The 57,671-nt window shown below is 32.1% G+C and carries 29 protein-coding genes (1 of these 29 running past the window's edge); 15 read left to right on the plus strand and 14 right to left on the minus strand.

The window, feature by feature from the left end; genetic code table 11:
- The first annotated feature begins 84 nt into the window (after nt 1-84).
- From Q0762_RS03150 to Q0762_RS03210, 13 genes are all read left to right on the plus strand, one after another.
- Nucleotides 85-4,140, plus strand: coding sequence for a hybrid sensor histidine kinase/response regulator transcription factor (locus Q0762_RS03150; protein ID WP_298763457.1), 4,056 nt, complete (start codon nt 85-87; stop codon nt 4,138-4,140).
- Between the two features lie 91 nt (nt 4,141-4,231).
- Nucleotides 4,232-7,270, plus strand: coding sequence for a sugar-binding domain-containing protein (locus tag Q0762_RS03155; protein WP_298763459.1), 3,039 nt, complete (start codon nt 4,232-4,234; stop codon nt 7,268-7,270).
- A 17-nt stretch (nt 7,271-7,287) separates the two neighbouring features.
- Nucleotides 7,288-8,415: an alginate lyase family protein gene (locus tag Q0762_RS03160; protein WP_298763460.1), complete on the plus strand. Its 1,128-nt coding sequence runs from the start codon at nt 7,288-7,290 to the stop codon at nt 8,413-8,415.
- Between the two features lie 33 nt (nt 8,416-8,448).
- Complete coding sequence (locus tag Q0762_RS03165; RefSeq protein ID WP_298763462.1) at nt 8,449-10,557, plus strand: polysaccharide lyase family 8 super-sandwich domain-containing protein; 2,109 nt, start codon at nt 8,449-8,451, stop codon at nt 10,555-10,557.
- 6 nt (nt 10,558-10,563) lie between these two features.
- Nucleotides 10,564-13,947, plus strand: coding sequence for a glycosyl hydrolase (locus tag Q0762_RS03170; RefSeq protein WP_298763464.1), 3,384 nt, complete (start codon nt 10,564-10,566; stop codon nt 13,945-13,947).
- 7 nt (nt 13,948-13,954) lie between these two features.
- Complete coding sequence (locus Q0762_RS03175; RefSeq protein ID WP_298763466.1) at nt 13,955-17,437, plus strand: glycosyl hydrolase; 3,483 nt, start codon at nt 13,955-13,957, stop codon at nt 17,435-17,437.
- Nucleotides 17,437-18,876: a BNR-4 repeat-containing protein gene (locus Q0762_RS03180; RefSeq protein WP_298763468.1), complete on the plus strand. Its 1,440-nt coding sequence runs from the start codon at nt 17,437-17,439 to the stop codon at nt 18,874-18,876. The genes Q0762_RS03175 and Q0762_RS03180 overlap by 1 nt, the downstream gene beginning before the upstream one ends.
- Before the next feature lie 8 nt (nt 18,877-18,884).
- Entirely contained in the window at nt 18,885-20,219 is a 1,335-nt protein-coding gene (locus tag Q0762_RS03185) for a sulfatase-like hydrolase/transferase (RefSeq protein WP_298763470.1), read from the plus strand.
- Between the two features lie 6 nt (nt 20,220-20,225).
- Nucleotides 20,226-21,755: a sulfatase gene (locus Q0762_RS03190; protein WP_298763472.1), complete on the plus strand. Its 1,530-nt coding sequence runs from the start codon at nt 20,226-20,228 to the stop codon at nt 21,753-21,755.
- A gap of 283 nt (nt 21,756-22,038) precedes the next feature.
- Complete coding sequence (locus tag Q0762_RS03195) at nt 22,039-24,600, plus strand: T9SS type A sorting domain-containing protein (protein WP_298763474.1); 2,562 nt, start codon at nt 22,039-22,041, stop codon at nt 24,598-24,600.
- A gap of 43 nt (nt 24,601-24,643) precedes the next feature.
- Nucleotides 24,644-26,263, plus strand: a complete 1,620-nt coding sequence (locus tag Q0762_RS03200; RefSeq protein WP_298763476.1) for a sulfatase-like hydrolase/transferase — start codon at nt 24,644-24,646, stop codon at nt 26,261-26,263.
- A complete protein-coding gene (locus Q0762_RS03205; RefSeq protein WP_298763478.1) occupies nt 26,256-27,668 on the plus strand; it encodes a sulfatase in 1,413 nt (470 codons plus the stop codon). Before Q0762_RS03200 ends, Q0762_RS03205 begins: the two co-directional genes overlap by 8 nt.
- A 7-nt stretch (nt 27,669-27,675) precedes the next feature.
- Nucleotides 27,676-30,159, plus strand: coding sequence for a heparinase II/III family protein (locus Q0762_RS03210; protein ID WP_298763480.1), 2,484 nt, complete (start codon nt 27,676-27,678; stop codon nt 30,157-30,159).
- 194 nt (nt 30,160-30,353) lie between these two features.
- Here the strand turns inward: Q0762_RS03210 and Q0762_RS03215 are convergent, their stop codons facing one another.
- From Q0762_RS03215 to Q0762_RS03235, 5 genes are all read right to left on the minus strand, one after another.
- Nucleotides 30,354-31,118 (minus strand): DUF1080 domain-containing protein, encoded by a 765-nt coding sequence (locus Q0762_RS03215; protein WP_298763481.1) that lies wholly within the window; start codon nt 31,116-31,118, stop codon nt 30,354-30,356.
- An 81-nt stretch (nt 31,119-31,199) separates the two neighbouring features.
- On the minus strand, nt 31,200-31,796 hold the full coding sequence (locus tag Q0762_RS03220) for a hypothetical protein (protein ID WP_298763483.1): 597 nt from the start codon (nt 31,794-31,796) through the stop codon (nt 31,200-31,202).
- A 3-nt stretch (nt 31,797-31,799) separates the two neighbouring features.
- Nucleotides 31,800-33,386 carry a sulfatase gene (locus Q0762_RS03225; protein ID WP_298763485.1) on the minus strand — a complete coding sequence of 529 codons (1,587 nt, stop codon included), beginning with the start codon at nt 33,384-33,386 and terminating at the stop codon, nt 31,800-31,802.
- A 15-nt stretch (nt 33,387-33,401) separates the two neighbouring features.
- Nucleotides 33,402-34,406, minus strand: a complete 1,005-nt coding sequence (locus Q0762_RS03230) for a T9SS type A sorting domain-containing protein (RefSeq protein WP_298763486.1) — start codon at nt 34,404-34,406, stop codon at nt 33,402-33,404.
- An 80-nt stretch (nt 34,407-34,486) separates the two neighbouring features.
- Nucleotides 34,487-37,318, minus strand: a complete 2,832-nt coding sequence (locus Q0762_RS03235; protein WP_298763488.1) for an alpha-L-rhamnosidase — start codon at nt 37,316-37,318, stop codon at nt 34,487-34,489.
- A gap of 315 nt (nt 37,319-37,633) precedes the next feature.
- Here Q0762_RS03235 and Q0762_RS03240 point away from each other — a divergent pair, with 315 nt between their 5' ends.
- Nucleotides 37,634-38,617: a hypothetical protein gene (locus Q0762_RS03240; protein ID WP_298763489.1), complete on the plus strand. Its 984-nt coding sequence runs from the start codon at nt 37,634-37,636 to the stop codon at nt 38,615-38,617.
- Between the two features lie 421 nt (nt 38,618-39,038).
- Nucleotides 39,039-39,971, plus strand: coding sequence for a hypothetical protein (locus Q0762_RS03245; protein ID WP_298763491.1), 933 nt, complete (start codon nt 39,039-39,041; stop codon nt 39,969-39,971).
- Between the two features lie 166 nt (nt 39,972-40,137).
- Here Q0762_RS03245 and rhaT read toward each other — a convergent pair whose 3' ends face one another.
- The 9 genes from rhaT to Q0762_RS03290 form a co-directional block, all read right to left on the minus strand.
- Nucleotides 40,138-41,190 (minus strand): L-rhamnose/proton symporter RhaT, encoded by a 1,053-nt coding sequence (gene rhaT, locus Q0762_RS03250; RefSeq protein WP_298763494.1) that lies wholly within the window; start codon nt 41,188-41,190, stop codon nt 40,138-40,140.
- 71 nt (nt 41,191-41,261) lie between these two features.
- On the minus strand, nt 41,262-42,674 hold the full coding sequence (locus tag Q0762_RS03255; protein WP_298763497.1) for an L-fucose/L-arabinose isomerase family protein: 1,413 nt from the start codon (nt 42,672-42,674) through the stop codon (nt 41,262-41,264).
- A gap of 14 nt (nt 42,675-42,688) precedes the next feature.
- On the minus strand, nt 42,689-44,068 hold the full coding sequence (locus tag Q0762_RS03260) for a sulfatase (RefSeq protein WP_298763498.1): 1,380 nt from the start codon (nt 44,066-44,068) through the stop codon (nt 42,689-42,691).
- 107 nt (nt 44,069-44,175) lie between these two features.
- Nucleotides 44,176-45,405 carry a mandelate racemase/muconate lactonizing enzyme family protein gene (locus Q0762_RS03265; RefSeq protein WP_298763501.1) on the minus strand — a complete coding sequence of 410 codons (1,230 nt, stop codon included), beginning with the start codon at nt 45,403-45,405 and terminating at the stop codon, nt 44,176-44,178.
- A gap of 6 nt (nt 45,406-45,411) precedes the next feature.
- Nucleotides 45,412-46,785, minus strand: a complete 1,374-nt coding sequence (locus Q0762_RS03270) for a sulfatase (protein WP_298763504.1) — start codon at nt 46,783-46,785, stop codon at nt 45,412-45,414.
- 136 nt (nt 46,786-46,921) lie between these two features.
- Nucleotides 46,922-50,155, minus strand: coding sequence for a glycosyl hydrolase (locus tag Q0762_RS03275; RefSeq protein WP_298763506.1), 3,234 nt, complete (start codon nt 50,153-50,155; stop codon nt 46,922-46,924).
- 15 nt (nt 50,156-50,170) lie between these two features.
- Nucleotides 50,171-52,549: a hypothetical protein gene (locus Q0762_RS03280; protein ID WP_298763508.1), complete on the minus strand. Its 2,379-nt coding sequence runs from the start codon at nt 52,547-52,549 to the stop codon at nt 50,171-50,173.
- Between the two features lie 19 nt (nt 52,550-52,568).
- A complete protein-coding gene (locus tag Q0762_RS03285) occupies nt 52,569-56,150 on the minus strand; it encodes a LamG-like jellyroll fold domain-containing protein (protein WP_298763511.1) in 3,582 nt (1,193 codons plus the stop codon).
- Between the two features lie 13 nt (nt 56,151-56,163).
- A protein-coding gene (locus Q0762_RS03290; RefSeq protein WP_298763515.1) for a family 78 glycoside hydrolase catalytic domain crosses the window boundary here: on the minus strand, nt 56,164-57,671 show its end. It continues 1,756 nt past the right edge of the window; 1,508 of the gene's 3,264 nt are visible here — the last part of the coding sequence; its start codon lies off the right edge, out of view — the gene reads right to left on this strand; it ends in the stop codon at nt 56,164-56,166.

A 57,671-nucleotide genomic window follows, 5' to 3' on the forward strand; every position in this document is an offset into this window, starting at 1 on the left:
TTTTTAATAAAATTTAGTTTTCAGACAAATGTATTTTTTTTACCTTCGAAGAGCTAAAAAATCTGCAGCTGAAATATACTTTCAATGAAACAAAAAATATTTTTACTTATACTGCTGTTATTCACAAAATTGATATCTGCTCAATTAAGTAGGTATAATTTTAAGAATATTAATATCTCAGATGGTCTTTCACACAATACCATAACAGCTATACAAGAAGATAAATTTGGGCAGATTTGGTTTGCTACAAGCAATGGATTAAACAAATACAATGGTAAAGAATTTACCATTTACAGAAATAACCCAAAAGATAAATTTAGCATAAGCAATAGTGATGTATCTAATATTCTTATTGATAAAGACGGCATTATTTGGGCTGGTACTTTTAATGGTTTAAACAGATTTGATCCTAAAAATAATAGCTTTAAGCGGTTTTATAGAAGAGCTTCAAATAAATTTTCATTAAGCAATAGTTTAATTATTTGTAGCTTAGAAATGCACAGAGGAAATATTTGGTTTGGTACTGCAAACGGAGTTTCCATCTACAACAAAAGCACAAAAAGATTTAAAAGATTCTTAACCAAAAACCCTAAAAAAGGTACTAGAGCTATAAATGATATTTACAGAGACAACAATTATGTTATATGGTTGGCTACAAACAATGGCCTTGTAAAAGTAGATAGAGATAAAAATAATAAATTTATTACAAGTGAATATCATTTAAACAACAAAACAAATAAACTACACATTAACAGTATTTTACAAGTTTCTTCAGAAATTATTGCTTTAGGCACAAAATACAATGGGTTGTTACATTTTAATACAAAAACAGAAAAATTTGAACACCCTAAAGAAATAAATATTCCAAAAAACTTAGATGTAAGAGATTTAGAATTAGATAATAATAAAAATTTATGGATAGCTACCACAAGTGGTCTTTATATTATTGATTCAAATAACCAAACCACTCTTATAAAAGAAAATAATGTTGACAACTATAGCACCATTCAAAATTATATAAGAACTATTTACAAAGATAAAAACGGACTAATGTGGTTGGGCACACAAAATGGAGGAGTAATTACTTGGGACAAATCTTACCAAAACTTCCTGCACTTTAAAAACAAAAAATTAAATAATAACATTACCAATAGTATTGTTACAGACAAAGAACAAAATATATACTTTGCTACAGAAACAGGTGTTGTAAATGTTTTTGATAAAAAAGGTAATGTTTCTGAAATATTTAAAATAAAAAGTACTAAAAAAAACAGAACACATCCTATTAAAACGTTGTATTACAACAATTCTGACAACCTCTTATTTATTGGCACCGAAAACAAAGGGATTATTGTTTATGATGTAAAGTTGAAAAAAATACGTCCTAATATTATTTCTAAACCTTTAAGAGCGCTTTTAAAAAACTCGATAATAAATGATATTAAGAAAGACGCCAAAAACAATTTAATTATTGGCGCAACTGGCTTGGGTATAATACGATACAATTGTGAAACACAAAGAATAAGACAATTTTATAGAAATAAAATAGCTTCTAACATTATGAAATCTATTTTTATTGATGCTGATGATAACATAATTGCTGGAGGTATTGGTGGCGTTTCTACCATAAAAATAGATGAAAAAGGTGTAGCCAAAATTAAAAATTACTTTAAAAACAGACCATTAATAACCTATAACGTAAGTGCAGTTTTTAAAGATTCTAATAATGTGATCTGGATAGGAACCACCACCAGAGGTTTGTACAAAATAACAGGTAACGAAACAAAGATTGTAAACTTTCCTACTCGAAATAAATTTACATCAGTACATTCCATCTTAGAAGGAAAAAAAGGAGTATTATGGCTAAGTACAGATATTGGTATTGTAAGATATAACAGTAATACAAGCAAAAGTTTTGCCTACAATAATAATATCTTAGCCAATAACAATTTTAGACCAAATTCCAGTTTAAAAATTGGAAAACAATTTTATTTTGGAGATTTATTTGGCGTAACCACCTTTAATTCTGAAAATATAGTTAAAAGTATAGACGTACCCAAGGTTGTTTTATCTCAATTAAAAATAAAAAACAAAGAAGTAAATATAGATACAGATGATATGATCTTATCTAGAAACTTAAATTACACAGATGCTTTAGAGTTAGATTATAACAACTCTAATTTTTCTATTAGCTATGCCCTACCCAATTACATAAACTCTAAAGGCAATAAATATGCATATCGTTTAAAAGGCTTAGATAATTCTTGGACTTACACCAAGCAAACAGAAGCTTATTTTACATTACAAAGCGCAGGCAATTACACCTTTCAAGTAAAAGGAGCAAATCATGATAATGTTTGGAACAACAGGCCTACAAATATAGACATCATTATAAACCCAGCTCCATGGAAAACTTGGTGGGCTTACACTATTTATGTACTATTACTCTTTATTACATTATATAGTATTTCTTGGTTTATTCAATCTAAAGCAAGGTTAAAAGATAAGTTGAAGTTAGAATATATTGCCAACAAAAAAAATGAAGAATTAAACAAAGTTAAGCTAGAATTTTTCACCAATATTTCTCATGAATTTAGAACACCATTAACACTAATCACAGCACCTCTTCAAAAAATACTTTCAGACTATTCTGGCCCAAGTGAAATCTATAAAAAACTAAAAATTATAGAGAGTAGCACCAATCATCTTTTGAGACTTATTAATAGATTAATGGATTTTAGAAAATTAGAAAGTAATCAGTTTGAACTAGCCGCTGCAGAAGGTAATATTGTTAAGTTTTTACATGAAATATTTTTATCATTTTCAGAACATGCCAAAGACGGTAATTACAACTATAAATACATAACTTCAGAAGAAGAAATTTTGATGTATTATGATCGTTATAAACTAGAGCGTGTTTTTTATAACTTAATATCTAACGCTTTTCGTTACACTAAAAATGGTGGAAATATATTTGTGAAAATTAGCCAACAAAATGAAAACGTAATCATTACAGTTGAAGATTCTGGTGTAGGTATTTCTGAAGAATTTATAGATAAAATATTTGATCGTTTTTTTGAAGTTGCAGTGCATAAACAAACCAATGCCAACCATGTAAAAGGAACGGGAATTGGTTTATCTATTGCCAAAAATATAGTAAAATTACATCATGGAGATATTTCTGTAGAAAACATAACCCCTATTGGTGCAAAATTTACAGTAAGTTTAAAAATGGGCACAGCACATTTATCTGAAAAAGAAATCATACCAAATTTCAAAAAAAGTGATGACGTTTCGCAATACATCACGCAAATAAATTTACCAAAATATGATAAAAATAAACCGGTTAAAAATTTAATACTAGAAACAGAAAAGCACACCATACTTATTGTAGAAGACAACACTGTTTTAAGATCTTTTATGAAAGAAATTTTAAAAGAAAACTATAACATTTTACAAGCCAAAAATGGAAAAGAAGCTTTTAATCTTGCCACCAAGCATTTACCAGATTTAATTGTTAGCGATGTAGTTATGCCAGAAATGGTAGGTACAGAATTGTGCTCTAAAATAAAAACAAACATTGCCACAAGCCATATTCCTGTAATTTTATTAACCTCTAGAACGTCTTTAATCTATAAATTTGAAGGTTTAGAAAGTGGTGCAGATGATTACATAACAAAACCATTTAATATCAAAGAATTTACGCTAAAAATTAAAAACATTTTAGACTCTAAACTTAGCTTAAAAAACAAATTTATGTCTAATACTAGTTTTGAAACTTTAGATATTTCTTTAACTTCTTTAGACCAAAAACTATTAGAAAAAGCATTTGAAATTGTAAAAGACAATATTGCCAATCCCGATTTTAATATTGCACAGTTTTCTGAAGATTTAGGCGTAAGTCGTTCTATGTTATTTACAAAAGTTAAAGCTTGGGCAAACGCAACTCCAAACGATTTTATTCAAGAAATAAGACTAAAACACGCTTCTAAATTATTAGAATTAGACAAATTAACCATTGCAGAAGTTAGCCATAAAGTTGGTTTTAAAAGACCAAAATATTTTAGCCAATGCTTTAAGAAAAAATACGGCCTTACACCTTCTGAATTCTCAAGTAAATTTTCAGGTAAGAATATCTAAAACAGTGGTATAGTTTATACATAACACTACAGGATTAGTTATAGGTTAAAAAATATTATGTTTGTTTTACACCAAACAAGCCTATAAACTAATGAAAAGTTCCGCCTTTTTTCTACTATATTTTTCAATTATATTTTCAATTAACAGCCAACGCGTAGCAACTAATTTTAATAACAATTGGCAGTTTATTTTAGAAGACAATCCCACATTTTCAAAAGAAAATTTTGATGATTCTAGTTGGCAAAAATTAAACGTACCACACGATTGGTCTTTTGAAAAAGGCGTAAGAAAAGGTGGAGATCAAGGTCAAGGTGGTGGTTATCATGATGGTGGAATTGGTTGGTACAGAAAACAATTCAACATAAAAAAAGAAAGTCTTTCTAAAATCACCTACATCAATTTTGATGGCGTTTATATGAATTCTGAAGTCTGGATAAATGGCCATCACTTAGGCAAAAGACCCTATGGTTACATCAGTTTTAGATACAATATTTCAAAATTTTTAAAGGAAGGGAAAAACACCATTGCCGTTCGTGTTGATAATTCTTTAGAACCTTCTGCACGTTGGTATCACCCTTGTGGAATTTACGCGCAAGTAAAATTAACAGAGGTACATCCAACGCATTTTAAACCCAATTCAATTTTTATAAAAACACCTTCAATTTCAAAAGAAAAAGCAACGGTTGTTATTGATGCAGAAATCAACGGAAAATTAAAAGGATTAAAATATGAGGTAAAATTATTTTCTGCTAAAGGAAAAGAATTGACAAGTAACTGCGAGAAAATAACAGCTTCAAATCCTACGTATCAATTAGAAGTTAAAAATCCTCAATTATGGAGTCCAGAAACTCCAAATGTTTACAAAGCGGTTACTCAAATTTTAAAAGGAAAAAAAGTTATTGATGAAATTGAAACCACTTTTGGTTTTAAAACCGTAAAATGGGAAACAGCAACTGGTTTTTGGTTGAATGGAGAAAATGTAAAATTAAAAGGTGTTTGCGAACATTGGGAAGGTGGTCCAGTTGGTGGTGCTTGGACAAAGCCCATGTTACGTTGGAAATTACAAAGTTTAAAAGACATGGGCATTAATGCCATTCGTCCTTCACACAATCCTACGCCACCAATGTTTTATGATATTTGTGATGAAATTGGTTTGTTGGTAATGGATGAAATTTTTGACGGTTGGCACAAAAAAGCACCTCAAGATTACGGCAAACAAGCTTTTGACCAATGGTGGAAACGTGATGTAACAGAATGGATTACAAGAGACAGAAACCATCCAAGTATTTTTGTTTGGAGCTTAGGAAATGAAACACATAGCCCCATAGGATCAGAATTGGTGAAGTTTGGAAAACAACTAGATCCAACACGTTTGTTTACATCAGGCGCAGGAAATCCAGAAGATATGGATATTCAAGGTGTAAATGGAGGTTCTGAAACCAAATCTTTTATAGATAGTAAAAATCAAAAAGAATTAGAAAAACCATTTATTTCTACAGAAGCGCCACATACTTGGCAAACCAGAGGTTATTACAGAACACAAACTTGGTGGAGAGATAACGAATTACCAGGAACGTATGAATTACCAAATTTAACAGAAAAAGAAATCTTTTTTTACGAAGGCATCAATCCTAAAAAATGGAGAAATAGAAAACAAAGTTTCAATTCGTCTTATGACAATGCAACTGTAAGAGTTTCTGCTAGAAAATATTGGGAAGTTATGCGAGACAATCCTTGGCATAGTGGTCATTTTAGATGGACAGGTTTCGATTATTATGGAGAAGCTGGTTTGGTGCATGGTGGTTTACCTTTCAATTTATTTATGGGCGGTGCTTTAGATGTTGCAGGTTTTAAAAAGGATTTATTCTATTTCTACCAAAGTCAATGGACAAAAGAACCTATGATTCATATGTTGCCACATTGGTCGCATCCAAGAATGAAAAAAGGAACCGTTATTCCTGTTTGGGTATATTCAAATGCAGAGGAAGTAGAATTGTTTTTAAACGGAAAGTCTTTAGGAAAAGACAAACCAGGATCCGTTTGGAACGAAATGCAATGTGAATGGATGGTTCCTTATGAGGAAGGAAAGTTAGAAGCAGTCGCTTATATTAATGGCAAAGAAGTAAAGCGAACTTCGTTTAGTACAAGTAAACAACCATCAAAATTAAAAACAAGCATCCAAAAATTAGAGGCTGAAGATTCTTTTACAACAAGTTACATTATTACTTCAGAAAGTTTAGATGCAAATGACAATTTGTATCCTTATGGAGAAAATAAAATCTATTATACTATTCAGGGTGATGTAAAAAAGATTTCTATGGAAAATGGAAATCCTATTGATCCTACAAGTAGAACAAAATCAGATTATAGAGCCTTGTTTTTTGGTAAAACAAGATTGTTTTTAAGAGAACAACCTAATGCTAAAAATGCAGCTGTAATTACAGCTTCAATTTTAGGAGATAAAGCGTTATTTCTTTCTAATAAAATAACCATAGCAACCAAACAATTTGCGGTTTTTGGAACATTAAAAGCATCAAATTTAGAAGTTTTATATACCACAAATGGAGAAAATCCTGAAACAAAAGGAATGCTTTACAAAGGCGCTTTTGAAATTCAAGATAATACTACCGTAAAAGCCATTATCAAACAAAACGGAAAAGTTGTGCTAACACTAGAAGAAACTTTTGGTAAAAGTGAAGGTTTATTTTGGGGTGATGAACACTCTAAAGATATGTGGATTGGTAGAGGAATTAATATTTCTGCGGAAGAGGGTATTTTAAAAGGAAGTGCAACTGCAAGCAGAGCAGCAAGACGTTTTAAAGGAACTGGTTTTGTAGATTTTAAAGGTAAAGAAGGATCTGTAGAATTCTATCAAGAAAATGATGGCGAAGAAGGCGATTACAGCATGCGTTTTAGATATATGCACAATAATAAAGGCGCATTGCATCCTATGAAATTGTATTTAAATGATGAATATGTTAGGACTTTAGAATTTAAACCAACAGGTGGATGGGAAAAAGAATGGAAATTTGTTCCTGCAATTTTAAGATTAAAAGCGGGTGCAAATAGTATAAGAATTGAAACCACAGGAAAAAGTGGCCCTTATATTGATGAATTGTTTATTGATTAATATTTTAAATTATTTTTATGAGTAAAACAGTATCATTTTACATCAAGTTAATAGTTGTTTTTTTTATTGGTATCACTAGCTGTTCAGATGCTCAAAATAATACTAAAAAAGATAATCAAATAATTCAAAATGCAGATTTATTATTAAATATAAATCCATTTTCTGTAGTTCATAAAACAGGTGTACCTCCAAGTAAAAGCAAACACGATTATATGAGTATTGGCCCGTATTGGTGGCCAAATCCAAATACGTCAGATAGTTTACCATACATTAGAAAAGATGGTGAAATAAACCCTGAAACTCGAAATAATTTTACAGATTATACAGAGAAAAATAAATTTATAGCTGCTGTAAAAACATTAACTAAAGCATATAAAATTAGTAATAACAATAAATATGCTATTAAAAATTTAGCCCTTATTAATGCTTGGTTTTTAAATGATGAAACTAAAATGAACCCTAATGTAAATTTTGGGCAATACGTTCCTGGTAAATCAGAAGGTAGGTGTTTTGGAATTATTGAATTTGGCGGCTTAACAGCAGTTTTACAATTTTTAGAATTAGCAAAATCCAACAATTTGCTCGATAAAAAAACAGAAAAAGGAATGCATAATTGGTTTACTGATTACAGCAATTGGTTAAAAAATAGCAAATTAGGTATAGAAGAATCCACCAGAAAAAACAACCACGCTACACATTATGATGTTCAATTGCTAAGTATTTTAAGATATCTAAATAAAATTGAAGAAGTTAAAAACTATTTGTCTACAACCACAAAAGCTAGAATTTTTAGTCAAATTGAACCTGATGGAAGTCAGCCTCTTGAATTAGCGAGAACAAAATCTTTTTCTTATTCAGTAATGAATTTACACGCATTTTTAGAATTGGCAGCATTAGGTCAACAAGTTGGCGTAAACCTTTGGAATGAAACTTCAAAAGATGGTAGAAGTATAAAAAAAGGCTACGAATTTATGTTGCCTTATGTAACCAATAAAAAAGAATGGCCTTTCAAACAAATTAAAGATAAAAAGTCTTCTGAAGAAAAATTAATTAAAGATCTAAAAAAGGCTCATAAACTATTTAAAGAAGATGCTTTTGATGAAGCAATCCAAATTATAAACCAAAGAAATACGCCTAAACATTAATATAATACCTAAAAAAATAGGCGATAATCTGCTATGAGGTTACAAAGAAACTTCCTTTTTTTAATATTACTTACCATCATTAGTTGTAATAGCTCAAATGGTAGAAAAGAAGTACCTGTTTCTTATCCAAAAGGCTTAGATAAGTTTCATAAGAATGTCTTGGAATATTATCAAAATCAAAAAATAGAGGATTTTAGAATAGCAGAATTTTTATCAGATTTAAAAGAAGATGGCTCATTTTCTACAATTGATTATACCAATAAAATAAGAAGTGATTGGCCTGTTAAGGATCATTTGAAATATGTACAATATTTAGCAATTAGTTATAAAAATGAATCCTCTAAATATTATCAGGATAAAAACCTTTCAGAAAAAATTCATAAAGGATTAAATTACTGGTTAGAGAACGATTTTTTAAGCACCAATTGGCACGACCAACATATTGGTGTTCCAGAATTTTTGTTGCCAACATTGTTTTTAATGGAAAACGAGTTGTCTAAAAAACAGCTTGATAAAGCAAAAATATTGTTACATCGCGCCAAAATAAAAATGTCTGGTCAAAATAAAGTATGGTTGTCTAATAATGTGATGCTACGCTCTTTGTTGCTAAGAAAACAAGATTCAGTAGCCATTGCAAGTAAAGCCATTCAAAGCGAATTAAAAATAGCAAAAGGTGTTGGTGTAAAACCAGATTGGTCGTATCATGAGCATGGTGCTCAATTACAATTTGGTAATTATGGTTTGTCGTATTTAGAAGATATGATAAAGACCTACACTTTTTTAGACAATACACCTTTTCAATTTGAAAAAGATAAGATTCAATTTCTTAGAAACATCGTTTTAAAAGGACAACAATGGATATTGTACAACAATAGCTACGACACAAATGCTTGTGGAAGACAGCTTTTTCCCAATGAACAACTTCAAAAAGCGAATCGTTTAAAAGAATGTATTCAAAAAATGAAGGTTTTAGATAAAGAATTTACAGAGGCTTATACTATTGCTTTATACTCAAAAACCTTATCAGGTAATAAACACTTTTGGAAATCAGATTTTCAGGTGCACAGAAGAAAAGATTTTTATTTTTCGGTTAAAATGAGTTCTCAACGAGTGGTTGGAACAGAGTCTGTAAATCAAGAAAATGTGCAAGGTTATTATATGGGTGATGGTGTTGCACTTTTATCTAAAAACGGAAAAGAATACGAAAATGTGTTTCCTTTTTGGGATTGGAAAAAATTACCTGGCACTACTATAATTCAAGATAAAAAACCACTTCCAATCATCAAGTTCAAAGCCTTTAAAACCAATAGCACTTTTGTTGGTGGTGTTAGTAATGGCAAAAACGGCATTGCTGTGATGGATTACAATCGAGATGGATTAAAAGCCAAAAAATCTTGGTTTCTATTTGATGACAAAATTGTGTGTTTAGGGAGCGATATTTCAGCAAATACAGATGATCTTGTAACCACAGCCATAAACCAATCCTTTTTAAAAGGTAACGTTATTGTTGCTAAAAATGATAAGATACAAACCAATTTCAGAAACGGAAAAGCACTACAACCAAATTGGATTTTGCACGATAGCATTGGATATCTATTTCCAAAAGGCGGAAATATCAATTTCTCTACAAACATTTTAGAAGGCAGTTGGAATAAGGTGGCAAAACGTTACAGACCAGTAATACTCACAGAACATATTTTTAAATTATGGTTCAATCATGGTTCTCAACCAAAAAACAAAAGCTATAATTACATGTTAGTGCCAAATACAACTCAAGATAAAATGCTGCGTTTGCATAAAAGCAATCCTTTTAAAATAGTGAATACAGATCAACAGCAATCTGTAGAAAGTTTAGACAAGAAACAAGCAGGAATTGTCTTTTATAAAAAAGGAACATCAGAAATTAAAGGTGGTATTCGTGTAGATAAACCTTGTGTTGTTTTAATGGAAGAAAAAACAAATCAATTAATGTTAGCCGTAAGCGACCCTTCACACAAACTAAAAAATATAAAGATTACAATTCATGGAAAATATAATACACAGCATAGTAACTTTAATAATGGAAAAACCCAGTTTATAGTCAATTTACCTCAAGGAAATTATTCAGGAAAAACGGTACAAGTAGCGTTAGATAAAAATTAGAAAAAAATGAAAAAAGTACTTATATATTTAATTTGTTTCGTGTCAATTTTAGTTTCGTGTCAAAACGAAAACACGAATAGCAATTCAGAAAAAGAAATCAATTTAGAAGCGGGTTTTCAAAACCCACCACAAACTTCAAAACCTAGAACTTGGTATCATATTAATAGTGGAAATGCATCAAAAGAAGGCTTTACCAAAGATTTAAAAGCTATTAAAGAAGCAGGAATTGGTGGCGTTTTGGTTTTTAACGTTTCTATGGGTTTGCCAGAAGGCGATGTAAAATACAACTCACAAGAACACAGAGATATTTTAACGCATGCAGCTAAAGAATGCGAAAAACTAGGCTTGAGTTTTGGAGTGCATAATTGTGATGGTTGGACGTCTAGTGGAGGACCTTGGGTAACCCCAGAAAACGCAATGAAAGTTGTGGTGAATAGTCAAGTTATTACAGAAGGAGGTAAACAAATACAGCTAAAATTACCACAACCACCAACAAGACATAATTTTTATAAAGATATTGCTGTGGTTGCCTACCCATCTTTAAAAAACGAATTGATAGACAATCGTGTACAACCTATTATAACTTCTTCAGATAAAGCATTTAAAACAGCTTTGGCAACAGACCATCAAACCAATACGCATGCCGATTTAAAAGCAAACAAATGGGTGCAATACGATTATGGAAAACCTCATACAATTCGTTCTATGTCTGTGTTTATCAACAAACGAAAAGGGCGTTTAAAATTATTAAAATCAGATGATGGTGTAAATTTTACTTTGGCTCACAAACCCAATGAAGAACGTATTGGGAAAGACGAATGTTATTTTGAAGAACATTTTAAACCTATTACAGCACGTTATTTTAGAATCGTAACAGAATTAGATACAGGAATTTACGAAATGCAACTTTCTGCAAATCAAACTTTAGGTAATAAGCTAGAATTTACATCTTACAGAAAACGTAGAAGATCTATTGGAAATCCTGATAAAAGTACATACATCAAAAAAGAAGATATTATTGTTTTAACTGATAAAATGAATAGTGATGGTGTATTAAACGCAAAATTACCAAAAGGAAATTGGACCATTATGCGTTTTGGTTTTACTGCATCTGGTGCAACAAATGAACCTGCATCTGATGAAGGTACTGGACTTGAAGTAGATAAATTCAGTAAAAAAGCCTTAAAAATTCATTATGATGCCTTTGTTGGTAAATTGATAAAACAGGCAAAAATTGATGCACCAAATGCTTTGCAATATGTAGAAATTGACAGTTATGAAGTTGGGCCACAAAACTGGACAGATGATATGGAGCAAATCTTCGAAAAAAGATTTGGGTATGATTTTACACCGTTTTTATTAATGTATGCAGGGAAATACATAGAAAACAACGAAACAATTGAAGCTGTTTTTTGGGATATGAAACAATTGGTAAGTGACTTAATGGTGACCAATTATTTTGATTATTTTACAGAATTATGTCATAAAGATGGTTTAATTTCTTATGTAGAACCTTACGGATTTGTAGGACCTTTTAACAGTTTAGATGCAGGTAGAAGTGCAGATATCCCAATGGGAGAATTTTGGTTAGGAAAACCGAATAAACACAAACGTGCAGCAGTATCTGCTGGCCATATTTATGGTAAAAATGTAATTTCTGCAGAAGCTTTTACAAGTACCAAACTAAATTGGGGTTTTCATCCGGCGTTAGCCAAACAAAAAGGAGATTACGAGTGGACAAACGGAATTAACGAATATATGTTTCATCGTTTTGCACATCAATCCAATACGCACGTAAAACCTGGAATGAGTATGAGTTTTGTAGGATCTCATATTGATAGAACTCAGACTTGGTGGGACAATGCAGGACCTGAATGGTTCAATTATTTAGCAAGAGGATCGTATCTATTACGTCAAGGAAATCCTGTGTTAGATGTATTGGTTTTTGTTGGCGATAAAGCACCAAGTCACGTAATTCACGCCAACCAAATGCGTCCAAAACTTCCAGCTGCTTATAAATACGATTGTGTAAATGCTGATGTGATTATCAATCGTTTAAAAGTTGAAAATGGAAAATTAAAATTACCAAATGGTATTACTTATAATGCATTGTCTTTACAAAGAAATGATGTTATCAATTTAGAAACTTTAAGAGGAATTCTTAAATTATCTAAACAAGGCGCTTTAATTGTTGGTAAAAAACCTAAAAAATTAGGAGGTTACCACATAACTAAAGAGATGCAAGCTGAATTTGAATCTTTAGTAAAAGAAATTTGGGCTAGTAAAAAATCGTATAGCTCAGGCGATTGGGAACAAATATTGAAAGAAAATGAAATTCAGAAAGATTTAATAGTTGACGGACAACCTGATTTTAATTTCTACCACAGACGTACGGAAAATGAAGATATTTATTTTGTGTATAATCATAATTTAACTGAAGTTGAAACCTTGAATTGTAGTTTTTTAATTGATGGAAAAGTACCTGAACTTTGGAATGCAGAAACAGGAGAGATTACCAAATTAGTTGAATATACTACTAAAAACGGAAGAACAGATATTGCTATTAAAATGCAGCCACAACAATCTGTTTTTGTAGTATTTAAAGAGGAAGATAAAAAGCGACCAAAAGTTGTTTATGAAAAATCTAACAATGCAGCTAAACCAATATTTAGTTTAAATGATCATGATGAATTACAAGCTGAAGTTTATGAAAACGGAAATTATTCAGTACTGGTAAACAATTCAGAAAACTGGAACATTAATGTAAACGATATTTCTAACTCTGTTGAAATTAAAGGCAATTGGGAAATCAATTTTAGAGCAGAAGACTTTTATAAAGCTACTTTACAAACAGATGAATTGTTTGATTGGACAACCAGCAAAGTAGATGAAATTAAACATTATTCTGGTACAGCAATGTATAAAACAACATTCAATATAGAAAAAGATATGTTGCAATCTGATAGACAATTTCAAATTAATTTAGGCAAAGTAAATGTAATTGCTAAAGTAATTGTAAACGGAAAAGATGTTGGTGTAAGTTGGCTAGCACCTCATAATTTAAAGGTTACAACTGCTTTAAAAGAAGGTGAAAATACACTAGAGGTTCAGGTGACCAACCAATGGACAAACCGTTTAATTGGCGATGAAAAATTACCCAACCAAACAGGATACAATGTAAAAAGAGGAAGCCCAGGTTTTGGCGATTCTGAATTTAGAGGCAAGTTTAAAAAAATGCCAAAGTGGTTTAGAGATAACCAACCACTACCAGAAGGACCACGCAAAACATTTAGTGCGTATTCTTTTCAAAAACCAACAGATGCATTATTGCCATCAGGTTTATTAGGTCCTGTAACAATTTCAGCATCAAAAATTATAAAAAAACAATAACTATACAATGAAAAATATAGCCGTTTTAATTCTACTATTTTTATTTTTAGGATGCAATCCATCTTCAGAAAAAGATACGCAAACTTTAACTTTAGAAGAAGGATTTAAAAATCCGCCAAACGCAGCAAAAGCCAGAACATGGTGGCATTGGATTAGTGGAAACGTATCTAAATCTGGCATTACAAAAGATTTGGAAGCTATGAAAGCTGTTGGTATTCAAGAAGCACAATTGTTTAATGTGCATTTGGGTTTTCCACAAGGACCTGCTAAATATTTAAGTAAAGATTGGCTAGACTTATTTAAATTTTCTGCGGAAGAAGCCAAACGTTTGGATTTAGAATTGGCATTTCACAACAGCGCAGGTTGGTCTTCTTCTGGTGGGCCTTGGGTTACTGAAGAAAACGCGATGCAAACCGTAGTTTTTAGTGAATTAAATATTAAAGGCGGAAAAGAAATTAAAGTACAATTACCAAAACCTCAAACAAAATATGAATACTATAAAGACATTGCAGTTTTAGCATTTCCAAAACCCAAAGCAACTCAAAAAATAGAAGGTTTAGATTATAAAATATTGTCAGAACGTATTCGAAATCATTTATTACCAGATACTAAAGTGATTCCACAAGAATCAATTATTTCAAAAGAAACGGTTATTGATGTAACTTCTAAAGTATCTGAACAAGGAATCTTAGAATGGAAAGCTCCAGTTGGAGAATTCGTTATTTTAAGATTTGGACACACACCAATTGGAACTCAAAATCGTCCTGCACCACCAGAAGCTAGAGGTTTAGAAGTAGATAAAATGAGTAAAACAGCAGTTGATGCCTATTGGAAAGGTGGCGTACAACCTATAATTGACAAGTTAGGCGATTTAATAGGAACAACTGTAAATAATTGTTTAATTGATAGTTATGAAGTAGAAACCACCAACTGGACGACTGGTTTTGAAACGCAATTTGAGAGTTTAAGAGGTTATGATTTAACCGCTTATTTACCAACGTTAGCTGGTTATTATGTAGAAAGTGGAGAAATATCAGAACGTTTTTTGTGGGATTTTAGAAGAACCATTGGCGATTTAATTTCCGAAAATTACTACGCATATTTTGCAGATTTATGTCATAAAAACGGAATGCAGTTTTCTGTAGAACCTTATTGGGGGCCTTTTGATAATATGCAAGTTGGTGCCACAGGAGACATTGTAATGTGTGAGTTTTGGAGTGGTGGTTACCCGTTTTTTGATTCTGCAAAATTTGTTTCTTCTATTGCACATTTAAATGGCAGTGCTATTGTTGGTGCAGAAGCATTTACAGGAATTGGTGGTTGGATCAAACACCCAGCAACTATAAAATCAATTGGAGACCAAGCTTGGGCGCAAGGAATTAGTCGTTTTATATTTCATTCTTATGTACATCAACCTTGGGATGTTGCTCCTGGTATGGCTTTAAGTTATCATGGTTATGATCTTAATAGAAATAATACTTGGTGGAATCAAGGAAAATCATTTTTAGATTATATTGCTCGCTCTCAATTTTTGCTGCAACAAGGTAAAAATGTAGCTGATGTTTTAGTGTTTACAGGAGAATCATCACCAAATACTGCTTTTTTAATGCCACAAATTAAAAAATTAGGATTCGATTATGATTTAATTGGAGCAAATAAATTAAAAGATTTAACCGTTAAAGATGGTGTTATTTATTCTTCCGTAGGAAATACATACAACATTTTAGTATTACCAGAATCTGATTTGATAAAACCAGAAACTTTAGAAAAAGTAAAAGAATTGGTTGCTGGTGGCGCAAAAGTTATTGGTAAAAAACCATCGAAATCGCCAAGTTTAACAAATTACCCAAATAATGATGCTATTGTTAAAAATGAAGTTGAAGCATTATGGACTTCTGGTTTGGTAAAAGATGTTTTAATTGAAACTGTTTTAAGCGAAAAAATACCCGATATTAAAGTTGAAAGTAGCGATAAAACAGACCTGAGTTTCATCCATAGAAAAACAGCAAAAGCTGATATTTATTTTATGGCAAACACCAGAAAAGAAGCTAGAGATGTTACAGTACGTTTTAGAGTTGCTGGAAAACAACCTGAACTTTGGAATTCAGAAAAAGGAACCATTGAAGATGCTGTTGTTTTTAAAGAAAATGAAGATGGTACTACCACAGTGCCTTTGCATTTGGGAACTGAAGAATCTGTATTTATCATCTTTAAAAAACCTTCAAATAAAAACCATTTGGTAACTGCTAAAATGGAATTAGAAAAACAAAAAGTAGCACCGTTAGCTAACTTAGAAATTGTAAAAGCTGAATATGGTACATTTTTACAAGAAGGTTTAATTGATATTACAGACAAAGTTAATAGCACCATAAAAAACGGGAAATTAGATTTTAAAATGTCGCGTGCTTTTTGCGATTGCGATCCTGCAATGGGCTATAAAAAAGAGTTTCGAATGGAATATTTAATTGGAGCTACAAAAAAGCAATTAGTTGCTGAAGAACGAGAACATATTAAAATAGATGCAGGCAATAAAAAATTAGAAGTATTGAAAGCTGTTTTTGGAAAATTTAAAGGAGAAACTAAGGGAATTCCTGAGAATTACAAAACGTATGACATCACAAAAGAGATACAAAAACAAGTAGCTTCTGGAAAATATAATATTGCTGTTACCAATAAATTAATTGATAATAAAATACCTGCAGGAAATAAAATAGCTTTAAAAATTACGTTTGTTACAGATGGTGAAGAAAGAACTATTTATGTTCCTAAAAATCAGATTTTAAAATTATCAAAAGATAAAACAAAACCAAAATTAGTTTACGAAAATAACGCTATCAAATGGATAACACCTGCTGCAGGAAAACTAACCTACAGTAATGTTTCAGGAGAAACAAAAACTGTAGCAATAAAAGCCCTACCAAAACCCATTGATTTATCCAATTCTTGGGAGGTAACTTTTCCGCATAAAAAAGAAAACCCGGAGATTGTAAAATTTAACGAATTAATATCTTGGTCTCATCATAAAGATGAAAATATTCAGCATTTTTCTGGAACTGCATCTTACAAAAAAGAGTTTATAATTTCTGATGAATTGTTACAACCAGAAAATAGTTTAGAACTAGATTTAGGAAGTGTTGCTGTTATTGCAGAAGTAAGCATCAATGGAAAAAAAGTAAGTACTTTATGGAAAACTCCTTTTAGAACAAATATTAGCGACTTTCTAGTAAAAGGAAAAAACACAGTCACCATAAAAGTTACCAACTTGTGGCCAAACAGATTAATTGGTGATGAAAAGTTACCTTTAGATTATGAACGTAAAGGAAATAAAATAAAAAAATTACCAGATTGGTTGTTAAATAATACAAAACGTCCATCTAAACGCACAACTTTTTCTTCTTGGAAACATTGGAGTAAAAATGATGCGTTGTTAACATCTGGTTTATTAGGACCAGTACAAATCAATATTAATAAAGTATTAAAAATCGAATAATGATTACAAAACAAAATCTACTCAAAATAAGTTTATGCTTTTTATTATTTGGTTGTAATGCCACAAAAAAGGATGTTTCAAACAATAAAAATTCAGAAAAAAAAGTAGATTATTTTGCTGATAATGGTTTTGGGAATGCAGTAGCTATTGTGCAACATCCTTCTGGTGTTTATCACAAAGGGATTACGTATGTGGCGTATCAAGGTCCTTTAGAAGACCCTTATGTGGCATCCTACAATCATAAAACCAAAGAATGGAAAGGACCATTTAAAGCTGGTGTTAGTGAAATGGGAAAAGAGCCAAACCGTAAAAAGAATATAGACAATCATGGTAAACCAGCATTGTTAATTGACGATGCAGGCTATATTCATATTGCATTTGGCGGTCATGGAGGAATGCGTAAACATGGCGAAAATCCTTTAGGAAATTATAGTTATGGAAAAAATTTACATGCTGTTTCTAAAAAACCTTTCGATATTTCTGAGTGGGAAACACTAGATAACATTTCATTATTTGGTACTTACAGTCAGTTTGTAAAAATGGACAATGGAGATATTTACCTATTTTATAGACATGGAGCGCATAGAAGCAATTGGGTGTATCAAAAATCTACAGACAATGGTGTTACTTTTGATGAACCGGTTTCGTTTTTAAAACACAAAAGAAGAACTGAGATTGAAGCAGAAGATTCTTGGTATCCTTGGGTGAGTAAAGGTAATGGAGATAATATTATTGTAGCATTTGATTACCATATTTGTAGAGATAACAAAAACGCACAAGACGCACGTGGGCATATACCAGAAAGACATAATGTGTATTATATGGTTTTTGATACCAAAGCAAAAGAATGGAAAAATGTTAAAAATGAACTTTTAGAAATGCCTTTAACCAAAGAAATGGCAGACCAAAAAACTCTGGTTAAAAAAATACCTAGTGATTGGACTTTTCAAGGAATAGCTGATGTTGATTCAAATGGAAACCCACAAGTATGTATGTTGGTTGGGCCAGATGTAGGAGCAAAAAGAAGTGGTCCTAAACGTTTACAACATTTTAGATGGGATGGAAATACTTGGCTACAAAGCAAAAACTCAAATCTACCAAGAGGAAATGGAGATATAGAAGTAACATCAGCAACAAAAGTTAGCATTTATCTAGAAAGCGAAACTAGCAATGATGTTGGAGAAATTAGCAGATGGGATAGTTTTGATGGTGGAAATTCGTTTCAGAAAGAAAAGGTTTTTTTAGAACGAAAAAACTCAGGATTTGTAATATCTACGCTTATAGACAATCCACATCCTGATGCAAGAATAATTGTAGGCGAAAAAGTAAAAGGAACAGATTTTAGAAAAATGTATTTATTGGGTGATCATGGCCCAATTCAAAGAAATAAAGAAGAAACCGTATTTGATAAACCGACTATAAATCTAACTAAAAAATAGAATTTAAAATGAAAATTAGTAAAAAACTAACTTTAGCAATAGTTGCAGCAAGCATATTAATTTCTTGCGGAAAAGGAACTAAAAAAGAAACTGAAGCTGCTTCAACAAAAGTTCAAAATCAACCAAATATTGTATTTATTCTTTCTGATGATCAATCTTGGACAGATTACAGTTTTATGGGCGATGAAAATATTGAAACGCCAAGGTTAGATCAATTTGCAAAGGAGAGTTTAACGTTTACAAGAAGTTATGTGCCAACACCTTTATGTTCCCCATCATTGGCAACAATAATTACTGGTTTATACCCAAAAGATCATGGTATTTTAGGTAACGATTATGTTTATAAAAAACTAAAAGATAAGAAGGAAAGTAGAAAAAACAGAAACGAAGCATATAAACCTATTATTAAGGCTTTTGAAAAACAAACTACATTGCCAGATTTGTTAAAGGAAAAAGGGTACTTATCATTCCAAACAGGAAAATGGTGGCATGGAAACCATAAAGTTGGTGGTTTTGATTATGGAATGACACATGGAAATCCAAAAAGAGGAGGAAGACATGGCGATTATGGTTTAGAAATAGCAAGAAAAGGTCTTGATACCATTAATAGTTATTTAAATTTATCGCTTAAAGAGAAAAAACCTTTCTTTTTATGGTATGCACCGTTTTTACCTCATAAACCACATACACCACCAAAGCGTTTATATGAAAAATATAAAAAGAAAACCGATTCTAAATACCTAGCAAAATATTGGGCAATGTGCGAGTGGTTTGATGAAACTTGTGGCGACTTATTTGATTTAATTGATGATAAGGGTTTAACAAAAAACACTCTGTTTGTATATGTATGTGATAATGGATGGAAACAAGACCCTAATAAAAGTGGTTATTTAAAAACATCAAAACGTGCACCTTATGATTTAGGAATTCGTACGCCAATAATGTACAAATGGGCAGGTAAAATAACACCAAAAATGGATACAAAAACCATTACAAGCAGTATAGATATGGTGCCTACTGTATTGGAATTATTAGATATTGAAAAACCAGGAAACCTACCAGGAATTAATGTTTTAAATGAAAAAGCATTAAGCGAACGAAAAGGTGTTTTTGGTGAAGTATATGCACATGATTTTGAAAGTATTGAAAATAGTATGTTTTACAATATGGCAATTTTTCCTCCTTATAAAATCATTGTTCCAGATTCTGTAAGAAAGAAAAATGAGGTAATTCAGTTGTTTAATATTGATAAAGATCCTTTTGAAAAGAATAATATTGCAAATCAAAACCCGGAAATTGTAAAAGATTTACAAGAAAAAATTAAAGCCTTTAGATCAAAGTAATACATTATGAAAAAAATATATTTCCTTGCATTAACAAGCATATTTGTATTAAGTGCTTGTAAAACCGATAAAAAAGAAGAAGTAAAATCCGCAAAACCCAATGTGCTTTTTATTGCTGTTGATGATTTAAATAATTGGATTAGTCCTATTACAAATTTCTCTAATGTAAAAACACCTAATTTTGATAGATTAGCAAAAATGGGGGTAACCTTTACCAATGCCCATGTTCAAGCACCTCTTTGTGGTCCTTCAAGAGCTTCTATAATGACAGGTTTACGCCCGTCAACCACTGGTATTTATGGAATGACACCAGACAATAAAATAAGAAGACCAGAAAATCCAGCCACAAAAGACATTACCTTTTTACCAGAATATTTTGAGCAAAATGGCTATCACACCATGGGAATTGGAAAGTTATTTCACATTCATGCACCTGATAGCGTTTTTAATGAATCTGGTGGACGTGTTAAAGGTTTTGGACCATATCCTAAAGAACGAATTGTATGGGATGGTTTTGGAACATCAAAATCAAAAGAAAATAAAGGGAAATATGGTAGAACGAGCACAGATTGGGGAGCTTTTCCAGAAAATGACACCTTAATGCCAGACCATAAATCTGTAAATTGGGTTGCAGAAAGGTTAAAAAGAAATTATGACAAACCCTTTTTTATGGCACTTGGTTTTTTGCGTGTCCATGTACCTTTATACGTACCTCAAAAATGGTTCGATTTGTATCCCTTAGAAGACATTCAAACACCACCTTATAAATCAGATGATTTAAATGATATTCCTCAAATAGGTTTGCATATTAACGATTTACCTATGATGCCTTCTACAGAATGGGCTAAAGAAAGTGGCGAATGGAAAAAAATTGTGCAAGCTTATTTGGCCTGTATTAGTTATGTAGATTATGAGTTAGGTAGAGTTTTAGATGCTTTAGAAAGTAGCAAACATGCAAACAATACCGTTATTGTTTTATGGTCTGATCATGGATACAGATTAGGCGAAAAAGGAACTTTTGCAAAACACGCACTTTGGGAAACAGCTACAAAAGCTCCATTAATGTTTGCTGGACCTAATTTACCTAAAGGAAAAAAAATAAATGCTCCTGTAGAAATGTTATCTATTTACCCTACTTTATTAGAATTGAGTGGTTTGTCTGCCAACAATAAAAATGAAGGAAAAAGTTTAGTAAATATGATGCAAAGTGATGAAATTACAGAGAATACTTATGCAATTACAACATTTGGGATGAATAACCACGCTGTAAAAATTAATAATTACAGATACATTAGTTATGAGGATGGTACTGAAGAATTCTACGATCATACTTCTGATCCTAATGAATGGAATAATGAAGCGAAAAACCCAAAATATACTGCTCAAATAGAAAAAATGAAAGGGTTACTACCAAAAGTAAATATGATTTGGGATGAAGAATCTTCTTATACCTTTCAGCCTTATTTTGTTGAGCAAAAAGCACGTGTAAATGGTGAAGAAAAGAAACCCGTAGAAGTAATTGGCGCAGATAGATAATTGTAATTAAAACTATGCATTAATTGAAATATATAACTGCAAATATTATAAAATGAGAAGTTGATGTTTTGTTGGATTTAGTAATTGTAAATACGCTAAATATTACACATTAAGATTTTGCTAAAAATGGAATTCAAGCTGTAAAACAGCTAATTATTGAAAACCAATTTTAAAAATTACATTTTTTACGTGCTGATGTTCAGACACCTCAGGATACTTTTTATCAAAAAAAAAAGTAATTTCACATATATTACACAAAATTTTTAACGAAAAATTAAAATATATGTTATCCAAAAAATTAATAAAATACAGTTTCGTATTTCTTTTATATATATGCAGTTTATCTTCTATAACAGGCCAAGTAACATTGTCAACAGATTTTACAGATGATAATCAAAAAAATACACCAATACACAATATTTGGTCAATAGCTAACAGAATTAGTCCAACAAATGGTTCAAACGTTCGTCCTGGTCTTAAAATGAATACCGTTAGAATGATTGGTGGTATCAAAAAAACAGTTAATGGTAAAAATGTAAAAGATTTAGATTTTGATACCTGTTTATACGATTCTATTAACAATACATACGTATATCGATTTCAACCTTTACTAGACAGGTTAGATAAAATTATCAATTCTCAAACAGAAATTCATCAAATTGTATTAGACCAACCTTCATGGGCCTTTCAACATGGTTATACGTTTATTCCAACAGGCACTAGAGATAATGTAAATTTTAGAGAAGATGAGCAAATATCCATTTATGGAAATTCTTTACCACCAAAAGACAAACAAGCTTATCACGATTATATAAAAGCTTTAATAACCAAGTTGGTTGATACCTATGGCGAAGAAAAGGTTTTGTCTTGGCGTTTTAGAGTGGGTTCAGAAATTGAAACTCCAGATCATTGGTTTGGTACCAAACAAGAGTTTATAGAACATTTTGAAAATACAGAAAAAGCTGTAAGAGCAGTTTTACCAAATGCAAAAATAGGTTTACATACTAGAGCTCCAGATTTTCTATTTAAAAATGGTACTGTTTTAAATTATAAAGGAGAACCTTTTGCCTCTTTTGCTGCCGATTTAATTGAATATGCTGCAGATAATAATTTGCAATATGACTTTTGGGGGGTTTCAGATTATGTAATTTTAGGCCATAGTGGTTTGCGTAATATGAAAGAAAAGTATAACAAATTGTTCGCAGATTTAGTAAACCACCCAAAATGGAATGCCAATGCAACCATAGATCTTATGGAATACGCAACTATAACCACAATAGATGGCGCAGATGATAGAGGTTTTATTAATGCCGAAACTTCGCATGCAGAAATTGTAGAACTCTATTTTTCTAACATTTATTATAAGAATAAAAACAAAGGCTTAGATTTAATTTACAGATGGGGTAATAGAACAGGTTCACAAGACCCACCAGCAATTAGTATGCTAAATGCAATGGATGATAAAATGCTTTACACAACAACTATTTCTGGTAATCCAAAAATAGCTACAAATGATATCGATGCATTTTTTGCAAAAAAAGAAGATGTTGCAGAATATGATGTTTTAATTTATAATTACAACAACAATTCTTTAATTTATAGAGAAAAGGAGACGGTAAATTTGTTTTTCGCATCTACTTTACCAGAAGAAACCACTTTGTATTATAGAAGTATTTCTTATGATAAAACCAACAACAAACTTCAAAATTTCTTAATAAATAATTCAAGATTTGTAAAAAATGGTTTTGATGCTAAAGGAAGCCCAGACAGAATTTTAACAGAAGCTGGTTTTGCGGCTTATGAGGCTTATGAAAACCCAAATCCGCATGAATTTAGCAACTGGAAAAGTATAACAACTACTGCCAAAACCGATGGAAAAGCAGGTTCAATGATAAATACTAATACAGAAATTGCTTCTTTTGCTTTTCAAAAATTTGAATTTAGAACAGAAGATTATTTTACACAAACCATTACGCCTGCAACTGTGGTTTGGACAACTTCAGAAGATTTTTCTCCATGGACAGCTGTTAGTACTGGAATGAATGTAAATACAGAAGATGACAAATTAACGTTAAATTTTTCTAACGGATTTGCATTTCCTATGGCTGCAAACACAAATTTAAATATCAACTCAGATTTGTATGGTACTTTAGAGTTAGTTGTTAAAAATAACACAGCCGCTTCTAGCATTCAAATGGCAGCAAATATACCTGGTACTCAATTTGCTTCTGGTAGATTAAAGATTACAATTCCTAATGACAACCAATGGCATACTATAAATGTAGACTTAACAAATTGGTCTCAATGGCAAGGTATTATTAAAGAGTTTAAAGTGTATGAAAGAGTAAATACAGGTAGTATGGTTTTTGATAAAATTGAATTTAAACCAAAAGCAAATGCCGAAATTTTTGATGTAAACATTACAAAAGAAGGTAATGGTTTAATAAATTACAAAAGTGGCACCTCTTTTAACGGACAAGTATTTAATTTAAATGCTATTGCAAATAGCGATTGGGAGTTTACAGGCTGGACAGGAGATATAGAAAGTACAGAAAACCCATTAACACTTACTGTAAATTCAGATGTAAATATTAAAGCTGTATTTGTGCAAAAAAGTTTATCCGTAGTTGAAAATCAAGTAAAAGATGCTTTTGTAGTGTATCCAAACCCAAGTAACAATGGCGTTTTTAATCTAAAAAACACAACAAATCAAAACTGGGAAGTTTACAACATTAATGGTGCTAAATTACTTTCTGGAAATGGAAAAACAATTGATATTTCTAATTTTTCAAAAGGAATGTATATTTTAAAGATTAAGAATAGTTTTAGCAAATTATTGTATTAAAAGAAAAATGAATGAAGTGTATAAAATATTAAAAGTCATTTTTTTGACATTCTTTTTATTAGGTTGTAGCTCATCAAAACCAGAGAAAAAAGAAACAAATCAAAAAAAGCCAAATATCGTATTCATATTTGCAGATGATTTAGGTTGGGCAGACGTAAGCACTGGTAGTACAAATGGCAACAAAGGTTCTAAAACATATGAAACTCCTGTTATAGACAAATTAGCCTCTCAAGGAATGTCTTTTACCAATGCCTATACCAACCAAAATTGTGCACCATCAAGGGCAGCATTAATTAGTGGTCAATATGCAACAGGAGTAGATAATCAGGTCTATAATGTAGGTTCACTAAAAAGACAAGACAAAAGAACCAAAGGATTTCCTAATGTACTCATAGAACCATTTAAGCAAAAAAAGGTTATTGCAGAAGATGGAATTAATATTTTTGATGTATTAAAAACAAAAGGATATCGAACTGCTTTAGTAGGCAAAAGTCATGGAACACCACATCCTTTAAAGGGCGATTATGGCATTGATTTACCAGCAGATATTCACCATATTATAGCAGCACCCATTAACGGAAAAAGAACAAAATCTTTTTATTTAGCGTTGAATTCTGATAAAAAAGGATGGACCTTTAATTCAGAATTTGTAGATAAATATGCAAATCCCTATGATGAAGAATACATCAACACCGTCTTAAAACCTTATAAAAATCAAGGAGATATATCGCTTTTAAAAGGAACTCCAAAACACCTTACAGATGCTATTGGAGATTTTTCTGTAGATTATATTCAAGAAAATGCAAATGCTAAAAATCCATTCTTTTTGTATGTGCCATTTCACGCTGTACATTCAGATGTTACTGGCAGAAAAGATTTAACACAAAAGTATCTGAAAAGGGGCTTAAAACCAAGAATTGCAGAATATGCCTCTATGATTGAATTGTTAGACCAAAATGTCGGAAAAATAAACAATGCTTTAAAAGATCCTAATGGAGATGGTAATAATGAAGACGATATTACTAATAATACCATTTTTATTTTTTATTCTGATAATGGAGGTCTATTTAACAACACACCTTTAAAAGGTAAAAAAGGAAACTTGACTGAAGGCGGAATTAGAGTACCATTAATTTTTAGATTTCCAAATGTGATAAAAGAAAAATCAGTAACCAATCAAGCAGTACATTGTATTGATTTTTTACCAACCTTAGCAGCATTAACAGGCGTGGATATTACTTCACTAAAAAAGAAAGATGGAAGCACACCTAAATATGATGGTGCATCTTTTGCAAAAATTTTAACGGGTGAAGAAAAAAGAATTTCAAGAGAGAATTTATTTTGGCATTTACCAGGATATATGGACGAAAGATTTTCCCCATCAACATTAATTCAAAAAAGAATTGAAGACGAATATTACAAACTTTTTTATTTTTACGAAGCAAACGAGTTTGAAATGTATAACATCACTAAAGATATTTTTGAAAAAAGAAATATTTTAGAAAACCCTACTTCAGCAGAAATGGAAATTGCTCTAAAAATGAATGCTGATATGTTAGCTTGGTTAAAAACAAAAAACGCTCCAACAGGAACTTGGGTTAAAAATGGAAAAAAAGTACCTTATCCTAAATTAAATGAAGTTAAAAAATATTTGAATGAGTAAAATTTACCTCTATTTCATTGGTTTCTTAATTCTTTTTACCGCTTGTAAAGTTCAAAAAAAAGAAGCTATACATACAGCAGATCACAAACCAAAAAACATCTTATTTATTGCTGTTGATGATTTGCGACCTGAACTTAATTTTTATGGGGCAAAACACATTAAATCTCCAAATTTAGACAAATTAGCTTCACAAAGTTTGGTGTTTAACAAGGCGTATTGCAACATCCCTGTTTGTGGTGCATCAAGAGCAAGCTTGCTTACAGGTGCAAGACCAACAAGAAATAGATTTATAGACCATAATACAAAAAAGGATGAAGATTATCCTAATGGAATTTCACTTCCACAATTATTAAAACAAAACGGATACACCACCATTTCTAACGGAAAAATTTATCATCATAAAAATGATGATAAAAATGCTTGGAATGAGATTTGGCAACCTGCAAGACGTTGGAGATACGCTACAGAAAAAGGTTTTGAATTTCGTAAAAAACAAGGTAGAGGAATGCCAACTGAAAATGCAGCAACAGCAGACTCTACTTATTTAGATGGAAAGTTAGCTCTAAAAGTAATAAAAGATTTACAAAAGCTAAAACAATCTAACCAACCCTTCTTTTTAACAATGGGAGTTGTAAAACCACATTTGCCTTTTAATGCGCCAAAAAAATATTGGGATTTGTATGATAGAAATGAAATTGAACTTCCTGTAAGTTATCAACAACCTAAAACAACTCCTAAAGCAGCCTTTCATAATTTTGGAGAACTACGAAAATATGCAACAATTCCTAAAAAAGGAGATTTACCTGAAGATTTAGCAAAAGAATTAATTCACGGTTATTATGCCTGTGTAAGTTATGTTGATGCCCAAATTGGTTTGGTTTTAGATGAATTAAAACGTTTAGAATTAGAAGACGACACTATTGTAATTCTTTGGGGAGATCATGGTTGGAATTTAGGAGACCACAAGTTATGGAGCAAGCATGTAACTTTTGAAACTGCTTTAAGAACTCCTTTAGTTATTAAAGTTCCTGGAAAAACAAAAGGAACAAAAACAGAAGCTATTACAGAGTATATAGACGTGTATCCTAGTTTAGCCGAATTGGTTGGCTTAGAAGTTCCAAACACAGTAGAAGGTAAAAGTTTTGTACCAATTATTAACGGAGAAAGTTCTCAAAAAGATTGGGCAGTTAGTAAATTTAAAGATGCTGTAACTTTAATTAAAGGCGATTTATTTTATACAGAATGGACAAAAGATGATGGTATTGCTTATGCCAGAATGTTGTTTGACCATAAAACGGATCCATTAGAATTAGATAATTTAGCAGAAAAACCAGCCTACAAAGAAAAAGTAAAAGCACTTGCTTTAGAATTAAGAACAAAATGGGGAAAAGATTTTTTGAAATAAAACAACTATGAATTTTATAAAAAACAACATAACGTTACTGCTATTCATAGCCATTTCTTTTTATGGAAGAACGTATGGTCAAAAAGTAGAACGTCCTTTTATTTTAGTAAAGGCTTCAGAAAGACAAACAGTTTTAGATAAAATTAAAACAGCACCTTGGGCATCTAAAATTTATAAAAATCTAAAAGAAAAAACAGATTTACAAATCGATGATTTTTACCAAAGCCCAAAAAAATACCTTAAAAATCTGCCTTTTAATTGGCTAGAAGGAAAAGAAAACGACTTCCCTCCTTTTTTGAAAACAGATCATGTAGAAAACGGAAAACATAAAAACTTAGACAATGCTACGGATAAAGAATGGGCTCCAGCAGCAGCGCTAATTAACTATTTGCAAATCGGTATAGATTGTGGCACAATGTATTTTATTACGCAAGATGAAAAATACGCGTATATGGCAAGTAGTATTTTGTATTCTTTTGTAAAATCTGTGCAGAAATCCAAATTATCAGATTGGCATGGTAGAGGTGGTTGGTTATTTCCTTATGATGGTTTTAGAGAAGTGCGTGTAATTGGTTATAAAGTTCCGTTAGTTTATGATTTTGTGGCAAATTATCTTAAAAATGGAGGAAATGCATTTGATATCATTCAAAATAAAAAAGTATCTTTTCCTATTGATGAACTTCAAAACGTATGCAGAACTTATGCAGATATTACTATAAATTATGGGCATACTGGTTCTAATCATTCCGTTTTAGAAGCACCAAGTTTGGTCTATAATGCTTTGGCTATGGATGATAAAAATGAACGCGAAAAATTATTGTCTTATTTTTTAACGGAAAACACAGAAAACCAAGACGCCCTAAACGTAATGGCAAAAAATTTTAAAAATAAAGGCAATATTTGGCCAGAAACATCGGGTTATTTAAATCATTCTACATCAATTTTAACCAAATTAATGCTGGTTATAAGCAGGTATAATCCTGATTTAAATTTAGCAAAACAATACCAAAACATTTTATTTGCTTTACCAAGGTTAGATTATTTTGTATATCCAAATAACGAAATTGTAAGATGGGGAGATGGAAAAAGAAAAGGAAGCGCACCTTACAAAGCTTTTGACAATGCATATACCTTGGCAAAAATGTATAATTTAGAAGAAATTACACAAGAAATTGGATCACTTTTAAAAAATGCAATCCAAAAAGGGAAATACAAAAGAAATGAAATAGAGGCCTTATTTTGGCACAATACTGTTGATGAAAAACCAGTTGCCATACAACTGCCAAGAACAGACAGAGTATACCATGCAGGTATTGTAATGCAAAGAAACATAAGCAGTACAAAAAACCCTAAAGATGGTTTAATGGGTTTTGTTGGTGGAGCAGCCATGGTACATGGTCATGCAGAAGGTATGAACATAGAGTTGTACGGAGAAGGACAAGTTTTAGGAGTAGATAATGGAAATGGTAAATACGGCAAAGATATTCATGAAAATTACTCCAGAATATTTGCTGCACATAATGCAGTAATTGTAAACGGAGCTTCACAAGGTGAAGGAGGTTGGGTAAATTTAGGAATGAACACGGTTCAGTTGATTTCAGTAGAACCTAAAGTTGGGGAAAAAGGGGTTGCACCAAACTTTTCTTTCAGTCAAACTAGTTTTGAAGATACTGGTGGAGATAAAGCAGAAGCAACTCAAGAAAGAACTTTAGGCTTAATTAGAACATCGCCAACAACTGGTTATTATGTTGATGTATTTCGTTCTAAATCTAAATTACCAAATGAATATCATGATTATTTGTATCATAACATTGGTGATAAACTAGTTTTTTCTAACGAAGATTTAAAGCTAAAAAAGACACCAAATAGATACATGGAAAGTGCTCGTTTAAAATGGACAAGAAGATCTTATAGAAATCCAGGATGGCACTTTTTTAAAGATGTAAAAACTTCTAAAGCATATGCTAATACTGTAAAAGCTACTTTTAATGTAAAAAAGTTAAAAGGAGATGATTTGTTTATGCAATTGCATATGCCAGGTTTTCAAAACAGAACGTACACCAAAGTAAAGGCACCACACACTTTTAAGGCTCCAAAACCTTATGATAAATTGCCAACACCAACACTTGTAATAAGAAATCATGGAGAGGCTTGGAAAAACCCATTTGTAGTAGTTTATGAGCCTTATAATGAAAAAGAAAAACCAACCATACAATCAGTTGTAAAATTAGAGCAAAATGGTATTTATAAAGGATTAGTGATAGAAAGTAAAACTCCTAATGCACATTTATTTCAATATGTAATTACGCAATCTAAAAACCAAGTTTTTAAAAATAAAGACATTTATTTTAAAGGATCTTATGCGGTTATTACTTTAAATGAAAACAAAACCTTACAAAGTATTTACATAGGTGAAGGCGATAAATTAATCTTCAAAAACACAGAAATTACTACTAATTCTTCAAAAGCATATTTTAAATCTTATCATTAAAAAAGTATATTGTAGCATTTTTTGGGTTTTACAATTGTTTCTCAAATACAATTAATTGCAACTTTTAAAAAAGTTTTAGCACCCGAAAATTCTTAAAAATAAAAACTCAGGATTTATTAATCCTGAGTTTTTAAAACCAACACACTTGTTAGTTTAGTGTCTAAATCATCCTTAGAGAATAAAATATATTTTGGTTACTTCAGTTTTTTTAGTAGGATGTTTTTATACTCCACCTTCATTGGTGGCCCCACATGAACTTGAACACCAATAAAACCTTTATTAGACCTATTTATTTCATCCAAATCTTTAACTTCACTCATTAAAACACCATTTACATAGTGCTGCATTAGGTTATCTTTTACTATTAAATGCATGTTGTTCCAATCATTATCTTTAATAACCGCTTTTAATTCTTTTTTGTTTCCTAAAGAATTTACTACACTTCTGGTTTGCCAACAGTTTCTTTTTACGTTTTTTCTAATATTTGAAGTTGGTATGCTATCTGGCATTGTTTCAATAATAACTTTTTCGCCAATGTAAGCTAGCGTAGTACGCTTTTTCTCTTCGTAATTTTGTCCTACAAATCGTTTTTTACCATCAATATCAGATTGATAACCTCTTAAAGCAAAAGGCTTATTTTTAATCTTTTCACTTCTGTAATTTACGCCACTATTTCCAGATTTTGAAATTCTATAGGCCAATTTTAATTCAAAATTAGCAGGTTGCTCTTTTTCATAAATCACAAAAGAGTTGCTTTTTAAAATAGTTTCTGGGGTAACCTCTCCAATTAAAATACCATCTTTTACAGACCAATACGTTTTATCTCCACTCCAACCTTCTAGGTTTTCACCATTAAAAATAGGTGTAAAGTCATTATCGTTTTTATTTTCACAAGCTAAAAAGCAGACGATAAAACAAGCTGATAATACATATAAGGTTAAATATTGAATTCTTCTCATTGTTGTTTTTTTAATGTTTATTTCTCTTTTTTACCTCTACTTAAATATACTGTGTATTAAGATTAAATTAATTTTGAAATTTTATAATTTAATCAAACTTTTCGGCTTTAATTTGACTTCTTTTTGGTTTGGTAATTTAACAGGCTTTATTTCAGGAATTCCAAATTTAATACTACTCTTGGCATTGGTATAAATATCTTTCATAATTAAATTTATAAAAGTTTCTTCGGCTTCAGCAGCATTAGTATAACCATTAATTTCATAAGTAACAGTATAAATTATTTTTCCTGTAACATTTGTCTTTATAGATGTTAAAGCTGTATTTGATTTAAAACTTTGTTTAATTTTTTTTGTAAAATCTGCATTGCAAGACTTTGAAAAAAGGCTATTATTGATCTTAATATTATCATCACTCAAATCAATAATTAAAGGATTTTTTGTGTTTGTATCTCCAATTTTCTTTCCTTTATAAGTAACTAAAATATCAATATTTTTAAATAATATTTCTTCATTAGAATCATTAATTCTACTAATATTTTTAGTCCCATTCCATTTACTTTCAAGTTTTTTATTCAAACTTGATGAAACAGAAGAATTTTTAAAATTTGATTGAATAAAAAAATAAAATCCTAAGATAGAAAACACAATAATTGATAGTATCAGCACTTTCTTTTTCATCTTTTAATCTTTAGTAATTTTGCTTTTCCACCAATTCTCATTGGGTTTAAAATCTTTAGATAATACTTTTAACCTGTTTTTTTCAAGAGATTTCCACTTATTATTTTTGATGTTTAAACGTCTTTTATGATGTTGAATACTATCAAATGTTTTGTCCTTTTTTGGATATTTTGCATTTACCTCTTTTAACCAAGAAAATAAGGTGCTACTTAATTGTTTTACAATTGTCGGATGCTTTTGACTTACATTCAATTTATCATGTTCTGTGGATGGTAGTCTATATAATTCCTGACGATTATCTTCCCAATAATGAATTAATTTCCAACCATTTTGTTGAATAATAGACGAAGGTTCGCCGCCTTGATTGCCATAATGTGGATAATGCCAAAACAAAGGCCTGTTATTATCAATTTCTTTTCCTTCTAAAAGCGGTTTTAAACTTATGCCATCTTTATGTTGTTCTGGTTGTAAAGGAATGTTTGCCAAATCTAAAAGTGTAGGATAAAAATCTGTACTAATTACAGGGAAATCTAATGCATTTACTTTATTTTTTAACCAAGGAACTTTCATAAAAAAAGGAGCTCTAATACCACCTTCCCATTGATAACCTTTACCGCCTCTTAAAGGCAAATTACTAGTGGCATAATTATCTCCAGAAGCTACGCCTCCATTATCTGAAGTAAAAACTACAATGGTATTTTTATCGAGATTATTATCCTTTAAGGCTTTTAAAACAATACCAACTGCATCATCTACAGTTGCTACCAAACCTGCGTAAATAGGATTGTCTTGTACTTGCCTTACTGGTAAAACACGTTCCATTTTAAAACCAGAATTGGCAATTCCTAAACGCTCTGCTTTATCTCTGTATTTGTTCCACTTGGTTTCTGTGGTTTGTATGGGTGCATGCACTGCGTAAAAAGACAAAAAAGCAAAAAATGTGCTATCTTTTTGTTGATGAATAAATTCAGCGGTTTCTTTTGCCAAACGAATGGTTAAGTTTTCTCCTTTTTGATTATCCTTTAGCTTTGGATTGTTAAAAGGCGCGAAAAAACCTGCGGATGGTCCTCCTCTATGATAACCTCCTTTATTAATATCAAAACCATGGTCTTCTGGATATGAACCTTTGTTTCCTAAGTGCCATTTTCCTGCAAAAAAAGTAGTGTAATTATTTTTTTGAAAAGTTTCTGCAATTGTTACCTCTTCCTTAGCCAAAGATTGTACATAATTGGCAGGTAACATTTTATCAAATCTGTTTCTTTTTCTCCAGTTTTCTCCTGTTTTTGCACCTATCCAATCTGTAATTCCATGGCGCGCAGTAAACTTACCTGTTAAAATACTAGCTCTAGAAGGGCTACAAACCCTACTAGCTGCATAACCTTGCATAAACTGTGTACTTTGTGTAGCTAGCTTATTTATATTTGGTGTTTCATAGAAAGTGCTGCCTGTTACTGCTAAATCATGATAACCTAAATCATCAACTAAAATAAAAAGTACATTGGGTTTTCTATGCTTACTAATAGCTTCTTTTTTACAATTAAAAAAAAGAAATGGAATTAATAAGATTAGTACTTTAAAATGCTGAAACACTTTTATTTTAGTAATTTATATCTTGATTATTTTTTTTACAAAACCATTGTTTTGATCATTGTTAGATAAAAAATACACACCTTCATTTAAGTCGCTTATATCAATACTTTCAGATGCTGATTTTACATTTATCTCACGTACTTTAGCTCCTAAAATGTTTCTAATTGTTAACTTGGTGTTTAAAGGCAAATTAGTAATTTGAATTTTCCCTGAAGTAGGATTAGGATAAATAGCTACTTCATTTATATTAAGATTTTCTGTAGATAAAGAAGCATCAAAACATGAAGATTCTGTATTATTTAAATTTTGTGCAACTGAATCTGACACATTACTTCTTCTTAAAACCATTTTATCCATAAAAAAAGAATTTGATCTTGCATCTACGATTATAGCATAATTCCCAGGAGTATTAAAAGTTGCCCAAATAAATCTAAAAGAATTTCCATCATTTGTGTTGGTTACAAAACCCCAACGACTTTCTACAGGAAGATTTACCGGGTGTCTGTTCATAAAAGCTTTAAAATATCCATTTGTACTGCTACCTTCAGGACAATCTCTATCTGGATTGTTGGTACAATTAGGTTTTGGTTCTAAAGCAGGTGTAGCAGTTGCACTGCTTTGTTTTGTAGCATAAAAATCATCTGCTTCTATGCGTAACCAAGCATCATTGTGCTCTCCTCCAGAAGTACCTTTTCCTATACGACCACGCCATGCAAGTCTGTAAGTACCTGGATTGTTAATTTTTATGTTGTACGTTATGGGTGATCCAGAAAGTCTGCTAAAAGACTCTGCACCATTCCAAAAAATATAATTAATAGTAGCTCCTTCTAAATTTGGATCTGGCTCACTACCAATTTCCCAATTAGACCCAGTTGGCAAAATACCAGATTCCATTTCTATAGTTAAAATACCGTCTTTCTCTTCAAAAGGTAGCGTACCATTACATGCTACAGTTTGAGCATAAAAACTGATTGAAGTTAAAAACAACAAGAAAAAAGTATATGTAAATTTAGATTTCATTTTAAATTGTATTGAAATTATTTTTTTGGAAAATTAGTACTTTTTTCGCGTTGTGCCATCCTGTTCTGTAAGGTTTTATTTTAGAATTTCTGGTAAGATATTTTGTAGTTTCCAGAACCTAAAATCATCTCTTTTTTATCACCAAAAGAAGCATCGTTTATTTGTAAAGTTTCCAATTCTTTTTGATTTAAAATAATTTTAGCTTTTGTGTTAAAAGGTACTTCAAGATTCATAATTAATTTATTATTTTGAAGTTTCCAATTGTTTTTAATATTTCCATAAGGTGTTGGCACTGTAACTTTAGTATTGGTGATTTTAGGAGAAAACTCTGGATTTACCGTAAATAATTGAAAACCTGGTTTTTCTAAAGATGATTTTATTCCGCCTAAAGATTCAAAGAAATAAGCAGCAAAACCACTGTGCATTGGGTGATTTAAGGAGTTTGTTGGTCCTTCTAAATCTTCCCAAATAAACTGGCGCTCTGGCCATGTGGTAAATCCTGAATTCATTACATATGTTTGACTTGGAAAATCTGGAGTTGTTAAAATTTGATATGCTAAATCTGCTTTACCATATTGAGACAAAACGGTATAAATATATCTGTTTCCATGAATTCCTGTGGAATGATGACCTTCTTTTACATTAACTATATTATGTACCAAACCATTTACAACTGTTTCAATTGCTGCTTTTGGAACCATACCAAATTGTAAAGCTTGTACTGTTGCTGTTTGACTTTGATACCATTTGTGTTTGGTGTTAGGAATATCAACCAAAAACTCTTTGTTAAAAGCCTTTAACAAGGCTTCTTTTTCTTGTTTCATTTTTGCTTCATAAACAGCATCATTATTCATTTTGGCAAAAGTTTCCATAACACCTAAAATATCATAGAAATACGCATTTGCAGAAATTATTGGATCACATTCCATAGCACTTGGGTTCTTTCTTCTGTCCCAAAGTGGCGGACACCAATCTCCCATACCATCTTGCATAATTCCGTTTTCTCCTTTAAAATTCAAGTAAAAATCTGTTAAACCTTTCATAGGTTCATAATACTCTTTTACAATTTCATCATCACCATAAAATTTATAATTATACCATGGTAAATACATTGTAGCAACTCCCCAATCTATCTTTGCATAAGTTGATGTTCTTTTACCTGGAGCAATCATGGTAGGTACTTGAAACTTTAATTCTGGATTATTATGCCCTTTTATTGGGCGCATTTGTGTTTTAATATCTTCCATGTATTTTTTATAAAAATCATACATATCATAATTATACAAAGCGTACTCACAAAACGCATGTGCATCTCCTAACCAACCACATTTTTCTCTGTGCGGACAATCTTCTGGAATTCCATGAACATTATCTACAATTGTCCATTTACTAATACTGTGCATTTTGTTTAATAATGCATCAGAAGACGTAAAACTTCCTGTTTCTTTTATGTCTGTAGCTACCAAAACTGCTTTAATCATGGCAGCATCTGGTTTTCTAGAAATTCCTGTAATTTTTGCATATCTAAAACCATGATAACTAAATTTTGGTTCCCAAGATTCTACACCTTCACCTTTACAAATGTATTTATAAATCTGTGTCATTCCATTTGCGCCACCACCTGTAGAGCCTTTAAAAATATCTTTTCCGTTTGTTAACAAAGCCTCTGTGGTAATTACATCTATGAGTTGTCCTTTTTTTCCTTCAACATTTAATTTTACCCAACCTGCAATATTTTGTCCAAAATCTACAATCCATTCTCCATCTGCACCTTTAAACACTTTTTGAGGTGCTAATTCTTGCAATTTCTTAATTGGTGGAATTTGACTTGCGCTAATTTTCTTTAATCTTGGTGATATTTCTTTTGAATTTCTCCAAGAACTATCATTATAACCAACAGTATTCCATTTTCCTATTTCGTAACGCGCATCATACGTGTCTCCACCATAAATATTATTAAAAACGATTGGTCCCGTACTTTCTTTCCAATTTTTGTCTGTATAAAAATCTAATGAAGTGCCATCTTCATAATTTAACTTTAATAAAAACTTTACAGTTGGTGGGCCATACGCCATATCTTTTTCAGATTCTGGGTCTCTTTTCCAAGAAATATCTTGTCCGTAAAAGCCATTTCCTAAAATAATTCCGAAGGCATTTTTGCCAGATTGTAGTTCTTTTGTAATATCATAATTTACGTAATAAGCCTGTTTATCATAATTAGAAGGTGCAGGATCTAAGACATGATCGCCTACTTTTTCTCCATTTAAAAACAACTCATAATAACCTAAACCACAAATATATACCTGTGCATTTGCTACTTTTTTATCAATTTTAAGTTCGTTTCTAAAATAACTAGCTGCAAAACCATTTACTTTTTTTGCAGGTAAATCTTTCATTCTACCTGTTTTATAATTTCTAAATTGGTAAGGAGAAGTTCTGGTATCTTTATTAAGGCTAATCCATTTAGCATCGCCCCAGTTCTTTTTATCAATCAAACCCATTGTGAATTCTTGATTATCAGACCATTTTGAAGGAGCTCCTTTTTCATCCCAAATTTTTACCTTCCAAAAGTATTTTTGAATTGCTTTTAAAGGTTTTCCTTGATATTTAACGAAAGCAGACTTCTTACTTTTTGTTTTATTAGAATTCCAAATATCCGCATCATTTTCATTCAATTTATCTTCTTTTGATGCCACTAAAATGTGATATGCTGATTGCGATTTATCAAATCCTTCAGCAGCTACAATCCAAGAAAATAAAGGCTGTTTACTTTCTATAGTTGATGGGTTTTGTTTGCTATTTACCAATAAATTTTTAAAAGAAACTGTTTTTTTTGATGACGAATCTTTTTGGCATGCTACAGAAAATATAGCCAAAATTATTAATAAAAGTAGCGCTTGTTTTTTTATCATTTTAAAAGTTTAGTTTAATAAATAATTGATGAAATTACTTGAAATTTTGCAAGGTGTTATCCTGTAGTCTCATGTTTACAGAGTAAATACTAATAGTTAAAACAACTAAGTAGCATTTGCTGTTATAATGTAAACCGTAGTTAAAAGTCATATTTACATATGTTAAATTAACACAAATATACTCTATATTATCATTAAAAACAGGATAGAACAGGATAGAAGATATTCTGTATATTAAGAATTTGGCAAAAAATTAAGAGTTTTTTGCGCAAAAACCTCAACAAAATTTAAACTCAACTACAAATAAACATTAAAATGAAAAAACAATTAAAAAATTTAAAAATTAGTGCCATTACGGGTATTTTTCTTTTTTCTCTAATTATATCTTACTCTTGTTCTCAAAATGAGGATTTGGAAAATATGAGCAATGAATCTTCAATAACAGAAGATAGTAGCGATTTATCTGCCAAAAAACAAAGTCCTAAAAGTTTAAGTGGAACCTGTGACAATCCGCGTAGATCAGACGGCCAATATTATCGCCAATATGAGTCTACTGATGTTGGTGCAGGTACTGATGTAATTTCCAAAACGGCAGTTAATGGTAGAAATGTAGATGTAATAAAATTTCTAGATGATAGAACATGTGGTTACAACTACAGCCAAAGTGGTAATAGAGGAATTTATAGACTAAAATCAGGAAGTAATAAATTCGATTCTCCTCTTCAACCTAGAATTGAACGCACAACAAGAAAAGTAGATAGAAAACAAGGTAATTTTGTAAGTGTTGAAGGTTATGTAAACGTAAAACGTGTAGGAGGCAGAAATAGTGGAACTTTTGGTTTTAATGATCCAAGAGATCAAAGAGGTACTTACATTATTCAAGCCAAGGGTAAACATTATAATAGAACTATTGGATCTCCAGATCCTGCTATTTTATTAATTGTGGCTAAAGATAGAGGTAATGGAACAGTTGACCTATGGGCAGAACAAATAAAAGCACGTGGTGGTTCAAGTAATACGGGAAGAGAAATGAAAAAACTTGCAAACGTAGCAAAAAACCAGAGGTTCAAATTAAAAATGACCAATGGCTTTAGCACTTCCACTAAGCAATATGTTAAAATTGAAATCAACAATAGTGAAGTACACACCTTTGATGTACCAAATACTAAAGTAACAATTGATGGTGTGCAAAAATTCCAAACAGGTAGAGATGCTAAAATAAGATTTGGTGCATACAGATGTCATAATGGAGAAGCAAATATTGAATGGAGTGATGTTAAGCATGATTTTCAAGATTAAATAAAATTCACAAAAATGGCTGTCTTATAATTAAGACAGCTTTTTGTGATTTGAAAAATTCGAATGCGTAACTCATAAACTGGCAAAACACTATCGTAATCTTTCAAGTATTTTAATTTTAAAATAGCTACCATAGTATGTCTTTTTAAATACAATCAAAGAAAAAGTAAAACCTTTTTTAAATATGTATTCTAAGTGCTACACTATTTTTTGATGCATTGCTTATAGATAGTGCAACTGGTAAAATACCCAAAATAATAAACTGGAAATCTATTTTAATTTCTAATTATTATCTGAAATTAAAGTATGTTATTTTAACATAATTATTATCAAAATTAACATAAATATCAGGATAGTACAGGATAGTAATATTTTAACGAGGCACTAATTTTAGGTCATTAACAAATTAATTTTATTAATCATGAAGAAAATAATAACAACTTTTATGAAAATAAGTGTAGTATTTACACTTTTAATTGCAACCTCATGTTCTAATGAAGAAGAACTTATAGAAAACCAGAGTCTAGAATTAGAAAACACGCAACTAGAAAAAACAGAATTGACACCTGCTGAATTATTGGCGCGAACTACCTGTAGCGAAACTAGCTTCCCTAATTTAGGTCCAAGTGCAGCTAGTGGTCAAGTAAGCGGATGTAATGATTCTTCTAGTCCTAATAACATCGGTACGTTAGATTGTAGATCATCAGCTTCATTTGGAGGATATGCTAATGTAGGTGGTGGATTTGGTAGGTACCGTTTAACAGGATCTACTGATAGGTTTGATGGAACAAGAACACGTGTAGAACGCTTTTTTAACCGAGTAAATAGAGGTAGTAATAAATCTACCACTTTAAACTATGAATTTATAGTAGACGAGGTAAGTAGTGGGCGTACTTGCATTGCACAAGTGCATGCCGAAGGCGAAATTAAAGAAGGACTTAGAAAAGGAAGAACTGCTAGAAGTGCCGTTTTTCTATTATACATTAAAAAGGCAAATAGACGAGATCGTCTAGGTAGAGAAATTTATACTGCTGAAATTAGTGAATCTACAAATCCTTTTGTGACTGGAAGTAATGGTGGAGGAACTAGAACAACTACATTTTTAAGAAATATTACACAAGGAATTCGATATACTTTATCTTGTAAAACTGGGTATGACAATTCTAGTATGCAACTTGCAGAATCTACTGTAACTATATCTGGAGGAGGAAATACCAGAAGTAGAACTTTAGAACATACATACACTACAGAAGGAGCTACAACTCGCTATGGCGCTTATGAAGCTTGTGATACCTGTAGTGATGATAGATTTCAAATTAGAATTAGAAATGTACAATTATGTAGAACAAATTAAAAGTATTTTAATTTCCAGTAATAAAAAGAGGCTGTCTGTATAGGCGGTCTCTTTTATTTTATGAAAGTTCTAAAACTTAGAAATTATTTTATTGCAATCTCTTTACAAAAACTCATATCAATTATTTCAAATTATATAATTGAATATTTCAGGTAGCTTTTTTAATTTATAAAGAATTGCCAATACCTACTAAAACAACAGATAAAAGTATTACCACAATACCAGCTGTAATTGTCCATTTAGTTTTTTTAGCAACGCCTTTCCATTCCTTTCTGTAGATTCCCCATAAATTGGCCGTTAAAATAATGGTAGACATATGCAAAATCCAAGAGCTAGCGCCATTGCCTAATTTACTTTCTCCCATTCCATAAAAGAAAAACTGTAAAAACCAGATAGTTCCTGCAAATGCAGAAAACAATATATTTTTACCAATTGGCGTATTTTTGTTTGTAAAATCTTTATATGATTTATTTTTAATACTTAAAAAGATAGTCCAAATTAAGTTGGTTGTTAAACCACCCCAGAGAATTACTACAAAAGTAACGTTATTAGCAAATAAATGATCATAACCAGCAGCTACTGCAGCATCTGCAAGTGGCTTCCCTCCTTCTATACCAAAGCTAAAAAATGAACTTAAAATACCTGAAATTACAGCGACAATTAATCCTTTTGTAAGATTAAATTCTAAAACACTTTCTTTTTTCTCTTCATCAGATAGTTCTTTTTCTTTCATCATGCCTGCCTTTCCTGAAAGTGCAATACCCAACAAACAAACTAAAACACCTAATAAAACTACTTGTCCTCCTGCAGAAGATAACATCTCTGTAAATGAAGTTTTACCTTCTTCTGGATTAAAATTATAGTAAATTGATGGAACAATAGCACCAAAAGCAGCACAAAAACCTAAAACAACAGAGTTTCCTAGAGACATTCCTAAATAACGAACGCCTAAACCATAAGACAAACCACCAACTCCCCAAAGTAAGCCCATTAAAAACGTAAAACTTAAAATAGCACTAGAGCTTGATGCTATAATATCTATAAAACCAGGCACCGTTAAATATGCTGCAATTGGCGGTACAATTAACCAAGACATTACACCACCAACCATCCAATAGCTTTCCCAAGCCCAACCTTTTACTTTGTTATAAGGCATGTAAAAACTACCAGCTGCTACACCGCCTAATGAATGAAATAATACGCCTAAAATTGCTTGCATAATTTTGTTATTTATTACTTTTTGTTGGTTGTTGGTTGTTGGTTGTTGGTTGTTGGTTGTTGGTTAAAAAACTAACAAATTTTAACCACTCGTAAATTTAAAATATTTCCTAATTTTTCTATTTTATTGGCAATATGACCAACACCAATAGCACAATGATGAGATGGCCCTTGTTTAGACCATTCGTTCATAAAATTTCTTGCTCCTATTGAAAATCGATAACGACTATTTGTATTTCCTATCTGTAACACAGGTCCTTCTACAGATTCGCCTTCTGCAACTAATAAAAACACATCATCTTTACCTTCAACAACAGACAAGAGTGTTACAGGACCATGCTTCACTGTCATTTGAATAGACAACCCTTTTCCCGGTTTTCCATGATAGACTGGTAATGGCACTAATTGAACATTGCCTTCTGCTATCGCAAAATGTGCAGGTCCATCATGACCTAGCATAACGATATCATCGTTAAAATCCATCGCATAAAACTCAGAGAATGAACCACCAACACCAAAAGCATCCATAATTTTCATGGCTTGTGCATTTTTTACTTCATATTCTCCTGCAACGGGCACATTTTTTCCTGTTAATAAGGTATTTCCTGCAATAACAGAGGTTACAATATTTTCATATTCATTGGCATTTTCACCTTCATAATAATACGCTAAAGAACCTAAATCGTGATTTCCTACCAATTTATCTAGAGCTATTGATGTTTTTGCTGCGCGAATTAATTCTTCATCTTCACAAGCATCAAGCACTTCAAACGTATTTTTAAATTCTTCTAATTTTTCATCAATTTCAACACTAGTTACAGCATCTCTGTACTTTTTTACTTCACACATTTCTACAATTTCTATGTGTGTACCAAAAGCAGCAGATTGTTTGGTTAAATCGGAGTATACATCTAACATGCCAGCATAATAATGTCCTAGTACACCTAATCTGTTATTTTGCATTACAGAAGCTACTTTCGTCGCATCAATCCAATCCTCAATTTCGTCCCAAACAAATTGTTCACCTAAATATCCTGTTACAAATTCGTAGTCCATTCCTGCACGATTAAATACATTCGCAAATTCTGGAACAGAACACGCCTGACAATGCGCTAACCACTCACCCGTCATTTTTCCACGATCGCCCAACGCATTAAAACTTTCATAATCTATAGCAGCAACTGGCTGTATGTTTAAAATAACCACAGGACATTTTACTTTTTGCACAACTGGTAATACTGTTGATGACAAAGCATACGTTGAGATATATAAAAACAAGATATCTACGTCTTCTTTTTTTAGCACCTCCGCTTTTTCCCTTGCAACCACAGGAGAATCTACCAATCCAACATTTACAACCTCAGCACCAAAACTTTCCATTTTAGTAGCAATTTGTTGTTGGTAACCTTCTAAACGTTCTAACAGTCCTTCAAACTGTGGCCAATAGGTATCTAAGCCAATACCAAATAATCCTACTTTTATCATTATTCTATTTATTTTTATTTTAGTTTTAACTTAGTACTTAACTTCACTTTTAACTCTTTAACTAATTCTGGGTGTTCTTCAGCTATATTCTTTGTTTCTTTTTCTCTTGCTGTGTGATTATATAATTCTACAAACCCATCCTTATGTAGTGTCATTCTATGTGTTGAAGTTCTGATAGTTGAAGCTTTATTGTTGTAAGATACAGCATAGTGACCTTTAGCATTCGGCTCTACTAATATTTGTTTTAGAGACGCACCATGAGCATAATCAGGGGTTTCAATTTCTGCTAAATCACATAATGTTGGAAAAATATCGACTGTTTCTACAATTGCATCTGTATTCGTCCCTTCATGTTTCATTCCTGGGTAATGAATTATTAAAGGAGCATGTAACGATTCCTCAAACAAACTATGTTTACCCCAAATCGCATGTTCTCCAAGATGCCAACCATGGTCTCCCCAAAGTACCACAATAGTGTTTTTATCTGCTCCTGTTTTTTTTAATGCTGCAAGAATTTTACCTACTTGGGCATCAGCATAACTTACACACGCAGCATAATGACGACGAACCTCATTCGCAAAATCAGCATCTTTATTAGGGTTTTTACCCCAACGCTTGTATTTCATAAATTCACCAGATCCATGCCATGTTGTTCTTCCTTTTGGTTTTTTAGGGTGTTTTATTTCGGGTAAGTCAACACCATCATACCTATCATAATATGTTTTTGGCGCACCAAAAGGCAGGTGTGGTTTAATAATTCCGACAGCAAGAAAAAATGGTTTTTCTTTATTACTGGCAAGTGCTCCTAATTGTTTCACAGCTTCATCTGTAATTGCTCCATCTGGATAAATGTTGTCATCTCCCTCTATTGTTTGAAAAACATCCATACTGCCTGATTTCACTCGGATTTCACCATTAGCCAATCCATGCATCATTCCTCGTGGGTGTTCCCATTCTGCAACTGGCATCAAATGCTTATCCCACGCATTGGGCATTTCTACTTTTGTACTATCATTCCAATTTTTTCCTCCTCTACCTCCAGGATGATGAGACACTTTTCCAACGGAAACCGTTGTATAGCCAGATGTTCTAAACCACTCTGGGATACTTTTATCTACTTTTTGAGTGCCTTTTTTTATTTTTTTTGCTCTACTAAACAGTGCATTGTTTCCAGCTGGTCCATACTGCCCTGTTAATAAGGTATATCTTGATGGACCACAACTTGGCGAGTTTACAAAATGTTTTTGGAATTTAATTCCTTTTTCCGCTAAAGCATCAATATTAGGTGAGCTAATATAATCTGCTCCAAAACTCTTTAATTCTGGACGAAGGTCATCTACACAAATAAGCAGTACATTAGGATTTTGAACAATTTTTTCTTTTTGACAATTCATCAGAAAGAAAAAAAATAACAAAACGAAAAAAATAGAATCTATTTTTTTAACTATCATTATTATGTTTTTTATCGTGTTCATCAATCTTTTAAAAATTTATAGTTACGTTAAACTTCTATATACAATGCACTTACTTTTTTTAATCGATTGGTGTCTAATTCCACACCAAAACCAGGTTTTGGTTGATAAGAATAATAACCGTTAGCGTCTTTTTTAGTGGCAGTACTTTGCAAGCATTCTAGATACAGTTTAGAATCTTCTTTTTTCTCAATCGCTTCTACCCAAGTGGCTCCAACGCCAATTGCAATTTGTTGCCACGCAGAACATGCAGGCCCAACTAAACTATCGTCACCAATCATTACTTTTGCACCTATTTCCTTTACTTTATGCGCTAATTTTGCTGTATGGGTTAAACTTCCCATCGTAGATGGATGCAAATTGTAAATGTGTCCCATACCTTTTTGCATCGTTTTAATTCCTTTCCAAGCAGGACGCATTGGCGCATCTGGAATTAAAGTTAAATCGCCAACCATTTCTTGCAATTGTATCCATTGCTTTGTTTTTAAATTTGCAGGATCCTCTATTGCATTTAAACCATTAGCACTAAGACGATTTAAAATACCTTTTAATTGATCTAATGATTTCCACTTTTTATAGCCTTTATTTACATCTGAAATTACTACAGCTTCATCACCTAAAACGCCTCTAATCGTTTTAAGTAATTTCATATCTACTTTTTCATCACCATACATTTTAAATTTTAGATGATGTGCAAGATTTTGTTCGATACTTTTTTCTGCTTCTTCTCTAACTTTTTTCTCGTCCTTATCTAGAATACAATACAATCCTGGTACTGATTTAGTTCCTCTTAAACCTAGTAATTCAACAGCAGATTTGTTTTGCAATCGGCCTGATAGATCTAAAAGCGCCATATCTAAAGATTCTAACATTTTTAGAGATCGTTTAGAACCCAAAACTTGTTCTGATGCCAATATTTTTTGCGCTTCACCTATCGTTAATCCTTTAAATTGCTTTAAATAGTTAACCCAAGCTGTAGGTTTAAAATCTGGATTATTTTTTGAGGCTGGTGTTTCTGTCCAACCATAAAAATTTCCTGATGATATTTTTATAAATAAATGCTGACGATTGTGCCAAGTTCCCCAAGAAAAATAACGAGGTATGTTAATATCATATCGAAATATTTCGATTTTTGTAATTTTTTCGTTTAAATATTCATTTCCATTTTTAGTTCCGCAAGCGGATAATAATGGATATGAAACGCCCATAACTCCAAGAGCTGACATGCTTTTTATAAACTGGCGTCTATTTGTTTTCATATTTTTTTACCAAGAATCATTCATAGAAGTTAGTAATTCTGCCAACTCTGTTTTCATTTTATTATCTAAAGTTGGATTTTCTCCCCAAATATTTTTCATTTGATAAGGATCTTCTGCATCATGATATAAATAATGAAACTTTTCGCCATTTTCGTGTTTTACAACAGCATAGGTGTAGTCTTTCGTTCTAAAACCTCTAGCATCTCCATTAGAAGCAAAACTTTTTCCTCCAAAATACAATTGTTTTTCTGGACGATTTACGGGTTTATCAAAAAATACATCTACAAAATTTTTACCATCAACCGCGTTTGGTATTTTATCTTCCAATCCCATTAAACCTAAAATTGTTGGCATATAATCAGGCACACTTAATAAAATATCATCTTTTTTTGGTTTTACCTTTTTTGGATAATGCACAATTAAAGGAATTTTATAAGCCTCATTAAACCATACATTTTTATGCATTAAACCTTGACTTCCTAACATTTCTCCATGATCTGCAGAAAACACAATAATGGTATTTTCATACAATCCTGCTTCTTTTAGTTTTGCAATCACACGTCCTATTTGATCATCAACTCCATTTACTGATGCAAAATAATCTGTAGCTTGGTCTAATCGTTTTTCTACACCATGATCGCCTCTTTTTAAATCATAGTTATCATTAAATTGCACATTTGGTCTATTTAAAACGTCTTTATGAGTCATACCTTCATAACGTTTTCTGTAACGTTCTGGCACTTGTTTAAATGGCGTATGTGGTGGGTTTATAGACCAAAATAAGGCGAAAGGTTCCTCGGCTTTTCTTTGGTTTTCCTCGTTTTTCAGGTAATCGACAATAACATCAGCCTCATGTTCTGCAGACCATTGTTTGGGATAGACTTTATCATTTTCTCCACCATTGGTGGTCCAATAATACGGGCTATTATGCCTATTATGCGTGCCATAAGCATACCAAAAAGAAAATCCATGTCTTCGATCTGGCGGACACCAGGTATCCCAAACACGTTTTACGTCTGGTGGTGTTGGCTCTGGACCATCTAAATGCCATTTACCCACATAACCTGCGCTGTAACCATTTTCTACTAAAACATCTGAAAAACAAATTTCATCTTTCTTTAAAAAATTACCCAAAGCTGTTCTTTGAGAATTACAATTTTCTACAACTCCTGTTGAAATTGGATAACGACCCGTCATTAACATAGCTCTATATGGGCTACACAACGGATTGTTTGCTACGGCTTCACTAAAAAACACACCTTCCTTTGCCAATTGATCTAAATTGGGCGTATGCACAGGATCTTCTTTTAAAAACCCTAATGAAGCTTGGCGATATTGGTCTGCAAAAATGAAGAGCAAATTGGGTTTGGTTTTTTCCATTTCTTTTTTTAGCTCGGTTTTACAGGAGTATGCACTGCATAAAATCAATCCAAAAACAATTACTTTACCCCAAATATTCATATTTAATTTACTTTTTAAAATATTTTTTCTGTAGTTCTTTAAAAATTAGAATTCACTAGTATTTTATAAACTCAACTACCACTGGCCCTAACAATCCTGAAGGTTGTAAGTTAGATTCAGGCTTAATATCATCAGTTACCAACCAAGTATATTTTGCTTCTTCTGGTCTTTGTTTATCTTTAATTAATTGGTTTCTCCAAAGGTTAACTACTTCAATTTCTAATTGGTTTTCTCCTTTTTGTATCGCTTTTGATATGTTTAAACGATAAGGTGCTATCCAAACACCTCCTAAATCTTTTCCATTCAATTTTACTTTAGCCATTACAGAAAGTTTGCCTAAGTTGATATAAACTTCTTGATTTTTTGGAAGTTTATCCACATTAAAGGTTGTGGTATAATTTGCAGAACCAGAATAATGTTTTATTTGTTCATTTTGTGAGATTGACCAATCTTCTAAAGCACTAAAAAAAACAGGCTCTTTTGGACCAATTTCTTTGTTTAAAAAATCTACAGTAAACGACTCTTTTAACTCAGTTATCTTTTCAAAACTTGGAAAATTTTTGGAATTCATTGGTTTTGCTAATGATTTATTTTCTTTAGCAAATACAACAAACCAACTCTGAGTAGCCTTTAATTTTAAAGGGATTTTTATCCCTGTTTCAGTAATTTCAAAATCAGGCAATGCTCTGATTTCTCCTGAAACTGCATCCCACAATTGTGGTTTTAATTTTTTATTGACCCTAAATACTGAAGCTATTTCTATTTCCTTATTACTTTGGTTAGTGATAAAATACACATCCATTTCTGATGTATTTCTATGCGTCCATAATACTGGTGCATCATCAGCAATGGCAACATCTTTTGTTAGGTTTAAATCTGAAAAAACTTCTGTTAGTTCGTAACCATCAAATAGTTTTCCTTGTCCGTATTGTTTGGTCATTTTGCCTTGTTCGTAATTCCCATCCCACATTTTGTTGGCGATAGTTTTGACGATATCGTCACTTGATGGATAATTTTCTAAACTTGGTGATTTTTCTGGTTTCTGCCCTAAAATTATTCCACCTTGTGCTACTAAACTCTCTATCTTCTGCAATAATTCTGGTCGCATTGTTTTAAATGGAGGCAACACCATTACTTTGTAAGACATGCCATCTGGCAATACAAAACGTCCGTCTTTTACGGATAATCTGTTTAAAATAACCTCAGCATTAATGTAATCATAAGAATAACCTTTAGGAATTTCAGGAACTCTTCCACCTGTCATTATTGGAGCACCTTCTCCAATAAAATAGCACACATCAGCTACATATTTTCCTTGTTGTAATAAATATTGACAGCGACGCAAATAATCAAAATAAGTATCCGCTTGACGGAACCACGTATTATGACGATTAAATTCTGTACCAAACCAAGCGTTCATTCCTGGTTTTCGGCTATCATCTGGCTGTTGAATGTACAAATGTAAGACAAAATGATTGATGCCTTCTGTTAATGCCCAGTCTCCTCGTTTTTTTAGCATTGCAGGATGTCTTAAATAGGTTTTTCTGGCAGATGTAAATGCTTCTGCAGAAGTTATGGGTTTTCCGTAAGTATGTGCTGTAGATGAAGAGGCTTTACATTCAATATTTCCTAAAGTGCCTTCGTTCCAAAACTCGCCAGCAATTAAATCAGATTGACCTCCATACATCATAAATTCTCCAGGAAACCCCCAATGACCGTAGTTTTCTAACCAAGTTTTAAGGTTGTGTTTATTACTTGCTTTTTTTAAGGCACCAACGTATTCATACGCCACATCATCTGCAATAGTTCGTCTTAAATCCCAAAGAAAACGCTCTGATTCGTCAACACTTCCTACAATTCTACCTGAAAGAACTGGTAAATATTTTACAGGGTTGTAACCGTATTTTTCTTTAAATTTTACTTCATAATTATCGGTCCAGTTTTGAGAACCCATTTCGTAACTGTCTGCAATTACATATTTAAAAGCAGGTTTGCTTTCTTCTGGAATTCTCTTTAGCAATTCGCCCACAAAATTATCGAAGTGATATTGCACCAGTTCGCTATTCATTTTATCAATTTCGTAACCTACACCTTGTGGTGCAGCAGGCGCATTTTTGGTTCCTGTAGGTGTCATCCCTAATCTTAAAATAGTCCAATTACCTTTTGGAGCATTCCATTTTAAATGTCCATTTTCATCAATTTTATCGCTAATATCAATAATTTCATCAGGGTTTATACTTAAATTTTCTGATTGTAATTCATCTTGCTTTTTAAATATATAGGTATTCCAATTGGGTTTAGGAGATGTGTGCATTTTACCCAACTGTTTTTCTATATATTTCTCTAAAACTGGAGCTTCTGAAATGTTGATATCTGCAATACCATAACCTCCATTTCTAACAATTCTAAAATCAGTAAATTTCAATTTGAACTGTTTTGCTTTTACATCTGGTAAATCTGTGGCATAAGCACCCTTTTTTATAGGCCCCACATTTGGTGTCATTCTAATACGATTGAAGGGAAACTTTTTGATTACTTTTTCTTTACCGTTAATTGTAGCAGATAACGTTACGTTACAAGTAAATGGTTTGCTAGGTACTATAGCAATAGAACGTGCTGTAATCACATCCTCCATTGTAAAGGTTATTTCTAATGCTTTTTCCTTTTCGGGTACAAAACTAATATCAGTATTGATGTTTCCATCAATTAAACCACTAACATTTAAATTGTAATTATTTGTTACTTTTGTAGAAATATGTTGAATACTTTTATCTTCTTCAGGAAGCGCTTTAAAAGCTAATGTGTGCGTATCTTGAAATTTATTGATAGGTTGTTTCAGTTGAATATTAACTAGCTTTCCGCCTTTAACTTTCGTTTCACTAAAGGTTAAATAGCGCATCGCTTTTTCAGCATCTACCCAGGGGCCACCACTTTGACTCCAACCAGGGCAATTAAAAACGCCAATATCTACACCAATTCGTTTTCCTTCAACTACGGCGTGTACCATATGAGACCACCAATCTTCACTTAGCATGGGTACTTTACCGTCTTTACGAGCAGGATTGATGTTACCAATTAAAGCACCACCAATACCTGCTTTTTTCATCACCTCTAAATCTTTGGTAATCCCTTCTTTAGAAATGTCGTCATTAATCCAATACCAGTAACACCATAAATTGTTATCTGGTGTTGGGTTCACAAAACCAGATTGAATATCATTATAATTTTGTGAATTCTTACAGCCTGTTAAAAACAGAAATAAACAAATAAGTGTTACTATTTTTTTCATAATTATGTTATGCAATTATTTATATGAGGCATTGATTTTCCAGGTACCAGATTGTGCTTTAAACTTTAAAAAATCTTTAGTTTCGCTATCAAACGCAAATCCTTTCAACGATTTTTTATTTTTCCCTTTATTCCAGACACATCTGTTGTTTACAAAAACCTTTTGGATTACTTTATTATTTTTAGGAATTCCAATAATGGCAGTGGTTTGTTTTGGCGAATCTAAATCTAATTGATATGCAACATCACTAGAAACTATTGCTAATTTTATTTGCCCTTTTACCGTTGGAATCGTTTTCTTTAGTTGTTTTATATGAAGTAATTTTGGCATAATTTCATATTCGCTCCAAGCAGCTTTAGTTGGCGCAACACCCGCAATATATTTTGAAAGAATTTTATTAGAACCATTCCAAGCATGGTTGTAACTGCCGCCTCTTGGAAACATTTCATATAAAGTAGACATCGATTTTTTATCTACCTGACTTTGGTACTGGTCTTTCATTCTTGCCAAAGATGCTTTGTGTCTATCTGCAATACACATGGCTTCTTCTACCACCCATTCAAAATGCGGACTAGAAAAACGGTTTGGTATTAAAACATTATCTACCACTTGGTTATAAAACTTTGGATTAGCAATACCAGAAACTAAAGCTATGGCATTAGCCCTATCATCTTTTAAATTTTGAGCATCACTACTGTAAAATCCGTTTTTCCAATATACATTTTCAAATGCAGGTTTCATAGTTTCCATTCTTTTAGTATACCAAATAATATCTTCTGTTTTTCCCAGAACCTCAGCCATTTTTTTTGCTTCTTTTAAAGCTAAATAATAAAATGCCGCCTGAATTGGTTCTTTATCAATGGTGTTTTTCACACCCCAATCTGCCCAATCCCAAGCATCTGGACTTTTCTTAATGCGATATTCTGGCAAGCCATTCTCTTGCATTGGAAATAATTTTAGATAATTATAGGCGTAAGGATAAGCGTGCTCTAAAGTTTCTAAATCGCCAGTATTTAAATAATAAGGCCAAATACATTGCGCAATAAATTGTAAACTTTGCGTAACTAATTCACGAACTCTAAGTGGTCCTAAAGCTCCTAAAACATCATTTTCACTAAATGCCGTAGTTTGTAAAATTGCTTTTTTAAGCAGTTGTCTTCCTGCATTATCCATGGCATAGAACAAATATCCTGTTTGGTCTGCTACATCTCCAATCCATAATGCACGTTCTCTATCTGGGCAATCCATAAAGTTGTCACGGGCACACACAAACAAGGTGTTATTTCCCATCCACCATAAACGATTGTAAAAAGGATCGTCTATTTCAAATTTACCCGCCATTTCACCTACGCTCATCCAACGGTATTTTAAGGCTTTTACTTTAACACCTTCTGGAATAGTGTAACGTATTTCATTACCATTCATCCATGAAAAACTCTCGAATTTCTGGGTTCCTGCTTTTGTAATATAAGTTGCCGTAATTTTGTTTAATCGGTTATCTGTTGTTACAAAAATGGTATCACCTGCTTTGGCTTCTACTTCTAAATAAGGTGTAATTTGCTTATTAAAAGGTAATTTACATTTAATGGTTTTTCCTTTACTTGTAAATGGAAATTGCAAATCGTCATGATTTTTGTAATTCTGTAAACCATGATTGATTAATTGAGGTACAATGTTAGGCTCTAAGTTGTACCAAGGTGCTACACCTGCATTTCCTTTTTCTGTAGCTTTTGACCAATTGCTATCGTCAAAATTAGACATATACCAAGCGTTTTCAGTCCAATCATTCATTGCGTTTTGCGCGTTAAACTGAACAGAATATTGCACTAATGATCTACTAGCAGGTGCAATTGTGTGGTTATATCCTGGATGCTGTTTTGCTTTCCAACTTTTGTTAGAAACTAATTTTTGATCTCCTATTTGAGCCGAAAATAATAAACCGCCTTTTCCACTATCTATATGGGTACCTTTATGAGTTTCTCGCCCCCAATACCAAGCTAAAATGGCTATTGTGTTTTTTCCTTTTTTTAAATAAGGTTGAATATTAACTGTTTCGTACCAAGAATTGGTTGGCGTTATTTTTTTCTTCCTGTTCCATTTTCCTGCCTGACTTGGCCCTCTTGAAAGGCCACCTTCAAAAAGCACCATTTCACCATTAATCCACAACCAAAACTTGCTGTCTACGCTTATGTGCGCTTCAACAATTTCTGGAATCTCATCTACAGCAATCGTTTTTCTAAAACTCATCCAAGTATTAGTAGGTCCATCTTCTTGTTGCCAAATCCATTGGGCATTTTGCCAGTTAGGAGCACTGGCAAATAATGTAATAGGCGTTAAAAAAATTATTGCAAGAAAGAATAATATGCCTAAGTTAGTTCTATTTTTTTTTGTCATTTTCTTATTGATTTGTATGCTATTGTTTGATAAATTTTGACATGTATGCATTTCCATTTCTATCCTTCATTTCGATAATATATAAACCATTTCCAAAAGATGAAACATCTAATGTGTTGTTACTTATGTTTGATGATTTTATCATTCTTCCAGATAAATCGTACACCTTTGCACTAAGCATTTCTGCACCTGAGATGTTAAGTAGTTGAGTAGCTGGATTTGGATATAATTTTATGTTACTTAGTTCAAATTTATTTTCTGTAACACTAAGACTATTTAGAAACTGTTGAATATTTTCAATATTCATTACTTCATTAATTTCAGTTTCAGAAAGTGCGTCATCAAACAAATACACTTCATCTAACATTCCTGTAAAATTTCGTACAACTCGCGAGTTTGAAAATGATCCAAAAATTAATCTACCTATTGCTTTTGGTTTACCCGTTTCAAATTCATCATATTGAGCAATACTTCCTCGTTGCTCTCCATTTACATAAAACTTATGCCCTCTTTGTCCTTCTCTTTGGTCTATAACTAAGGCAACATGAAACCAATCGTCTTTTTCATTATTATCTACATTAAAAGAAATCGACTTTTTTTGATGCGAAGATCTAAAGCTTAAATCAGTTCCATTAGAATATAATAAAGTACGCCCATTTGTAGCTTGTATAATATCTCCACGTTTTGTATAATCAGATACTTTTAACCAAAACGCTATGGTATAAGCGGTTTCAGAACTGTATTCGAAAACTTTGTCTACAGATGTAAGATAAGAACCTTCTGTAAAACTAAACACGCCTCCTTTGCCAAATTTTGCATCATCGTAGGTTACAGCAGAACCTATAGTTGCATCATTACCATTACCACTTTCGTCATTACCATTTTCTTCTAAAGGTAAATAAAACAACAGTTTGTTGGTAAAAATACCAGCTTTGTCTAGTATACTAATGGTTATACTTGTTTCCGTACTTTTACCATCTGTATCTGTTACTTTCGCTGTTAATTCATAATTTCCACCTTCTAAGTTTGACAAAGCAGGCGTATCTGAAGAAGAAAAATTAAAAGGACCATCTGTCTTTGTAGCGATAAGCTCATCGTCTAAAAACAATTCTACTTTTTCAATACCTTCATCATCAGTAGCATCCAATTCAATAGTTACATCATTATCTGCCTTCTCAAATATAGCACCATCCGTTGGCGTTGTAAATGAAATTTCAGGATTGTAGTCAACAAATACACTGGCATTAAACTCCCAAACACCAGGATTTACATTAAATCTTAAAAAAGATTCATCTTCGCCATTGAAAGAAATTCCTGCAACGCCCGATACAAATGCTCCATCTTTCCAAACGGTATCTCCACCAACGGTTACTTCAAAAATTTCTGTATTTGTTTTTGGTATTCCTACAACCGCTTTTGTATTTTCTGGCGATTCTAATTTCAAATTAAAATTATTTTTACCAGAGGTAACCTCGACCAATATATCTCCTTTAACAGAAGGTACTGTAGTTTCAAATGATCTAAAACTAGCTAATGTTGGACATACTTCGTAAGATGCCCAAGCCACTTCTGTAGCTTTAATACCTGTAATATAACGAGATAATATATAGTTGGGTGCATTCCAAGCATGGTTTGGTGTACCTGGATTACTATTAGGATCGCTCTCAAAACGTTCGTATAAAGTTGTTAAGTTAGGGTTGTCAACTTGAAAATCATACACCTCTCTCATTCTAGTTAATGCTTTTTCGGTTTCTCCTAATTGCATTAACGCCTCTTCTGCCAACCATTCAAAATGTGGACTTGATTTTCTAACTGGAAATAAAACTTCATCTACTAAAGTTTCATAATGACTTTCGTCTGCTAAACCTGCTACAACTGCAAGAGAACTTACACGTTCTTCGATTGGATTACCTGCAGTATTATAACTATTGCCTCTCCAATATTTTTTTACATAGTTTTGCTCTATACTATTAATTCTGTTATCATACCATGGTATATCTTGATTTTTACCTAGTACAACAGCCATTTTTTTTGCCGCTTTTAATGCGATATAATACCATGTAGCTCTTATTGCGTCTGAATCACGATCACTACCCCAATCTGTCCAATTTACACCACCTCTTCTGTTTTCTGGCAGGCCATCTGAAGCCATATTCCATAATCCTAAATACGTTAGTATAGCAGGATATGCATTTTCTATGGTCTCTTTATCACCTGTATTGTAATAATATTGCCATACTACGTTATCAATAAATTGAAGACTTTGCCCTGCAAATTCAGCAGTTTTTGTTTGAAAACTACCAAATCCTGGTGTTAAACCTTCTATAATATCTCCTCTACGATAATTTATAGTGTTGTCTATTGCTTTTTTCAATAATTTTCTTCCAGCTTCATCTAAAGTATAAAAAATAGCTCCTGTTTGATCACCAACATCTCCAATCCATAATGCACGTTCTCTATCAGGACAATCCATATAACCATCTCTTGCACAGATATATAAAGTGTTACGAGCCATCCACCATAAACGATTATAAAATTCATTATCACTCTCAAAATTACCTGTCATTTCCCCTAAACCTGTCCAACGATATTTAAGTTCTTGTACTTCTACTCCTGAAGGAATTATGTATTCTACAACATGACCATTAAACCAGGTATAACCCTCAAATTCTTGAACACCGCTTTTAGAAATATAGGTTGATTTCAATAAGTGGAAGTTGTTATCAGTATCCATAACAACAGTTTTTCCAGCAGTAGCATTCAACTTTATGTAAGGCGTAATTTGTTGGTTGAATGGAAGTTTTGCTATTATGGTTTTATTAGACCCTGTATTATTTGTGTAAGGAAGCTGAATTGCTGCTCCGTTTACTGTCATAGATGGGTAATCTGTTAATCCTCTATCATTCCACTGCGGTATAGCACGTTCTACCAAATTGCCCCAAGGTTGGCTATTAATGCCTCCTTTTTCTATTGGTGTATCCCAGTTACTATCATCATAACCTTCTAAATACCAAGCATTATCTGTCCAATCTCCTAGTGCATTTCGAGCATCAAATTTTACACTATAAGGTGTAATTCTGTTATCTGCTCCACCTCCACCACTATTTGGATCATAAGCGGGGTGTAATTTCATTTTCCAAGAAGTATTTGTATTTAAATCTGCGTTCCAATCTGCAGCAACAAACAAACCACCTTTACCACTATCTAAATGAGATTTACGTGTGCGCCCCCAATACCAAGCCAAAATAGCTATCGTATTTTCTCCTTCTTTTAAATAAGGTGCAAAATCTACTGGATCATAATACGTGGTATTTGGTGCAGCTCCTCTGGCTAAACCTCCTTCAAATAATACCATTTCTCCGTTAATCCATAACCAATATTTACTATCAACAGCAATATTTACCATTGCTTGTGATGGTACTGTGCTCAGATTGATAGTTTTTCTAAACGCCATCCATGTATTAGCAGGACCATCTTGTTGCTGCCAAATCCACTGAGACTGTGCATTTACAGAAGTTATTGACATTGCTAAGAGAATAAATAGAGATACTAAAATGCCTCTTTTTCTAATTTTTCTGTTTAAGAAGTCTTTATTCTTCATGATTTATCAGTTATTATTTGTTACCATTATTATTAAAAATTTTAATTTCTTTAATAGACGGCGCTTGTTTTGCATCTATAATTAAAAGCCTGCATTTTGTAGCTTGCACCGCATCAAATTGATGCATTTTATTTGCCCCACAACCCCTTCCTTTTACAATATCTTTCCAACCCTCATTTTCCCAATATTGTAGTTTATAAGAAGTGATATTCTCCTCAAATTCATCTACAACAACTTGATTAAAAGTTTGTGGTTTCACCCATTCTACCTCCAAATATTGATTTTTAGTTTCTGTTGCCAACCAACGTGTTGCTTCGTCTTCATCATTTACTCTAAAGGCTTCAAAAACGGGTAATTTTTCAGTTTGAATAAACATCGATGAGGCATTCATTCTACCTAATTTTGCTAGATTTTTAATATCTTCTAAAGGTGCTGGAAATTGTGTTTTTAGCATTTCATCAACTTTAAAATCATATATTCCAGAAGTAACATTGTAAATTACGTAATTGCCAACAGCTTTGCTTTTTTCTGTTCCTACAAAAGTAATGCCTTCTGCATTTTCAGCCAATACACTACTTTCTTGAATTTCATCTTTACTTGTTGCTGGTAAATACACTTTTGCACTTGTATTTACAGGAATTTCAATATGAAATGTTGCGCCTTTTCCTTCTTTTTTCCAATTGACAACCACATTTCCATACATCGATTCGTATTCAGTATTTGCAAAGGTTAAATCTCCGACAGGAGCTGGTTTAATCATCATATTTTGCATGCCTAATTGCTCTGAATTTGGACGAATCCCTCCAAAACCTTTGATAAAATAACCTCCAATTCCTGTATAACAAGTATGTATTTGGCTGTTACCTATAGCAGACCAACGTTCTGGCCAAACCGTTTTACCTTGCTCTAAAAAGTAGCCATAACTTGGGTGGTGTTTGTCTTGTAGCAACTCGTAAATTAAATCCATACGTTCACCAGATTCTGTAAAATAACGCGTGTATAATGCTTGCCCAGAACTTCCTGTGTCGTAATATGGAAATTTATACAATATATTATCTACCAAAACATCTTCTACTTTTTCTTTTTCAGATAAAGGCGTTACACCAGATAATAAAGCAAAGGCTTGATCTACTTGATAACCCTTTAAATACTTACCAGTTTCTGGATTGTAAGACAATTTATGAGTGGCCTCTTGTTGCACTTTTAATCTTTCTGCATAGGTTTTAGCATCCTCAGTTTTGCCCAAAGTCTCTGCAATTTGCATTGCATTTTCCAACATAAACGCATACACACAATTGTTAAAATGTGCAGCGTCTGGAGAATTACTACTAGTCCAAAAATTACCTCTTGGAGTACACCAATCTCCTAAACCTGGCATTTCTCTTTTTCCTTGTTCTCCTATTTTTAAAGCTCCATCAGTATTAGCATTTGAATGTTCATACAACCAAGTCATCCATTTTTGCATCGATTTATAATTGTCTAATAACACTTTTTTATCACCTAACATTCTATAAGTTTCCC

Source organism: uncultured Polaribacter sp., assembly GCF_947495205.1.
Classification (GTDB): Bacteria; Bacteroidota; Bacteroidia; order Flavobacteriales; family Flavobacteriaceae; genus Polaribacter.

Bases quoted from the DNA above. Each gene is read 5' to 3' on its own strand.
- Q0762_RS03155 (WP_298763459.1), top strand. From the start codon at position 4,232: ATGAAAAGTTCCGCCTTTTTTCTACTATATTTTTCAATTATATTTTCA.
- Q0762_RS03220 (WP_298763483.1), bottom strand. From the start codon at position 31,796: ATGAAAAAGAAAGTGCTGATACTATCAATTATTGTGTTTTCTATCTTA.
- Q0762_RS03265 (WP_298763501.1), bottom strand. From the start codon at position 45,405: ATGAAAACAAATAGACGCCAGTTTATAAAAAGCATGTCAGCTCTTGGA.
- Q0762_RS03285 (WP_298763511.1), bottom strand. From the start codon at position 56,150: ATGAAGAATAAAGACTTCTTAAACAGAAAAATTAGAAAAAGAGGCATT.
- Q0762_RS03260 (WP_298763498.1), bottom strand. From the start codon at position 44,068: ATGAATTGTCAAAAAGAAAAAATTGTTCAAAATCCTAATGTACTGCTT.
- Q0762_RS03160 (WP_298763460.1), top strand. From the start codon at position 7,288: ATGAGTAAAACAGTATCATTTTACATCAAGTTAATAGTTGTTTTTTTT.
- Q0762_RS03215 (WP_298763481.1), bottom strand. From the start codon at position 31,118: ATGAGAAGAATTCAATATTTAACCTTATATGTATTATCAGCTTGTTTT.
- Q0762_RS03275 (WP_298763506.1), bottom strand. From the start codon at position 50,155: ATGAAAAAAATAGTAACACTTATTTGTTTATTTCTGTTTTTAACAGGC.
- Q0762_RS03280 (WP_298763508.1), bottom strand. From the start codon at position 52,549: ATGACAAAAAAAAATAGAACTAACTTAGGCATATTATTCTTTCTTGCA.
- Q0762_RS03270 (WP_298763504.1), bottom strand. From the start codon at position 46,785: ATGGAAAAAACCAAACCCAATTTGCTCTTCATTTTTGCAGACCAATAT.
- Q0762_RS03205 (WP_298763478.1), top strand. From the start codon at position 26,256: ATGAGTAAAATTTACCTCTATTTCATTGGTTTCTTAATTCTTTTTACC.
- Q0762_RS03170 (WP_298763464.1), top strand. From the start codon at position 10,564: ATGAAAAAAGTACTTATATATTTAATTTGTTTCGTGTCAATTTTAGTT.
- Q0762_RS03230 (WP_298763486.1), bottom strand. From the start codon at position 34,406: ATGAAATCTAAATTTACATATACTTTTTTCTTGTTGTTTTTAACTTCA.
- Q0762_RS03235 (WP_298763488.1), bottom strand. From the start codon at position 37,318: ATGATAAAAAAACAAGCGCTACTTTTATTAATAATTTTGGCTATATTT.
- Q0762_RS03245 (WP_298763491.1), top strand. From the start codon at position 39,039: ATGAAGAAAATAATAACAACTTTTATGAAAATAAGTGTAGTATTTACA.
- Q0762_RS03165 (WP_298763462.1), top strand. From the start codon at position 8,449: ATGAGGTTACAAAGAAACTTCCTTTTTTTAATATTACTTACCATCATT.
- Q0762_RS03175 (WP_298763466.1), top strand. From the start codon at position 13,955: ATGAAAAATATAGCCGTTTTAATTCTACTATTTTTATTTTTAGGATGC.
- Q0762_RS03195 (WP_298763474.1), top strand. From the start codon at position 22,039: ATGTTATCCAAAAAATTAATAAAATACAGTTTCGTATTTCTTTTATAT.
- Q0762_RS03190 (WP_298763472.1), top strand. From the start codon at position 20,226: ATGAAAAAAATATATTTCCTTGCATTAACAAGCATATTTGTATTAAGT.
- Q0762_RS03150 (WP_298763457.1), top strand. From the start codon at position 85: ATGAAACAAAAAATATTTTTACTTATACTGCTGTTATTCACAAAATTG.
- Q0762_RS03185 (WP_298763470.1), top strand. From the start codon at position 18,885: ATGAAAATTAGTAAAAAACTAACTTTAGCAATAGTTGCAGCAAGCATA.
- Q0762_RS03240 (WP_298763489.1), top strand. From the start codon at position 37,634: ATGAAAAAACAATTAAAAAATTTAAAAATTAGTGCCATTACGGGTATT.
- Q0762_RS03180 (WP_298763468.1), top strand. From the start codon at position 17,437: ATGATTACAAAACAAAATCTACTCAAAATAAGTTTATGCTTTTTATTA.
- Q0762_RS03210 (WP_298763480.1), top strand. From the start codon at position 27,676: ATGAATTTTATAAAAAACAACATAACGTTACTGCTATTCATAGCCATT.
- Q0762_RS03255 (WP_298763497.1), bottom strand. From the start codon at position 42,674: ATGATAAAAGTAGGATTATTTGGTATTGGCTTAGATACCTATTGGCCA.
- rhaT (WP_298763494.1), bottom strand. From the start codon at position 41,190: ATGCAAGCAATTTTAGGCGTATTATTTCATTCATTAGGCGGTGTAGCA.